Annotated in this window: 57 protein-coding genes and 3 tRNA genes (1 of these 60 only partly in view); 31 read left to right on the forward strand and 29 right to left on the reverse strand. The window is 69.2% G+C overall.

What is annotated here, in order from left to right; genetic code table 11:
- A protein-coding gene (locus tag JWR33_RS04945; protein WP_297409949.1) for a putative quinol monooxygenase crosses the window boundary here: on the forward strand, nucleotides 1–196 show its 3' portion. 98 nt of this gene lie to the left of the window's left edge; only the last 196 of its 294 coding nucleotides appear in the window; the start codon falls outside the window, past its left edge; its stop codon occupies nucleotides 194–196.
- 47 nt (nucleotides 197–243) lie between these two features.
- Here JWR33_RS04945 and JWR33_RS04950 read toward each other — a convergent pair whose 3' ends face one another.
- Together JWR33_RS04950 and JWR33_RS04955 are read right to left on the reverse strand one after the other, a co-directional pair.
- Nucleotides 244–693: a hypothetical protein gene (locus JWR33_RS04950; protein ID WP_297409951.1), complete on the reverse strand. Its 450-nt coding sequence runs from the start codon at nucleotides 691–693 to the stop codon at nucleotides 244–246.
- Nucleotides 694–781: 88 nt separating this feature from the next.
- On the reverse strand, nucleotides 782–1,414 hold the full coding sequence (locus tag JWR33_RS04955) for a helix-turn-helix domain-containing protein (protein WP_297409953.1): 633 nt from the start codon (nucleotides 1,412–1,414) through the stop codon (nucleotides 782–784).
- A 74-nt stretch (nucleotides 1,415–1,488) separates the two neighbouring features.
- Here JWR33_RS04955 and folE point away from each other — a divergent pair, with 74 nt between their 5' ends.
- From folE to tal, 5 genes are read left to right on the forward strand one after another with little or no spacing between them, the layout of a single operon-like run.
- Nucleotides 1,489–2,121 carry a GTP cyclohydrolase I gene (gene folE, locus JWR33_RS04960; protein WP_297409954.1) on the forward strand — a complete coding sequence of 211 codons (633 nt, stop codon included), beginning with the start codon at nucleotides 1,489–1,491 and terminating at the stop codon, nucleotides 2,119–2,121.
- Nucleotides 2,122–2,177: 56 nt separating this feature from the next.
- A complete protein-coding gene (locus tag JWR33_RS04965) occupies nucleotides 2,178–3,428 on the forward strand; it encodes an FAD-dependent oxidoreductase (RefSeq protein WP_297409956.1) in 1,251 nt (416 codons plus the stop codon).
- Nucleotides 3,425–4,411 (forward strand): dihydropteroate synthase, encoded by a 987-nt coding sequence (folP, locus tag JWR33_RS04970; protein WP_297409958.1) that lies wholly within the window; start codon nucleotides 3,425–3,427, stop codon nucleotides 4,409–4,411. Before JWR33_RS04965 ends, folP begins: the two co-directional genes overlap by 4 nt.
- Entirely contained in the window at nucleotides 4,408–5,196 is a 789-nt protein-coding gene (locus JWR33_RS04975; RefSeq protein ID WP_297409960.1) for a pyrimidine reductase family protein, read from the forward strand. The genes folP and JWR33_RS04975 overlap by 4 nt, the downstream gene beginning before the upstream one ends.
- Nucleotides 5,193–6,314, forward strand: coding sequence for a transaldolase (gene tal / locus JWR33_RS04980; protein WP_297409961.1), 1,122 nt, complete (start codon nucleotides 5,193–5,195; stop codon nucleotides 6,312–6,314). The genes JWR33_RS04975 and tal overlap by 4 nt, the downstream gene beginning before the upstream one ends.
- Before the next feature lie 6 nt (nucleotides 6,315–6,320).
- Here tal and JWR33_RS04985 read toward each other — a convergent pair whose 3' ends face one another.
- The 3 genes from JWR33_RS04985 to JWR33_RS04995 form a co-directional block, all read right to left on the reverse strand.
- Nucleotides 6,321–7,061, reverse strand: a complete 741-nt coding sequence (locus tag JWR33_RS04985; protein ID WP_297409963.1) for an ABC transporter permease — start codon at nucleotides 7,059–7,061, stop codon at nucleotides 6,321–6,323.
- A 160-nt stretch (nucleotides 7,062–7,221) separates the two neighbouring features.
- Complete coding sequence (locus JWR33_RS04990) at nucleotides 7,222–8,232, reverse strand: ice-binding family protein (protein ID WP_297409964.1); 1,011 nt, start codon at nucleotides 8,230–8,232, stop codon at nucleotides 7,222–7,224.
- Nucleotides 8,233–8,470: 238 nt separating this feature from the next.
- Nucleotides 8,471–8,557, reverse strand: a tRNA-Leu gene (locus JWR33_RS04995).
- Nucleotides 8,558–8,816: 259 nt separating this feature from the next.
- On the opposite strand from JWR33_RS04995, the gene JWR33_RS05000 reads away from it, so the two are divergent.
- The 7 genes from JWR33_RS05000 (at nucleotide 8,817) to pknB (ending at nucleotide 17,729) form a co-directional block, all read left to right on the forward strand.
- Nucleotides 8,817–9,551 carry a DUF3662 and FHA domain-containing protein gene (locus JWR33_RS05000; RefSeq protein ID WP_297409965.1) on the forward strand — a complete coding sequence of 245 codons (735 nt, stop codon included), beginning with the start codon at nucleotides 8,817–8,819 and terminating at the stop codon, nucleotides 9,549–9,551.
- Nucleotides 9,548–10,090, forward strand: coding sequence for an FHA domain-containing protein (locus JWR33_RS05005; RefSeq protein WP_297409966.1), 543 nt, complete (start codon nucleotides 9,548–9,550; stop codon nucleotides 10,088–10,090). The genes JWR33_RS05000 and JWR33_RS05005 overlap by 4 nt, the downstream gene beginning before the upstream one ends.
- 3 nt (nucleotides 10,091–10,093) lie before the next feature.
- Complete coding sequence (locus JWR33_RS05010; protein ID WP_297409967.1) at nucleotides 10,094–11,359, forward strand: Stp1/IreP family PP2C-type Ser/Thr phosphatase; 1,266 nt, start codon at nucleotides 10,094–10,096, stop codon at nucleotides 11,357–11,359.
- Nucleotides 11,360–11,421: 62 nt separating this feature from the next.
- Nucleotides 11,422–12,744 carry an FtsW/RodA/SpoVE family cell cycle protein gene (locus tag JWR33_RS05015; protein WP_297410112.1) on the forward strand — a complete coding sequence of 441 codons (1,323 nt, stop codon included), beginning with the start codon at nucleotides 11,422–11,424 and terminating at the stop codon, nucleotides 12,742–12,744.
- Nucleotides 12,741–14,201: a penicillin-binding protein 2 gene (locus JWR33_RS05020; protein WP_297409968.1), complete on the forward strand. Its 1,461-nt coding sequence runs from the start codon at nucleotides 12,741–12,743 to the stop codon at nucleotides 14,199–14,201. Before JWR33_RS05015 ends, JWR33_RS05020 begins: the two co-directional genes overlap by 4 nt.
- On the forward strand, nucleotides 14,198–15,988 hold the full coding sequence (locus JWR33_RS05025; protein WP_297409969.1) for a protein kinase: 1,791 nt from the start codon (nucleotides 14,198–14,200) through the stop codon (nucleotides 15,986–15,988). The genes JWR33_RS05020 and JWR33_RS05025 overlap by 4 nt, the downstream gene beginning before the upstream one ends.
- A 4-nt stretch (nucleotides 15,989–15,992) precedes the next feature.
- Entirely contained in the window at nucleotides 15,993–17,729 is a 1,737-nt protein-coding gene (gene pknB, locus JWR33_RS05030; RefSeq protein WP_297409970.1) for a Stk1 family PASTA domain-containing Ser/Thr kinase, read from the forward strand.
- 24 nt (nucleotides 17,730–17,753) lie between these two features.
- On the opposite strand, the gene JWR33_RS05035 is transcribed toward pknB, so the two are convergent.
- The 3 genes from JWR33_RS05035 to JWR33_RS05045 are packed head-to-tail and all read right to left on the reverse strand — an operon-like array spanning nucleotide 17,754 to nucleotide 19,346.
- On the reverse strand, nucleotides 17,754–18,398 hold the full coding sequence (locus tag JWR33_RS05035; RefSeq protein WP_297409971.1) for a gamma-glutamyl-gamma-aminobutyrate hydrolase family protein: 645 nt from the start codon (nucleotides 18,396–18,398) through the stop codon (nucleotides 17,754–17,756).
- A gap of 7 nt (nucleotides 18,399–18,405) precedes the next feature.
- Complete coding sequence (locus tag JWR33_RS05040) at nucleotides 18,406–18,564, reverse strand: hypothetical protein (protein WP_297409973.1); 159 nt, start codon at nucleotides 18,562–18,564, stop codon at nucleotides 18,406–18,408.
- Nucleotides 18,564–19,346, reverse strand: a complete 783-nt coding sequence (locus JWR33_RS05045; RefSeq protein WP_297409974.1) for a class E sortase — start codon at nucleotides 19,344–19,346, stop codon at nucleotides 18,564–18,566. Before JWR33_RS05045 ends, JWR33_RS05040 begins: the two co-directional genes overlap by 1 nt.
- 60 nt (nucleotides 19,347–19,406) lie before the next feature.
- Here JWR33_RS05045 and JWR33_RS05050 point away from each other — a divergent pair, with 60 nt between their 5' ends.
- On the forward strand, nucleotides 19,407–19,640 hold the full coding sequence (locus JWR33_RS05050; protein WP_297409976.1) for a cell division protein CrgA: 234 nt from the start codon (nucleotides 19,407–19,409) through the stop codon (nucleotides 19,638–19,640).
- Between the two features lie 44 nt (nucleotides 19,641–19,684).
- Here JWR33_RS05050 and JWR33_RS05055 read toward each other — a convergent pair whose 3' ends face one another.
- The 3 genes from JWR33_RS05055 to JWR33_RS05065 form a co-directional block, all read right to left on the reverse strand.
- A complete protein-coding gene (locus tag JWR33_RS05055; protein ID WP_297409977.1) occupies nucleotides 19,685–20,560 on the reverse strand; it encodes a hypothetical protein in 876 nt (291 codons plus the stop codon).
- A 114-nt stretch (nucleotides 20,561–20,674) separates the two neighbouring features.
- Complete coding sequence (locus JWR33_RS05060) at nucleotides 20,675–21,376, reverse strand: rhomboid family intramembrane serine protease (protein ID WP_297409979.1); 702 nt, start codon at nucleotides 21,374–21,376, stop codon at nucleotides 20,675–20,677.
- Entirely contained in the window at nucleotides 21,373–21,912 is a 540-nt protein-coding gene (locus JWR33_RS05065) for a peptidylprolyl isomerase (RefSeq protein WP_297409981.1), read from the reverse strand. The genes JWR33_RS05060 and JWR33_RS05065 overlap by 4 nt, the downstream gene beginning before the upstream one ends.
- A gap of 101 nt (nucleotides 21,913–22,013) precedes the next feature.
- Between JWR33_RS05065 and JWR33_RS05070 the strand changes: the two genes are divergently transcribed.
- Nucleotides 22,014–22,610, forward strand: a complete 597-nt coding sequence (locus JWR33_RS05070; protein WP_297409983.1) for a hypothetical protein — start codon at nucleotides 22,014–22,016, stop codon at nucleotides 22,608–22,610.
- 169 nt (nucleotides 22,611–22,779) lie between these two features.
- On the opposite strand, the gene JWR33_RS05075 is transcribed toward JWR33_RS05070, so the two are convergent.
- From JWR33_RS05075 to dnaA, 11 genes are all read right to left on the reverse strand, one after another.
- Nucleotides 22,780–24,207, reverse strand: a complete 1,428-nt coding sequence (locus tag JWR33_RS05075; protein WP_297409985.1) for an amidase — start codon at nucleotides 24,205–24,207, stop codon at nucleotides 22,780–22,782.
- A gap of 99 nt (nucleotides 24,208–24,306) precedes the next feature.
- Nucleotides 24,307–24,379 (reverse strand) — tRNA-Ala (locus JWR33_RS05080).
- Nucleotides 24,380–24,521: 142 nt separating this feature from the next.
- Nucleotides 24,522–24,595 (reverse strand) — tRNA-Ile (locus JWR33_RS05085).
- Nucleotides 24,596–24,657: 62 nt separating this feature from the next.
- Nucleotides 24,658–25,065: a DUF3566 domain-containing protein gene (locus JWR33_RS05090; RefSeq protein WP_297409987.1), complete on the reverse strand. Its 408-nt coding sequence runs from the start codon at nucleotides 25,063–25,065 to the stop codon at nucleotides 24,658–24,660.
- On the reverse strand, nucleotides 25,058–27,619 hold the full coding sequence (gene gyrA, locus JWR33_RS05095) for a DNA gyrase subunit A (protein ID WP_297409989.1): 2,562 nt from the start codon (nucleotides 27,617–27,619) through the stop codon (nucleotides 25,058–25,060). The genes JWR33_RS05090 and gyrA overlap by 8 nt, the downstream gene beginning before the upstream one ends.
- Nucleotides 27,620–27,707: 88 nt before the next feature.
- Entirely contained in the window at nucleotides 27,708–29,702 is a 1,995-nt protein-coding gene (gene gyrB / locus JWR33_RS05100) for a DNA topoisomerase (ATP-hydrolyzing) subunit B (protein WP_297409991.1), read from the reverse strand.
- Nucleotides 29,703–29,826: 124 nt separating this feature from the next.
- The gene (locus tag JWR33_RS05105) at nucleotides 29,827–30,327 is read right to left on the reverse strand and encodes a DciA family protein (RefSeq protein ID WP_297409992.1); all 501 of its coding nucleotides are present in this window, start codon (nucleotides 30,325–30,327) and stop codon (nucleotides 29,827–29,829) included.
- Nucleotides 30,324–31,493 carry a DNA replication/repair protein RecF gene (recF, locus tag JWR33_RS05110; RefSeq protein WP_297409993.1) on the reverse strand — a complete coding sequence of 390 codons (1,170 nt, stop codon included), beginning with the start codon at nucleotides 31,491–31,493 and terminating at the stop codon, nucleotides 30,324–30,326. Before recF ends, JWR33_RS05105 begins: the two co-directional genes overlap by 4 nt.
- A 25-nt stretch (nucleotides 31,494–31,518) precedes the next feature.
- The gene (gnd, locus tag JWR33_RS05115; protein WP_366073765.1) at nucleotides 31,519–32,430 is read right to left on the reverse strand and encodes a phosphogluconate dehydrogenase (NAD(+)-dependent, decarboxylating); all 912 of its coding nucleotides are present in this window, start codon (nucleotides 32,428–32,430) and stop codon (nucleotides 31,519–31,521) included.
- Nucleotides 32,427–33,575 (reverse strand): DNA polymerase III subunit beta, encoded by a 1,149-nt coding sequence (dnaN, locus tag JWR33_RS05120; RefSeq protein WP_297409995.1) that lies wholly within the window; start codon nucleotides 33,573–33,575, stop codon nucleotides 32,427–32,429. Before dnaN ends, gnd begins: the two co-directional genes overlap by 4 nt.
- A gap of 560 nt (nucleotides 33,576–34,135) precedes the next feature.
- Nucleotides 34,136–35,566, reverse strand: a complete 1,431-nt coding sequence (gene dnaA / locus JWR33_RS05125) for a chromosomal replication initiator protein DnaA (RefSeq protein ID WP_297409997.1) — start codon at nucleotides 35,564–35,566, stop codon at nucleotides 34,136–34,138.
- A gap of 351 nt (nucleotides 35,567–35,917) precedes the next feature.
- Here dnaA and rpmH point away from each other — a divergent pair, with 351 nt between their 5' ends.
- From rpmH to JWR33_RS05165, 8 genes are read left to right on the forward strand one after another with little or no spacing between them, the layout of a single operon-like run.
- Entirely contained in the window at nucleotides 35,918–36,055 is a 138-nt protein-coding gene (rpmH, locus tag JWR33_RS05130) for a 50S ribosomal protein L34 (RefSeq protein WP_121659099.1), read from the forward strand.
- Nucleotides 36,056–36,385 carry a ribonuclease P protein component gene (rnpA, locus tag JWR33_RS05135; RefSeq protein ID WP_297409998.1) on the forward strand — a complete coding sequence of 110 codons (330 nt, stop codon included), beginning with the start codon at nucleotides 36,056–36,058 and terminating at the stop codon, nucleotides 36,383–36,385.
- Entirely contained in the window at nucleotides 36,382–36,720 is a 339-nt protein-coding gene (gene yidD, locus JWR33_RS05140; RefSeq protein WP_297409999.1) for a membrane protein insertion efficiency factor YidD, read from the forward strand. Before rnpA ends, yidD begins: the two co-directional genes overlap by 4 nt.
- Nucleotides 36,721–36,724: 4 nt before the next feature.
- A complete protein-coding gene (gene yidC / locus JWR33_RS05145; RefSeq protein ID WP_297410001.1) occupies nucleotides 36,725–37,702 on the forward strand; it encodes a membrane protein insertase YidC in 978 nt (325 codons plus the stop codon).
- Nucleotides 37,699–38,178: a R3H domain-containing nucleic acid-binding protein gene (locus JWR33_RS05150; protein WP_297410003.1), complete on the forward strand. Its 480-nt coding sequence runs from the start codon at nucleotides 37,699–37,701 to the stop codon at nucleotides 38,176–38,178. The genes yidC and JWR33_RS05150 overlap by 4 nt, the downstream gene beginning before the upstream one ends.
- Nucleotides 38,175–38,807 (forward strand): 16S rRNA (guanine(527)-N(7))-methyltransferase RsmG, encoded by a 633-nt coding sequence (gene rsmG, locus JWR33_RS05155; protein WP_297410005.1) that lies wholly within the window; start codon nucleotides 38,175–38,177, stop codon nucleotides 38,805–38,807. Before JWR33_RS05150 ends, rsmG begins: the two co-directional genes overlap by 4 nt.
- 60 nt (nucleotides 38,808–38,867) lie before the next feature.
- Nucleotides 38,868–39,776 carry an AAA family ATPase gene (locus tag JWR33_RS05160; RefSeq protein WP_297410006.1) on the forward strand — a complete coding sequence of 303 codons (909 nt, stop codon included), beginning with the start codon at nucleotides 38,868–38,870 and terminating at the stop codon, nucleotides 39,774–39,776.
- The gene (locus JWR33_RS05165; RefSeq protein ID WP_297410008.1) at nucleotides 39,776–40,729 is read left to right on the forward strand and encodes a ParB/RepB/Spo0J family partition protein; all 954 of its coding nucleotides are present in this window, start codon (nucleotides 39,776–39,778) and stop codon (nucleotides 40,727–40,729) included. Before JWR33_RS05160 ends, JWR33_RS05165 begins: the two co-directional genes overlap by 1 nt.
- Here the strand turns inward: JWR33_RS05165 and JWR33_RS05170 are convergent, their stop codons facing one another.
- The 6 genes from JWR33_RS05170 to JWR33_RS05195 form a co-directional block, all read right to left on the reverse strand.
- Entirely contained in the window at nucleotides 40,730–41,686 is a 957-nt protein-coding gene (locus tag JWR33_RS05170; protein WP_297410011.1) for a D-alanine--D-alanine ligase, read from the reverse strand.
- A 14-nt stretch (nucleotides 41,687–41,700) separates the two neighbouring features.
- Nucleotides 41,701–43,017 carry a PLP-dependent aminotransferase family protein gene (locus JWR33_RS05175; protein ID WP_297410013.1) on the reverse strand — a complete coding sequence of 439 codons (1,317 nt, stop codon included), beginning with the start codon at nucleotides 43,015–43,017 and terminating at the stop codon, nucleotides 41,701–41,703.
- A 100-nt stretch (nucleotides 43,018–43,117) separates the two neighbouring features.
- The gene (gene trxA, locus JWR33_RS05180) at nucleotides 43,118–43,444 is read right to left on the reverse strand and encodes a thioredoxin (RefSeq protein ID WP_297410015.1); all 327 of its coding nucleotides are present in this window, start codon (nucleotides 43,442–43,444) and stop codon (nucleotides 43,118–43,120) included.
- Nucleotides 43,445–43,480: 36 nt separating this feature from the next.
- Nucleotides 43,481–44,503 (reverse strand): thioredoxin-disulfide reductase, encoded by a 1,023-nt coding sequence (gene trxB, locus JWR33_RS05185; RefSeq protein WP_297410016.1) that lies wholly within the window; start codon nucleotides 44,501–44,503, stop codon nucleotides 43,481–43,483.
- Nucleotides 44,504–44,603: 100 nt separating this feature from the next.
- The gene (locus tag JWR33_RS05190) at nucleotides 44,604–46,220 is read right to left on the reverse strand and encodes a lipid II flippase MurJ (protein ID WP_297410017.1); all 1,617 of its coding nucleotides are present in this window, start codon (nucleotides 46,218–46,220) and stop codon (nucleotides 44,604–44,606) included.
- A complete protein-coding gene (locus tag JWR33_RS05195; protein ID WP_297410018.1) occupies nucleotides 46,217–48,280 on the reverse strand; it encodes a DUF6049 family protein in 2,064 nt (687 codons plus the stop codon). Before JWR33_RS05195 ends, JWR33_RS05190 begins: the two co-directional genes overlap by 4 nt.
- Before the next feature lie 117 nt (nucleotides 48,281–48,397).
- On the opposite strand from JWR33_RS05195, the gene JWR33_RS05200 reads away from it, so the two are divergent.
- The 8 genes from JWR33_RS05200 (at nucleotide 48,398) to JWR33_RS05235 (ending at nucleotide 54,272) form a co-directional block, all read left to right on the forward strand.
- Nucleotides 48,398–49,849 carry a CCA tRNA nucleotidyltransferase gene (locus JWR33_RS05200; protein WP_297410019.1) on the forward strand — a complete coding sequence of 484 codons (1,452 nt, stop codon included), beginning with the start codon at nucleotides 48,398–48,400 and terminating at the stop codon, nucleotides 49,847–49,849.
- A gap of 111 nt (nucleotides 49,850–49,960) precedes the next feature.
- Nucleotides 49,961–50,308, forward strand: a complete 348-nt coding sequence (gene rpsF, locus JWR33_RS05205) for a 30S ribosomal protein S6 (protein WP_297410114.1) — start codon at nucleotides 49,961–49,963, stop codon at nucleotides 50,306–50,308.
- 3 nt (nucleotides 50,309–50,311) lie between these two features.
- Nucleotides 50,312–50,836 (forward strand): single-stranded DNA-binding protein, encoded by a 525-nt coding sequence (locus JWR33_RS05210; protein WP_297410020.1) that lies wholly within the window; start codon nucleotides 50,312–50,314, stop codon nucleotides 50,834–50,836.
- Nucleotides 50,837–50,886: 50 nt separating this feature from the next.
- Entirely contained in the window at nucleotides 50,887–51,144 is a 258-nt protein-coding gene (gene rpsR / locus JWR33_RS05215; RefSeq protein WP_297410021.1) for a 30S ribosomal protein S18, read from the forward strand.
- A gap of 8 nt (nucleotides 51,145–51,152) precedes the next feature.
- Nucleotides 51,153–51,605, forward strand: a complete 453-nt coding sequence (gene rplI, locus JWR33_RS05220) for a 50S ribosomal protein L9 (protein ID WP_297410022.1) — start codon at nucleotides 51,153–51,155, stop codon at nucleotides 51,603–51,605.
- Between the two features lie 381 nt (nucleotides 51,606–51,986).
- Entirely contained in the window at nucleotides 51,987–53,357 is a 1,371-nt protein-coding gene (gene dnaB / locus JWR33_RS05225) for a replicative DNA helicase (RefSeq protein ID WP_297410023.1), read from the forward strand.
- Nucleotides 53,358–53,427: 70 nt separating this feature from the next.
- Nucleotides 53,428–54,015: a hypothetical protein gene (locus tag JWR33_RS05230; RefSeq protein WP_297410025.1), complete on the forward strand. Its 588-nt coding sequence runs from the start codon at nucleotides 53,428–53,430 to the stop codon at nucleotides 54,013–54,015.
- The gene (locus JWR33_RS05235) at nucleotides 54,012–54,272 is read left to right on the forward strand and encodes a hypothetical protein (RefSeq protein ID WP_297410026.1); all 261 of its coding nucleotides are present in this window, start codon (nucleotides 54,012–54,014) and stop codon (nucleotides 54,270–54,272) included. Before JWR33_RS05230 ends, JWR33_RS05235 begins: the two co-directional genes overlap by 4 nt.
- Before the next feature lie 21 nt (nucleotides 54,273–54,293).
- On the opposite strand, the gene purB is transcribed toward JWR33_RS05235, so the two are convergent.
- Nucleotides 54,294–55,676 (reverse strand): adenylosuccinate lyase, encoded by a 1,383-nt coding sequence (gene purB / locus JWR33_RS05240; RefSeq protein WP_297410027.1) that lies wholly within the window; start codon nucleotides 55,674–55,676, stop codon nucleotides 54,294–54,296.
- Nucleotides 55,677–55,798 lie beyond the last annotated feature (122 nt).

The raw sequence follows: 55,798 nt of genomic DNA on the forward strand, positions 1-55,798 counted from the left end.
GCCCGGGAACGTCGCGTTCGTCCCCTACCGGCTCGAGGAGGACCCGCGCCGCTGGTTCGTCTACGAGGTGTACCAGGACGAGGACGCGTTCCGCGCACACATCACCGCTCCCCACAGTGACGCGTTCAACGCCGTGCTGCCGACCCTCATCGAGGGCGACGGCTCCGTGCTCACCTGGCTCACGCCGACGACCTGACCCGGCGTGCTGTCCCAGGGCCGTCTCGCGCGGACCAGCGCAGCGGACTAGGCGTGCCTGATCTCGCCGAACGCGGCGATCTGCTCGCCCTTCTCGGCGCAGTAGCCCGTGACCGAGCCGACATAGCCGTCGGGCCCGCCGGCCGCAGCCACTGCAGCGGCCACGTCGAGGATGCGCCCCATGCCGGTCACCGGGTCGCCATCGGTGAAGGTGTCGCCGAGCTGAACGAAGACCTGATCGGCATCCTGCTGGAACTCCCGAGGCCAGACGATGAAGTAGGTGCCGTCCTCGTTCTTCAGGTGGAAGCAGCCGTTGCCGGCGATCCAGATGGTCCCCTGCAGCGCAGTCACCGTCCCGGTGGACAGCTCGAGATCGCTGACGGTCGGCACTCCCAGTCCTGCCTCCGTCGAGTCGTCCGCGCATCCGGACACCCCCACCAGCGCGGCCAGCAGCACCGCGAGGATGATGCCGGCACGAGCCCGGCGCTGGGCGATCATGGCCGAAAGCTACACCCGGACACGCTCCGCCTGCGGCATCGCTGCCCTGGCCGTCCCGGAGGGCTCCTCGGCGGTGCCGTGGCGCCCGCTAAGTGCGGCTGATCCAGGCGCAACAGGGGGACTCCGCGGGAGCAGTGCGCACCCGAGCCGTCGAATCGTTCGCGCCGTCGAGCACCCCTTCCAGCAGCGCACCGTTGAGTGCGCACACCACCTCGGTGTGGGCACGAGCCAGGCGATGGAAGGGACAGTTGCCGAGCGCGATCCCGTCCTCGCGTTCGACGGGCTCGAACCCGTTGTCGCGGAGTGCCGCCTCCGTGCTCCCCGCCGCCTCCCCGAGCTCCTCGCCGCGGGCGCGCGCCGCGCTCCGCAGCAGCTCGGAAAGCCCGGGCAGCTGCTCCGCGCCGCTCTCGATCGCCCCGGCCAGGATGTCGCCCATCAGCTCGTAGCGGCGGGGCGGGATCGACGTGCTGATCTCCGAGACCGCCGCGGAGTAGAACACCGCAGGCCGACCGGATCCTGGGCCGGTGCGGTCTGTCGTCTTGCGGGTGGTCGTCACCAGGGCGCCCGCCCGCGTCATCCGCTCCAGGTGCGCCGCGATCGTGCTCTTGGGGAGGCCGAGCAGATCGGACGCCTCGTTCCTGCTCACCGGTCGATCCGAGGCGAGGATCAGGCGGAAGAGCGCCCTGCCGATCGAGTCGGCCTCGCGGGGGCTTTCATCCATGGCCGTCTCCATCCTTGACATCCCTCCGGTTCCGTTCTAACTTCAGCTTACCGAATTTTAGAAGGAAGGCCAGCATGCAGGCCCTGCCCACTCCCGCGTCGAGCCCGGCGGTGCACGACCATGCTCCTCTGAGTGTGCATCAGGGCGGAGGCGTTCTGCGTCCTTCCCCTCAGGACCGGACCGACCCCGCCGAGCACGCCGTGGCTGCCCTCCTCGACGCACTCGGACGTGATCACTCCGACCCGCACCTCGTCGACACCCCGCGCAGGGTGGCCGAGGCGCTGCGCGAGATGCTCACGCCCCGCCCGACCCGGTGGACCACCTTTCCCAACGAGGACTCCTACGCGGACCTCGTCCTGGTGACGGGGATCCCCTTCCACTCCCTCTGTGCCCACCACCTGCTCCCGTTCCGCGGCGTCGCGTGCATCGGCTACGTCCCCGGATCCCGCCTGATCGGGCTCTCCAAGCTCGCCAGGGGACTCGAGCAGTTCGCCCGCGACCTGCAGCTCCAGGAGCGGCTCACGCTCCAGACGGCCGACTGGCTGGAGGAGACCCTCGAGCCGCTCGGGGTCGGAGTCGTCCTCGAAGCCGAGCACCTGTGCATGTCGCTGCGGGGCGTGCAGGCCACCGGCTCACTCACCAGGACTGCCGCCTTCCGCGGGGTCCTCACCGACGCCGGGCCGCTGCGCCTGCGCTTCCCCGGCTGACCGCGCTGGCGAGACCCGTCACCAGCGCAGGCACCCGACTCGAAGAGGAGACCATCGTGGAGACACCCGGAGTGATCATCGTCGGCGCCGGACTGACCGGCGCGACCGCCGCACTCACTCTCCGCGAGGAGGGATTCACCGGCTCGGTCACGCTCGTCGGAGCTGAGCCTCATCTTCCCTACCTCCGGCCGCCCCTCTCGAAGGGGTTCCTGGCCGGCAGCGAGGACGAAGCATCTCTCGCCGTCGCTCCCCCGGGCGGCTACGCCGATGCGGGGATCGATGTCGTGCTCGACCAGCGGGTCCTGACCGTCGACACGGTGCTGCGTCGCGCGACGCTGTCGGACGGTCGATCGCTCGCGTACGCGGATCTGCTCCTGGCCACTGGCGCGTCGCCCCGCACCCTCACCCTTCCCGGCGCCACGCTCGACGGCGTCCTCACCCTGAGGTCGCTGGACGACGCGAAGAGGATGCGGGGCGCGATCACCGGCTCCGGCGACCCGTCCACCGTGCGGCTCGTCATCGTGGGCGCAGGCTGGATCGGCATGGAGGTCGCCGCGACGGCCCGGGCCCTCGGCGCTGCGGTCACCGTGGTCGCGCCGGATGCGATCCCGCTCGCTGCGGCGCTCGGTCCGCAGATCGGGACCCTCTTCGCCGAGCGGCACGCACGGGCCGGGGTCGGGTTCCGCCTCGATTCCCGGCCCCGAGAGCTGATCGGCCAGGGGGGCCGCGTCAGCGGGGTGCGGCTGGCGACCGGCGAGGCGCTGCCGGCCGACCTCGTGCTGATCGCCGTCGGGGCGACGCCGAACGTCGAGCTCGCGGCGAGCTCCGGGATCGCCACGGACAACGGCATCCTGGTCGACCAGTTCCTGCGCACCAGCACCGCCCATGTCTACGCGGCCGGGGACGCCGCCTCCGTCTACGACCCGGCCCTCGGCGGGCACCAGCGGAACGAGCACTGGGCGAACGCCATCGCCTCCGGGGAAGCGGCCGCGCGCTCCATCCTGGGCACGGGCTCGGGTCTCACGGCGATCCCGTACTTCTACACCGACCAGTTCGACATCGGCATGGAGTACTCCGGCTACCCCTCGCTGGCGCGCGACGCGCAGCTGATCTTCCGGGGCGAGCCGGGCGCCGGGGCGTATGTCGCCTTCTGGGCGGTCCCGGAACACGACGGCCGCCTGATCGTGGTCGCCGGAATGAGCGTCAACACCTGGGACGTGCAGGACGAGATCCGCGAGCTGATCTCCTCCCGTCGACCGGTGGCGCCGGTCGAACTGACCCGGGCTCCTCTGCCGGCAGCGTCATGACCCCGACCACGGCCCTCTCCGGCCTCGAGGCGAGGTCCGCCCCGGAGATCCAGCCGTACCCCGCCGCGGAGCCGCCACTCACCGATCCCATCCGCCGCTTCGGAACTCGGACGATCGACTTCCGCCGGCATGTCGCCATCATGGCCGTGGTGAATCGGACCCCGGACTCCTTCTACGACCGAGGGAGGACCTTCCCGCTGGCCACGGCGGTCGCTGCCGCTCGAGCCGCCGTCGCCGCAGGAGCGGAGTGGGTCGACATCGGCGGCCAGCCGTTCGCGCCGGGGCGGCGGCTGAGCGTGGCCGAGGAGTGCGACCGGGTCCTCCCGCTGGTCGAGGAGGTGCGCCGCACCACCGACGCCGTCATCTCCGTCGACACCTTCGAGCCCGAGGTCGCGGCGCGCAGCATTCGCGCGGGAGCCGACGTGATCAACGACACGTCGGGCCTGCGGGACCCCGCGGTCGCCGCAGTCGTCGCGGCATCCGGCGCCTCCCTGATCCTCGTGCACAGTCTCGCGGCTCCACGCACGCCCTTTCCGCACCCGACCTACGGGGACGTGGTGTCCGAGGTCGTCGGCTTCCTCTCCGCTCGCGTGGATGACGCGATGAAGGAGGGGGTGCCCGCGGATCGCCTCCTCGTGGACCCCGGCCACGACCTCAACAAGAACACCCTCCATTCCCTTCAGCTGTGCCTCCGGCTGGCGGAGGTGACGCGCCTCGGCTTTCCCACGGTCGCTGCTGTGTCGAACAAGGACTTCATCGGCGAGACCCTCGGCCAGGAGCGGCAGGAGCGGCAGGCCGGCTCGCTGGCCGCCGCTGTGCTCTGCATCCTGCAAGGCGCCCGGATCCTGCGGATGCACGACCCCGCTGCCGCCTGGTCGGCGGCGCGCCTGACCGAATCGGTGCTCGGCTGGCGGCCGCCCGTCCTGCTCCGTCACAACATGGGCGAGGCCAACGTGGACGCCCCACTGGAGCGCACGTCGTGATCGAGCGTCTCTGGCCCCCTCCGGCGGTCGCCCTCAGCGAGGATGACATCGCGGCGGCATACGCGACGCCTCACGGCGCCCCACCGGCCGTGCGGTTCAACTTCGTCGAGAGCTCAGACGGGGCGGCGACCTTCCAGGGCCGGTCCGCGGGCCTCGGATCCGCCGACGACCAGCTTCTCCTCCACCTGCTGCGGCGCACGGCCGATGTGCTGCTCCTCGGTGCGGGCACGGTGAGAGCTGAGGGGTACGGAGGTGAGCTGCTGCGGGCGGCCGATCTCGCCTGGCGCACCGAGCACGGGGCGTCGGAACGGCCGGCCGTCGCAATCGTGTCGGCCACGCTGGACCTCGACCCATGGTCATCGTTCTTCACCTCCTCGCTCGTCCGCCCGATCGTCTTCACGACAGAAGCGGCCGATCCAGAGGCGCGCGCCGCCTTCGCCCGAGTGGCCGAGGTCGTGATCTGCGGGGGAAGCACCGCGGAGCCGCACCGGATCGTGCAGGAGCTCACAGACCGCGGTCATCGACGGCTCCTCTCGGAGGGCGGCCCCCGCCTCTTCGGGGCCTTCCAGCAAGCCGGGCTCGTGCACGAGCTGTGTCTCACTCTCGCCGCCGCCCTGGTCGGCGGTCCCAACACGCGGATCGCCCTCGCGGCTCGGGAGAACGCCGAGCCCGTTCGTCTCACTCTCGCGCAGGTGCTGAGAAGTGGCGACACGCTCTTCCTGCGCTATCGAGTGCCGGAACCAGGGACGTCGGCGACCGCCGGCGGAGGGAGGACGGTCTCATGAACCAGCGTCTCGCAGCGCTGACCGAAGCAGGAGTGTCGGTCTGGCTCGACGATCTCAGCCGGAACCGCATCGTGTCCGGCAGCCTGGCCCGCCTCGTCGAGGAGGACGGCGTCACCGGGGTCACGACGAATCCCAGCATCTTCGCGAAGGCCATCGCGGACGGCGGCGCGTACGACGCGCAGCTCGAGGACCTCGTGCGCCGGGGTCTCGGCCTCGACGATGTGGTGCGAGAGCTGACCGCGACCGACGTGCGGGACGCCTGCGACATCCTGCTGCCGATCAGCCAGGCGACGGAGGGCATCGACGGCCGCGTCTCCATCGAGGTGGACCCGAGGAACGGCCATGACCCTGCGGCCATGCTGGAGGAGGCATCTGCGCTCTGGCGGCTCGTCGACCGGCGGAACCTCTTCATCAAGGTGCCAGCCACGCGCGCAGGACTGCCGGTCATCGCGGCCCTGCTCGGCGACGGGATCAGCGTGAATGTGACTCTGATCTTCTCGCTCGAGCGCTATGGCGCGGTCCAGTCCGCGTTCCTGGCAGGCATGGAGAAGGCGGCCGCCACGGGCAGGGCACTGGGGGCGATCGCCTCCGTCGCCTCCTTCTTCGTCTCGCGCGTGGACACGGAGGTCGACGCGCGGCTGGAGCGCATCGGCACCGCCGGGGCGGCGGCGCTTCGCGGCCGTGCTGCGATCGCGAACGCCCGGCTCGCGCATCGGATGCACGAGCAGCTGCTCGGCTCCTCGCGCTGGGCCACCCTGCAGTCGGCGGGCGCCTCCCCGCAGCGGCCGCTCTGGGCCTCCACCTCGGTCAAGGACCCCGCCTATCCGGACACCCGCTATGTGGACGAGCTGATCGCGGACGGCGTGGTCAACACGATGCCGGAGGCGACGCTGCGGGCCGTCGCCGATCACGGCACCGTGACTGCGGACTCGATACGCCCGTTCTACGACGACGCGGCCGGAGTCCTCGCCGACCTGCAGTCGATCGGGATCTCGTACGCCGACGTGGTGGAGACGCTGGAACGCGAGGGCCTGGCGGCCTTCGAGAAGAGCTGGGCCGGCCTCTTCGAGCAGCTGAAGAGCAGGCTGGAGGAGCTGCGGCAGGGCGGCCGAGCCTGAGCCGGATCAGTCCACCGGAAGGAGGGGCAGCGTTCGCGGCGCCCCGAAGAAGATGCTGGTGGCGCCGACGACGATGGCCCCGGCAGCGAGGACCGCCGCGAGGACCAGAACCTGGAACTGCGCGGCGTCGAGGGGCGATGCGCCGCCGAAGATCGCTCCCACGAACGCACCAGGGAGGGTGACGATCCCGGTCGTCCTCGCCTGGTCGGTCGAGGGGATGAGGGCGGTGGATGAGGCGGAGCGCACCGCTCGGCGGGTCGCTCGCCGCGGTGTGGCGCCGAGCGCGAGCCACCCTTCGATCTCGTCCCGCTGGCCTGCGATCGCCGACTGGAGCGACCGGCCGGCCAGCGTCGTGACGGTCATCGCGTTGCCGATGATGATGCCTCCGGTCGCCAGCACGTAGCGGGGAGTGAAGTCGATCGCCTGAGTGGCGAAGACGAGGAGCAGCGGCACCGCGGCGGCCGTCACGAGGATCAGCGCGATCAGCGGGACGCGTCCGGGGCCGATCCGCAGCCGGCTCGCGACCACCGCCGTGGCCGCGACCACCATGACACCGAGGAAGACCGCGACCCAGACCGGGTCCGACACGATTCCGGAGAGCAGGACGCTCAGCACTCCCAGCTGCACGACGGCCCGGAGGATCGCCCACGGCTGCAGCCACGCGTGCTGCACTCCGACCGCGCGCACGAGTGCATAGGTGACCGCCACGAGGAGCGCGACGGTGAGGACGGTGCGAGCAATGTCCATCGGTGCGTCACACCGGGGCGGGAATCGGTGTCGAGCTGGCCGCCGGGTTCACGGCACGGGAGTCTATCCCCGCACGCCGGAGCCCCGAGCGGCGCATGAGCTTCCCGATCAGGAATCGAGGGAAGGGTGGCGGGCACCACGGGAGGTGCCCGCATCCGCCTCAGCTGTTGGCGATGCGGCGCCGCGCGACCAGCAGGACACCGCCGGTGAGCACGAGCAGACCAGCCGATCCGATCATCAGTCCGCCATCGATGCCGGTCTCGGCGAGGAGCGTGCCCCCTGCAGTGGAATCCTCCACAGTCGTCGTGGTCCCGCCCCCGGAGGCGTCCGTGCCGGTGCCAGTGCCGTCTCCCTCAGTGCCGCCGTCCGCGGACCCGCCGTCGGTCGGCGTGCCGTCGTCGGTCCCGCTCCCGTCGTCCGCCGGTGCGCCGCCGTCATCGACGGTGCCGCAGTCCGGGGCGGAGATCACGTTGTTGAGCAGGGTCACGGCGCCGCTCTGCGCGAGCAGGCGTCCGGTCACGGGCGCGTTCGTGCCCACCGAGATGGACGTGAGTGCGAACACGTTGCCCACGAAGGAGGCTCCGTTGAGAGTCGCTGAACTGGTCACCTGCCAGTAGACGTTGCAGGCGCTCGCTTCGCCGGCGAGCTCGACCTCGCTGCCGACCATCGCGGTCAACGCGCTCGGGGACTGAAAGATCCAGACGTCGTCCGCGCCACCGGTGAGGGTGAGCTTGCCGTCGATCTGTGCGATGTTGTCGTAGACGCCAGGGCCCAGATCGGAGCCGCCGAGGTCGCCGTCCGCTTCCGTTCCGGTTGCGCCCTTGTTCTGGAGGAAGGTGTAGCCGGCCTGCGAGGCGAGCTGCGCATCAGCGGCATCAGCGTCCGTCGTATGGATGGTCCCGTGGACCTGCTCGGCGAGCAGCCCGGTGATGGCGGTACCCGGGCTCAGGCCGACATCGCCGGTGATGTCGGTGCCGGCGCCATCGTTGGTGACGGTCGAGCCGCCGAGGACGGCGTAGCCCGACGCAAGACCGAGGATGTCGCCGTCGGTGGGGGCCGCGGCATACGCGGCCGTCGACCCGGCCAGGCCGATCGCCAAGGCGGCGGGCAGGCCCAGCGCAACCAGGATCGGCCGACGGAATCCGGAGCGGGATTGGTGGGAGGTATTCATACGACGTGCGCCCTTTCGAGGTTTCGCCCTGTTCTCGGGTGGACGCATCCCCCACTATCCAGCAGAAGACCTGATAATCGGGGACATTGACGCCCCCAGTTTGGGGTGTGTGCCCTGCGGTCAGTATCTCCAGGGTCGGTGCGTAAACGTGGCCGACACACGGGGAAACAGAAAAGGGCCCTCGCGGACCCTTTTCTCCTCGTGCGTTTCGCTCATCCAGAGAGACGGATCTCCTGGTTGGTGCGCGAGGGGGGAGTTGAACCCCCACGCCCTCACGGGCACACGGACCTGAACCGTGCGCGTCTGCCTATTCCGCCACTCGCGCTCACCACCAGCGCTCTCGCGCCGACGAACGAGATTACCACGGCGGCGGTGCCCCTACGCCCCCGTGCGACCGAGCCCTCGCCGCCCCCGCTGCCGTCCTCGACCGCGAGGCTGAGCGGCCCCTGCCGGAGCGAGGATGAGCGGCCCCTGCCGGAGGCGGACTCCGGCAGGGCGCACAGGGAGCCCGAAGCGACCCGGCTACCATTCAGTAAGCCATGCGCGGCATTTCCGCGCGCGCACGACCGGAAGGCCGCGATCCCGTGGGCATACTCGACAACTTCGAAAGAGGTCTCGAGCGCGCGGTCAACGGCGCCTTCGCCAGGACGTTCAAATCGGGCCTTCAGCCGATCGAGATCACCGCGGCGCTGCGCAAAGAACTGGACACCCATGCGGCGATCGTGGCGCGCGACCGCATCCTGGTACCCAACCGCTTCACGGTGCGGCTCGCGCCGGGCGACCACGAGCGGATGACCGCGATCGGCTCCAGCCTCACCGACGAGCTCACCTCGCTCGTGCAGCAGCACGCCCGTTCGCAGGGCTACCAGTTCGCGGGCCCGATCAGCATCACGCTCGACCGCGATGTCCATCTCACCGAGGGCCTGCTGCAGGTCGAGTCGGGCAGCGTGAGCGGAAAGGTCTCGTGGACCGCCGTCGTGGAGGTGGCGGGCACCCGGTACCCGCTGAAGCGCGGCCGGACGGTCATCGGCCGCGGCTCGGAGGCCGACATCACCGTCGAGGACAGCGGGACCAGCCGCAAGCACGTCGAGCTGCTCTGGGACGGCGAGCGGGCGCAGGTCAACGACCTCGGCAGCACGAACGGCACCACCCTGAACGGCGCGCGCGTCGAGCGCGCACTGCTCCCGCCCGACTCAGTTGTGCAGATCGGGCGGACCCGGATCGTGTTCCGGGTGCTGCCCCAGTCGGACGACCCCGACGTGGCTCAAGGCGGAGCGCAGCCCGGCGACCTCGGAAACTTCTGGGGCGAGGGCCGATGAGCGAGCTGACCCTCCTGATCCTGCGCATCGCGTTCCTCGCGGTGCTGTGGGCATTCGTGTTCGCCATCGTCTACGCCCTGCGCTCCGACCTCTTCGGCAGCCGTGTGCGCAAGCTCCAGCAGCAGCAGTCCCCGGCGTTCGCCGCGACGGCTCCGGCCCCTCCGGCAGCTCCCCCCGCCGTCCAGTCGCTTCCCACCGGGCCACCCATTCCGGTGCAGGGCGCCGCCAAGCCGATGGCGACCACTCGCACCGCCGCCCGGCTCGTCATCACGTCGGGCCCCAAGGCCGGCGTGGAGATCCCGCTCGGAACGGAACCCCTCACCATCGGCCGCTCGGGTGAGTCGGGCCTGCAGATCCGCGACGACTACACGTCCACGCACCACGCACGCCTGCTGCTGTGGAACGACGAGTGGGTCATCCAGGACCTCGACTCCACCAACGGAACGTTCCTCGACGGCAAGCGCATCACCGTTCCCACGCAGGTCCCCGTCAACACCCCCGTGAAGGTCGGTGCCACCACGTTCGAGCTGCGGCGGTAGCCGGTGCCCCAGAAGACCCTGGCCGCCGCCGTCTCCCACGTCGGCAAGGTCCGCTCCAACAACCAGGACTCCGCCTTCGCCGGATCCCAGCTGTTCGTCGTCGCCGACGGCATGGGCGGGCACGCCGGCGGTGACGTGGCGAGCGCGATCGCCGTGAACCGGATCGCCGAGACCGACACGGCGCAGTACGCGTCCGTGCAGGACGCCGAGTTCGCCCTGCAGTCGGCGCTGGTGGCGGCGAATCAGCTGCTCGCGGAGACGGTGTTCGAGCATCCCGAGCTGACGGGGATGGGCACGACGGTGTCCGCGATGATCCGGGTGGGCGACAGCATCGCCATCGCCCACATCGGCGACTCGCGCATCTACCTCCTTCGAGAGGGCGAGCTCTCCCAGATCACGATCGATCACACCTTCGTGCAGCGGCTGGTCGACAGCGGCCGCATCACGCCGGAGGAGGCGTTGGTGCACCCGCGCCGGTCCGTGCTGATGCGCGTGCTCGGCGACATCGACCAGGCCCCGGAGATCGACACGAGCATCATCGGCACCGCCGCGGGCGACCGCTGGCTCATCTGCTCCGACGGCCTGAGCAGCTATGTCGGCGAGGACCGCATCCGCTCGATCCTCGGGGACAACTCCACGCCTTCCGACGTGGCGGACCGGCTCATCAAGGAGGCGCTCGAGCAGGGCGCGCCCGACAACGTGACGGTCGTCGTCGCCGACATCGATCCGACATCGCCGGAGGCGGACTCCCCCACGGCCGCGGTCACGGTCGGCTCGGCCGCCGCGCCGCTGGAATTCGACAGCGAGTCCGGCCGGCGCCTGCGGCTCCCGAGCCTGCTGCTGCACCCCATCAAAGCCACCGCCGTGGCGCGGGAGACCCATCTCGACGCGGACGACGACGACTACCTCGACAACCTCATCGAGGCGGATCGACGCCGGTCGCGGCGACGCACCATCACCTGGCTGATCGGCATCGCGATCCTCGTCATCGGGATCATCCTGGCGATCGTCCTCGGCTACCGCTGGACGCAGACCCAGTTCTATGTCGGGGTGAGCGAGGGCCACGTCGCCATCTACCGGGGCATCCAGGCCTCCGTCGGGCCACTCCCGCTCTCCGCGGTCTACGAGGAGAGCGGCATCCCCGTCGAGGACCTGCCCGCCTACTACCAGCGCCAGCTCGAGGCGACCATCTCGGCCGGCGACGAGCAGCGCGCGCTCTCGATCGTGACCAACCTGGCAACCATCACCTCTCCGGGGACGGCCTCGTGAGCGCGCCGACGGGACCGCTGGTCACCGCTCCGCCCGCAGGCACCACGGGCAAGGTGCGCACGATGCGCATGCCCCGGAAGCTGCGCAACCTCGAGCTCGCGCTGCTGGTGCTCGTCTGGGCCATCAACGCGGGCGCAGTCGTGCTCGTGCAGCTCGGCGCACTCGGCAAGATCCAGCCGACGGTGGTGATCCTGGTCGCCGGGCTGTCGTTCCTCACGCTCGTGATGCACGTGGTGCTGCGCTTCCTCGCCACCGAAGCGGATCCGTTCATCCTCCCCGTCGCGACCCTGCTCAACGGGCTCGGCATCGCCGGCATCTACCGCATCGACCTCGCCGAGGGCGTGGACGGCTGGGAGTCCGTCGCGGTCCGCCAGATGATGTGGACGGCGATCGCCGTGGTCGCCGGCATCGCGGTCCTCGTGGTGATCCGCAACCACCGCGTCCTGCAGCGCTACACCTACCTGGCCATGCTCGCCTGCATCCTGCTGCTGCTCCTGCCGATGCTTCCCGGCATCGGACAGGAGATCAACGGCGCCCGGGTCTGGATCGGCATCGGCCCGTTCTCCTTCCAGCCGGGCGAGATCGCCAAGATCGCCCTGGCCGTCTTCTTCGCCGGGTACCTGGTCACCCGCCGCGACTCGCTCTCGATGGTGGGCCGCAAGGTCCTCGGGCTTCAGCTGCCCCGGGTGCGCGACCTCGGCCCCGTCCTCGTCGTCTGGGCCGTCACCATGTCGGTGATCGTGTTCCAGAAGGACCTCGGCACCGCGCTGCTCTACTTCGGCCTGTTCCTCGTGATGATCTACGTGGCCACCGGGCGCTTCAGCTGGGTGCTGCTCGGCCTGATCATGTTCGCGATCGGCGCGATCGCCGCCTCCCAGACCCTGTCCTACGTCAACGACCGCCTCAACAACTGGCTGGACCCCTTCGACCCCGAGCGCAGCGCCGGTCCCTCCTATCAGCTCGTGCAGGGGCTCTTCGGGCTCGCCAACGGCGGCCTCATCGGCACGGGCCTCGGTCAGGGCATGCCGGACGTGACACCGGTCGCCCAGAGCGACTACATCTTCGCCACGCTCGGCGAGGAGCTCGGGCTCACCGGACTGTTCGTGATCCTCGCGCTCTACCTGCTTCTCATCTCGCGGGGCTTCCGCATCGGCTTCGCGGGCCAGGACGACTTCGGCAAGCTGCTCGCCGTCGGTCTCTCCTTCGTGCTCGCCCTGCAGTGCTTCATCGTCATCGGCGGAGTCACGCGGGTCATCCCGCTGACCGGCCTGACGACGCCGTTCATGGCGGCGGGCGGCTCCTCGCTCGTGGCGAACTGGATCATCGCGGCGCTGCTGCTGCGCATCTCCGACTCCGTGCGCAACCAGCCGAGGCTTGTCGTATGAACCGCGAATTGAAGAGGATCAGCGTCTTCGTGGTGCTGCTGTTCGCCGTGCTCTTCGGCTCCACCTCGATCATCCAGGTCTTCCAGGCCGACAACCTGCGAGCCGACGACCGCAACGTGCGCACCCTCTACGAGAGCTACTCCGCCCAGCGCGGCTCGATCCTCGTGCAGGGTGACCCCATCGCCGAGTCGGTGCCGTCCAAGGACGTCTACAAGTTCCAGCGCACCTACCCGGGCGACCACCCCGAGCTGTACTCGGCGGTCACCGGCTATCTCACGCTCGGCGGCCAGCCCACCGGGATCGAGGGTGCACTCAACGACGAGATGAGCGGCACCGCCAACGCCCAGTTCTTCGACCAGCTCGGCACCATCATCAGCGGCCAGCCGCCGCAGGGCGACTCGATCGAGCTGACGCTGAACGCGAAGGTGCAGCAGGCGGCGTGGGACGCGCTCGGCGACCAGCAGGGCGCGGTCGTCGCGATCGAGCCCAAGACCGGAAAGATCCTCGCGCTCGTGTCGAAGCCGGGCTTCGACCCCAACGAGCTCGCGGTGCACGACGGCGACAAGGCCGCCGCGGCCTACCAGAAGCTGATCGACGCCGACGGTCAGCCGCTGGAGAATCGGGCCATCGCCGGCAACCTCAACCCTCCCGGATCCGTCTTCAAGCTGGTGGTCAGCGCCGCCGCGATCGAGAGCGGGAAGTTCACCCCGGACAGCGCCTTCCCCAACCCCGCAGAGTTCCCGCTGCCCGGAAGCACTTCGCTGGTGCTCAACGCGGATGGAGCGCCCTGCGGCCCCGGCGACAAGGCCACGATCGCCACCGGCCTCCGGCTCTCCTGCAACACCGTCTTCGCCCAGCTCGGCATCGCACTCGGCGAGCAGCCCATCTCCGACATGGCCAAGGCCTTCGGCTTCGGCCAGAAGCTGAAGATCCCCATGTCCGTGACGCCGAGCACCTACCCGACCGGGCTCGACAAGGCGCAGCTCGGCCTCTCGGCCTTCGGCCAGTACGAGGACCGCGTCACACCGCTGCAGATCGCCATGGTGTCGGCCGGCATCGCAAACGGAGGCGTGGTCATGAAGCCGAACCTGGTGGACCAGGTCCTCGCCCCTGACCTGACGGTCAAGCAGGAGTACCAGTCCGAGGTCTTCTCGACCCCGATCAGTGATAACACATCGGCAACACTCACCCAGATGATGGTCAACGGTGTCGAGAACGGCGCGGCGAGCAATGCAAGAATAGACGGGGTCAGCGTGGCCGGTAAAACGGGTACGGCGGAAAACGGTGGGGACGATCCGTACACGCTCTGGTTCACCGGCTTCGCGCCGGCGGACGACCCTCAGGTCGCCGTTGCGGTCGTGGTGGAAAACGGCGGTGGGCTCGGCCAGGAGGGTTTCGGCAACCTGGTTGCCGCGCCCATCGCGAAGCAGGTTATTGAGGCGGTGCTGAACAGATGAGACCGGCAACGGGCATCACCTTCGGCGGTCGCTACCAGCTCGCCAACCGTGTCGCCATCGGCGGCATGGGCGAGGTGTGGGAGGCGACCGACCTCGTCATCGGACGCACCGTCGCGATCAAGATCCTCAAGGACGAGTACCTCGGTGACCCGGGATTCCTCGAGCGCTTCCGCGCCGAGGCCCGGCACGCCGCTCTCGTCAACCACGAGGGCATCGCCAACGTCTACGACTACGGCGAGGAGGAGGGCAGCGCCTACCTCGTGATGGAGCTGGTGCCGGGCGAGGCTCTCTCCACTGTCCTCGAACGCGAGCACATCCTGCCCACCGACCGGGTCCTCGACATCGTCGCGCAGACCGCCTCCGCGCTGCAGGCTGCTCACGCCGCCGGCCTGGTGCACCGCGACATCAAGCCCGGCAACCTGCTGATCACCCCCGACGGCCGGGTGAAGATCACCGACTTCGGCATCGCCCGCATCGCCGACCAGGTGCCGCTCACTGCGACCGGCCAGGTCATGGGCACGGTGCAGTACCTGTCGCCCGAGCAGGCGAGCGGTCATCCTGCGTCCCCCGCCACCGACATCTACTCGCTCGGCATCGTCGCCTACGAGGCTCTCGCCGGTCGCCGACCCTTCACCGGCGAGTCGCAGGTCGCGATCGCGATGGCGCAGATCAACGAGACACCACCCGACCTGCCTGCGAGCATCCCCCAGCCCGTCCGGCACCTCGTGCTCGCCTGCATCGCGAAGAGTCCGTCCGACCGACCGGCGTCCACGGCCAATCTCGCGCGGGCGGCCCAGGCCCTCCGCCGCGGCGACGTCGGCGCTGCGGCCTCCGCCGTCCCCGGCATCCTGCCGCACGGGGCGTCGCTGATGCCGAACTCCGACGCGACCACGCAGCTCTTCCCCGCCGCCGGCTCCCCCAATGCGGCCGCCACCACGATTCTCCCCGCCGCGGGCGCCATGGGGTTCGCGGGCGCGACCGGAGCCGTACCGATCGACGGCGACGAGGATGAGCCGCACCGGCGCAGCCCCTGGACCTGGCCGCTCATCGCCCTCGTCGGGATCCTCGCGATCGTGCTCGCGGTCGTCCTGTTCAGCCTGCTCGGCAACCAGCCGAAGAACGGCACGTCGCCGAGCCCCAGCCCCTCGCGCCCGTCGGCGTCCCCGTCCGTCTCCCCCACTCCCTCGGCCACTCCCACCAGCAGCACCGTGCCGGTCGATGCCGGTGACTACACCGGCCGCCCCTACCAGGACGTGCAGGGCGACCTCGAGGGTCTCGGCTTCACCGTGAACGCGCAGTCGGGCAACGCGGCGTCGGACGAGTCGCAGGTGGGCGTGGTCTACGACGTGAACCCCACCGGCAACCTCCCCAAGGGCGCCACCATCACCGTCACCTACTACGGCGACCTCGCGGAGATCCCGGCGCCCGCAGCCCCCAAGCTGCAGTCCGCGAACCCCGCTCCTGCCGGCTCGACGGTGAACGTGAGCTGGCCGGCGTACAACTCCTGCCCGGCCGGGACCGATCGCAGCGGCTACGGGATCACCGTCGCCGGCGCTTCGGATGAGAGCAACGGCACCTTCTCGCTCGGGGCCGGCCAGACCAACTACAACGACATCACCGCGAAGAACCAGGACACTGCGAGCGAGATCACGGTCAGCTACGTGGTCTTCTGCGACGACCGCAACTCGCCCGACTCGCCCGCGCTCAGCATCCCTGTCGCCGCCGCGGCTCCGGAACCGGCTCCCGAGCCCACCCCCACCGACCCGCCCCTCCTTCCGGCGGGCTGATCCCGTGACCACCTCCACCGGGCCCACGTCCCGCCCCGCGCCCGACACCACCCGGGTCCTCGCCGGGCGCTATCAGATCGGCTCCCTCATCGGCCGCGGCGGGATGGCGGACGTGCATCTCGGCACCGACATCCGCTTGGGTCGCACGGTGGCGATCAAGCTGCTCAAGCCGTCGCTGGCCACCGACCCCGCGTTCCGCACCCGGTTCCGCCAAGAGGCGCAGGCCGCGTCCCGCATGGCGCATCCCACCATCGTCCGGGTCTTCGACGCGGGCGAGGAGATCGTGCGCGATGCGCATGGCAACGAGACGCCGCAGCCGTTCATCGTGATGGAGTACGTCGACGGCAAGCTGCTGAAGGACATCATCGCGATGGGCCCCCTGGAGCCTGCCGAGGCGGTGCACATCGTCGACGGCATCCTGACCGCGCTCGAGTACTCGCACCGCGCCGGGGTGGTGCACCGCGACATCAAGCCGGGAAACATCATGATCACCCGCACCGGCCAGGTGAAGGTGATGGACTTCGGCATCGCCCGGGCGATCTCCGACTCCTCGGCGACGGTCGCACAGACCACCGCCATCCTCGGCACCGCCCTGTACTTCTCCCCCGAGCAGGCTCGCGGCGAGACGGTCGACGCCCGCACCGACCTCTACTCCAGCGGCGTGGTGCTCTTCGAGATGCTCACCGGCAGGGCCCCCTTCCGCGGCGACACCCCGGTGGCGATCGCCTACCAGCACGTGAGCGAGCCGGCCCCCGTCCCGAGCTCGTTCAACCCCAAGGTGTCCCCGGCTCTCGACGAGGTCACCTTGCACGCCCTCGCGAAGGACCGATTCGACCGCTTCCAGAGCGCCGCCGAGTTCCGGGACGACGTGCACACGGCCGCGTCGGGCCGGATGCCTGCCCGACGCCTGCCGGACTCCGAAGTCGGGCCCACCCTCTTCGGCATCGCCGCGACGGACACGCTGGACGCGAACCCGGCCATGAAGCAGCTGGCCGCCGACGACGACACCTTCGTCCGAACTCAGACCCGCCCCCCCGCGGCCTGGATCTGGGCGGGCATCCTCAGCATCGGCGTCATCGTCGTGGCCGTGGTGATCTGGGTGTTCACCCTGACCCCCAGTCAGGACCTCCCGCCGGTGTCGCGGTCGGTTCCCTCCCTGGGGGGCATGACGTACGACCAGGCGGCCGGCGCGCTCGAGAAGCTCGAGCTGGTCGCGACCCGGCGACTCGAGGAGAGCAACGCGGTGCCGAAGGACCAGGTGGTCCGCACCGATCCCGAAGCCGGCACGATCGTCGCCTCCGGCACCGCGATCGACGTGTACATCTCGACCGGGAAGACCCAGTCGGTGGTCCCCGACGTTATCGGCCTCGACCAGGCTTCCGCGCAGCAGCTGCTCAACGACTCCTCGTTCACGCTCGGCGCGATCACCCGGGAGCACTCCTCGACCGCCGTCGCCGGCGCCGTGCTGCGGGCCGACCCCGAGGTGGGGCAGCAGCTCGACGCTGGTGCCGTCGTCAACCTCGTGGTGTCCGACGGACTCGTCGAGCTGCCTCGCGTGATCGACCTCCCCATCGCAGATGCACGGGAGCTGCTCGAAGGACCGGAGCTCCGCCTGCGGGTGAGCATCGTGGCGGCGACCGGGTGCGGCGCCGCGTCCGACGTCGTGTTCGGTCAGTCGCTGGCACCCGGAACGGTCGCGCAGCGCTCCGAGATCACGATCTCCTACTGCAGCGGCGAGTAGGTCCGTGCGGCAGCGTCGGTGGGATCAGCCTCGGCGCGCGCTCAGCAGCGGGTTGAGGTCGCGCGCCCGCTCCTGAGCGCCCTCCAGGCCGACGACCGCGAGCCAGTTGCCGAGCATGCGGTAGCCGCCCTCGGTCAGCACCGATTCCGGGTGGAACTGCACGCCGAATACCGGGGCGCTCTCGTGCCGCAGCCCCATGATGACGCCCCCGGTGGTGCGGCTCGTCACCACGAGCTCGTCCGGGACCGTCTCGTCGACCACCGCCAGGGAGTGATACCGCGTCGCCGTGAAGGGCTGCGGGACGCCTGCATAGAAGTCGCTGCCGTCGTGCTCCACCGCGGAGGTCTTGCCGTGCATCAGCTCGTCCGCATTCGTCACGACCGCTCCGCGCGCCTCGGCGATCGCCTGGTGCCCCAGGCACACCCCGAGCAGAGGCTGACCGGTGGCGATGGCGATGTCGACCACGGCGACGGAGGCACCGGCGTCGGCCGGCTTGCCCGGTCCCGGCGACAGGAGCACCCCGTCGTACTCCCTCAGCCGACCGGCCAGCCGGTCGGCGGGAATGCTGTCGTTGCGCACCACATCGGTCTCCGCGCCGAGCTGGTGCAGGTAGCCGTTGAGCGTGTAGACGAAGCTGTCGTAGTTGTCGAGCACGAGGATGCGGGTCATGGCCCCTCTATTCTCCCACCGTCACCGACTGCGGGTTGAGGATGCCGTCCAGCCAGGGGAACACCGCGGTGAACAGCGCGGCCACCAGGATCGCGGCGAGCACGACGAGCACCGCGATGCGGAGCCAGATCGGACCGGGCAGCACCCGCCAGAGCGCCGCGTACATCAGCCCTTCCCCAGGATCGAGGCGAGCTCGGCGGGCGGGCCGGCCGAGCGGGGCCGCCAGGAGTCGAGCACGCCGTACGCGATGATGCGCTCGGCCGTGGAGTAGAGCGGATTGCAGGTGGTGAGGGTGATGGTCCGATCCTTCGCGTCGACGCCCGGCTCCTGCGGCACCGGTGCCAGCACATCCACGGCGGAAGCCATCACGTAGTCGAGGTTGGTGAAGCGGTAGGTGTACCACCCGTCCACCGTCTCGACCACGAGAGGATCGCCCAGCCGCAGCTGGTCGACCAGGTGCAGCGCGCCGCCGTACGCGCTGCGGTGAGCAGCGACGACGAAGTTGCCGACCTCGCCCGGCATCTGGGTGCCGTCGTAGTGGCCCAGACCGAGTCGGGTGCTGTTGAGGATGTCGGTCGAGGTGCCCTCGGCGATGGTGCGCACGTAGTCCGTGCCGAAGCGGGGAACGTAGAGGTTGCCGATCACCTCGGCATGGGCCGGCTCTGCCGCCACCAGCGGATCTCCGAAGTCCTCCTTCGCCGGCGCTGCAGAGGGGGCGAGGCGCGTGCCGGGTGCGTAGAGGTCGCCCCACTCCTCGCTCTGCGCGCGCGCCGCGGAAGTCTGCGAGTCGGCGAGGATCGCATCGTTCCACCACAGCTGCCAGCCGAGGAAGAGCAGCACGATCACTCCGGCGGTGAGCAGGACCTCGCCGAGCACCCCCACCAGGGATGCCGACCGCGAAGGCCCGCGCGGCGGGGACGGCGACCCGGAATCGTCGGGCGTCACCATGGCGGGAAGTCTAGTTGCGCCTTCCGGTTGGAGCCCGAGACGCTTGCTAGACTCGCCGACATGGCACGCACACGAGTTCGCCCCGAGGTGCGCACCGAGGACCGCGGCGACGCCCCCAATCCGGTCTGGTTCAAGCCCGTCATGTTCGGCTTCATGCTGGTCGGCCTCGCCTGGATCATCGTCTTCTACGTGAGTCAGGGCACCCTGCCGATTCCGGACCTGCAGAGCTGGAACATCCTCATCGGCTTCGGAATCGCCTTCATCGGCTTCCTGATGACCACCCGCTGGCGCTGATCGTCGACCCTCGCGTTTCCTCGCCGGCGAGCTGAGCCCGCGGTTCAGAGCCCGAGTTCCGCCACCCAGTTGGCCAGGAACTCCGCGCCGGCCTCGTCGTGGATCTTCCCCTCGATGACGATCACGGGGTACGGCTTCTCGAGGACCCCGTCGCTCGGGCGCACGTCCACATGCGCCACGTCGAAGCCTGCCTCGTGCAGGTGGTCTGCCATCCGGTAGTCGCTGCGCGAGTCGCCGATGGAGCGCCAGCGTCGGGGCAGCTCGCCGCTCTCCGCGAAGTACGCCAGCGTGCGCTCGGCCGCGCGGTCCTTGTCGAGCAGCACCGACTCGATGTCGGTGGAGATGATCGTGGGGTCGATCCGGAAGGGCACCGCCCCGTCCGCATCCGCATGCACACGTGAGCCGTGCCGAACGCCGAGGCCGTGGCCGACGAGCACCTCGAACGCCAGGTCATCGAACCGGGCCTGCGCCTCCTGATACACCTCGGACTCGACGTCGGTGCGCTGCTCTACCGAGATCATGGCCCGCTTGGTCTCGTCGAAGAACATGGTGTCGCTGAACCGGCCGTGGACGAGGTTCCGGATCTCCTCCCCCACCTCGGCCGGCAGCGCCACCGAGGAGTCCACCGTGATCTCGCTGAGACCGGACGGCTCCACGGTCGCCCACACGGCGCCCTTCTCGAAGACCGCGAACATCCGGCCCGGGGAGCGGGTCAGCGCGTCCGCGAGGCCGGCCCCCTGGAGCGGCGGAATGACCTGCTGGCGGACGAACTCGTCCGAGCGACCGGTGATGAACGCGACCGGGACTCCCGCGCCGGCGAGCCGGACCAGATCCTGCGCGATGCTCGGAATCGCGATGCTCCGGGTGACGGGGCTTGCGATGGGTCCGTCTATATCACACAGCAATCCCAGGTTGAGCACGGTTTCTCCTGTCAGTTCGCCCCGTCTTCGGGGTACAAACGGCACAAAATCTGCTGGTCACGTGGCAACTACACCGGTGTAACTATGCACAGTGTGGAGACGCCTGTGGATAACTCAGGGAGTGCTTCCCGAGATCGCGGGCCAGAAGGAGATCAGCAGGAGCAGTGCGGTGAGTGCCACGAGCAGAGTGATCTGCAGGTTCCGCTGCGCGCGCCGCGGAGTGCGCACGAAGATGAGGGCAACCAGGGCGCCCGCGATGAGCCCCCCGATGTGCGCCTGCCACGAGATGGTGCGGAAGAACAGGCCGATGCCGAGGTTGAGCGCGATCATCACGAGGAGGCCCGTCGTGTTGGTCCCCGAGTTGCGCGCGATCACGAAGAAGGCGCCGAGCAGGCCGAAGATGGCTCCGGAAGCGCCCACGACGCCTTGGAAGGGGCTGACCAGGTACAGCACCGCGATGGACCCGCCGAGAGTGGAGAGGAAGTAGACGGCGAGGAAGCGCCACTTGCCGATCATCGCCTCGAGGGGCTGCCCGAACATCCACAGCGCGAGCATGTTGAACAGGATGTGCAGGATCACCCCGGTGGAGTGCACGAAGCCCACCGTGATCATCCGCCACGGCTCGAACGGCGCTCCTGTGGCGGGGACGGAGTACGCGGGGCTGTAGAGCAGCGCCTCGGTCACGCCCGAGCCGGGCAGCAGCTGCGCCAGGAAGACGAGGAGGGTGATCGTGATCAGGAGGTAGGTCGCCGACGGGGCGACGGTGCGGCGGAACCTCCTCCATGCGAGGGCGGCGGCGCCCCCCGACCCGCTCACTTCTCGCTGATGGTGATGCCCGTGAGGAGCTGGTCCTCCAGCGGGCGGTCACGTCCATCGGTCGGCACGGCACCGAGGCGGTCGACCACCTGGCGCGACTCGTCGTCGGCGACGACGCCGAAGATGGTGTGAGCGCCTTGCAGCCAGGTGGTGGCGCCCGTGGTGAGAAAGAACTGCGACCCGTTGGTTCCCTTGCCGCCGCGCTTGCCCGCGTTGGCCATCGCCAGCATGTACGGCTGCGAGAAGTTGAGCTCCGGGGAGATCTCATCGTCGAACTCGTAGCCCGGTCCCCCGGTGCCGGTACCCGTCGGGTCGCCGCCCTGGATCATGAAGCCCGGGATGATGCGGTGGAAGATGATGTCGCTGTAGAGCGGCCCCGACCCCTTGGCGCCCGTGCGCGGGTCGGTCCATTCCTTCTCCCCGGTGGCGAGACCGAGAAAGTTCTTGACGGTCTTGGGCGCGTGATTGCCGAACAGGTTCACGCGGATGTCGCCCTGAGTCGTGTGCAACGTGGCAACCGCGGTGTGCAGAGTCATGCATCGATCCTAATCGGCCTGCAAAAACTCCCCAGGGCGCTCTCAGCGCTCTGGGTGGCAAGATGGAGGAATTCCGCCAAGCTACCCCACGGAGGTAAGACATGAAGCTCTCCCGCACACGCAAGAAGGACCTCAAGCGGCTGCGGAGCAGCGCGGAGAACCTGTGGCAGGAGCAGCAGCAGGTGCTCGAGCACGCATCCTTTGTTGCTCGTGAGGCGCGGAAGCAGGCCAATCTCCTCACCAGCGAGCATGTGGTGCCGCGCGTGCTGAGCACCTACGAGTCGCGCTTCAAGCCGTCCGTCGACCGTGGCTATTCGACGGGAAGACTGTTCGCGACCGCCGCCCGGGCGAAGGCCGTCAACGAGGTGTTCCCCGCAGTCGCCGGTGTGGCTGCCTCCGCCCTCTCGGTGCTGGAGCTGACCAAGGGCCTGCGGGACAGGCTGGACGTGGCAGCCCTCAAGGCGAAGGGCATGTCGTTCGGCAAGGCGCCCGAGCCCGTCAAGAAGGGTGGCCCGGGGGTCGGCGGCTGGGTGCTGCTGAGTTTCGGGGTCGTGGCGCTGGCCGGAGTGGCCTACGCAGCCTGGCAGACCTTCCGAGCAGACGACGACCTGTGGATCGCGGACGACGAGCCGGAGGCCACCGGAACGGTGAACCCGACCGACATCCCCAAGGACGTTCCCCCCACGCCCACCGCGTGACATTCCCCGAAGGGCCCCGGCAGTCGCCGGGGCCCTTCGTGTTTCCCGTGGAACACCCCGCGCGGCCCCTCCTTCCCTCAACAGGCAGATTTTCCGCCGTGCCCCGTATAGGCCGGTTTCTGCCTGCTGAGGGTCTTTATGCCTGCTGAGCGAGAGTGGATCGGGGCGGTCACGGCTGGAAGGGGGAGAAGCCGGCCGGGGAGGGCCACGGATAGTGGCGCTCCCACAGTTCGGCGGTGTCGAGCAGGGCCCGGTCGGCATACCGCGGCGCGGTGATCTGCAGCCCGAACGGCAGCCCGTTGTCCAGGATCCCGGCCGGCACGGAGATGGCCGGCAGTCCTGTGACGTTCTGCACCGCCGTCGAGTACACCTCGGGACCGAGCAGGCCCGGCTCGGCGCTTCCACTCATCCCCCCGTCGGGGAAGAAGCCCGCCACCGCAAGGGTCGGCGTCACGAGAACACCGTCGTCGCGGAGGAGCAGGTCCATCTCGCGCGCATAGTCGAAGGTGCGCCGGCGCGCGTGAACGTATGCGCTGAGACCGACCCCGCGGCCGTCAGCGAGGAATTGTGCCGTACTCCGATGCAGAGCAGGAGCGGAGCCGTCGCCGAGCGCCCGGTCGAGGGCTGCCGCGTGTTCCGCCGATGCGATCGTGAACCAGTCCCGATCGGGACTTCCGCTCCCGAAGAAGGAGCCTGGCGAACGCCATTCGGGTCGCAGGCCGAGAAGAGCCGCCAGCTTCTCCACCGCGTCGGCGAACGCCCGCGCGACTGCGGCCGGGAGTGCGCCGAGCTCGTCCGTGCGCTCGGCCACGATCATCCGGGCCGGAAGCCTGCCGGGCGGCAGGACTCCGGGGAAGGCGGTCCGGTCTCCCGGTGCGGGCCCCGCAGCGATCTGGAGCTGCCCGCGCAGATCCTCCGTTCGCGTGGCCATGAACCCGTCCGTCTGGAAGTCGATCCACTCCGGCGCCCGACTCCGGCCCACGACTCCATTGGTGGGCTTGTAGCCGACGAGCCCACAGAGCGCGGCGGGGATCCGGGATGAGCCGCCCCCGTCGGTCGCGGTGGCGAGCGGAACCATGCCGGCCGCCAATGCGGCAGCCGAGCCACCGCTGGATCCCCCCGAGGAGAGGGCCGGGTTCCACGGATTGCGGGTGGCCCCGAAGAGCAGATTGTCGGTGAACCCCTCGATCGCGAACTCGGGGGTGTTCGTCTTCCCGATCACTATGGCCCCTGCCGCGCGCAGTCGCCCGACGACTACGTCATCGCTCGCCGCAGCCGGCGCATCGGCGAAGAGGAGCGACCCATGGGTCGTTCGCATGCCGGCGACATCCTGGGTGTCTTTCACGAGGAATGGCACGCCGGCGAGGAGTCCGGCCATCCCGCCGCCGCGCACGTACGTGTCGAGTGCCTCGGCCTCCGCACGCGCCTCGGTGTCGCGCAGGGCGACCACCGCGTTCAACCCGCCGTCGCGCTCCGCGATCCGCGACAGCGCGGACTGCACCAGGTCCGCCGCACTCAGCTCGCCGCGGCCCACCGCTCTGCCCAGCTCCGCGAGACTCATGGGCGGCGGCGTGGAAGCTCCGCTGCTGGATGGCACGGCCGAACGCTATCGCCTTCTGGCCGGAGCGACGGGGGGAATCGCACCGTCTCCGCGCAGCCGAGAGGCACCGCCCTCACGGACGGCGCCTCATCCCTGTGGAGACGAGGGGAATCGAACCCCTAACCCCCGCCTTGCAAAGGCGGTGCTCTGCCAATTGAGCTACGTCCCCGTGCTGACGCGGACCCGCCCAAGCTACAGGAGGACGAGATGAGGCGACCCGAAGCTGGGTCCGAAGATCGGACCGCCGCGCCGGGCCGATCGGGGTGCCCCCGACGCGCCGCCGCAGAAGCGACGGCGGCGCCATGGGCACGTGGGGCTACGAGGACTTGAACCTCGGACCTCTTCGTTATCAGCGAAGCGCTCTAACCACCTGAGCTATAGCCCCGTTTTCGACCGTGTCGACTTTACCCCACACGGCCGCTCCGGACGAATCCGGGTGGCCGGCGCCTACTGGTTGGTGAAGCCGACGAGGAGCCCACCGGTGATCTTGACACTCAGGTTGTACAGCACGGTGGAGAGAGCACCGAGTGCGGTGCCCACGACCACGTTGAGCAGCGCGACCACGAGGGCGAATCCGAGCACCTGCGCCAGCCCGAAGGTCTCGGTGATGCTGAAGTCCGCCTCACCGGACACTTCCCCGTAGAGCCCGCTGAGGGTGTCGAAGATGCCGGTCTGGGAGAGCACCATCCAGATGAGGAAGGTTCCGACGACCAGCACGATGCCGAGCGCGAGGGCGACCAGGAAGGACAGCTTGACCGCCGACCAGAAGTCGACGTACACGAGCTTCAGGCGAACCTGCTTGCTGTTCACCGTCCGGGACGACTTCCGCGCCAGCTTCTCCGCGACACTACTCATCCCCTGAAACGTCCTCTCCAGCCTCGGGCTCGACCGGAACGACCTCAGCGCGGTCGACCGGGACTTCGTCGACCTCATCGGCCGGCGTCGCACCCGCGACTAGGTTACGTTCACTGTTCTTCGCAACGGCGATGATTTTGTCCTTGTCGCCGAATCGGGCGAAAACTACTCCCATGGTGTCGCGGCCCTTGGCGGGAACCTCGGACACCGCCGAGCGCACCACCTTGCCGCCGGCGAGCACGACGAGCACTTCGTCGGACTCCTCCACGATCAGCGCGCCCGCGAGGTCGCCCCTCGACTCTTCGAGCTTGGCGATCTTGATGCCGAGGCCGCCGCGGTTCTGCACCCGGTACTGGTCGACCGAGGTCCGCTTCGCGTAGCCGCCCTCGGTCACCACGAACACGTACGAGCCGTCCACGCTGCCGGGCCCGGAGAGCACTGAGGCATCGAGGAGCTGGTCGTCGCCGCGGAAGTGCATGCCGATGACGCCGGACGTGCTCCGCCCCATCGGCCGGAGTGCATCGTCGGTGGCGGTGAACCGGATCGACATCCCCTTGCGGGAGACGAGCAGCAGGTCGGAGTCCTCGTTCACGAGGAGCGCGGAGACCAGCTCGTCCCCGTCCCGCAGGTTGATGGCGATGATGCCACCCGTGCGGTTCGTGTCGTACTCGGGGAGGGCGGTCTTCTTGATCAGGCCCTGCCGGGTGGCGAGCACGAGGTACTGGGCGACCCCGTAGTCGCGGATGTCGAGAACCTGCGCGATCTTCTCGTCGGGCTGCAGCGCGAGCAGGTTCGCCAGGTGCTGGCCCTTGGTGTCGCGGCCGCCCTCCTGCACCTCGTAGGCCTTGGCGCGGTAGACGCGGCCCTTGTCGGTGAAGAACAGCAGCCAGTGGTGCGTCGTCGTCACGAAGAAGTGGTCGACGATGTCGTCGGCGCGCAGCTGGGCGCCCCGGACGCCGCGGCCGCCGCGGTGCTGCTGGCGGTAGTTGTCGCTGCGGGTGCGCTTGACGTATCCACCGCGGGTGACGGTGACGACCATCTCCTCCTCGGGGATGAGGTCCTCGACCGTCATGTCGCCGCCGTAGCCGAGCAGGATCTCGGTGCGCCGCTCATCGCCGAACTTCTCGACGATCTCGGCGAGCTCCTCGCTGATGATCTGACGCTGGCGCTCCGGACGAGCCAGGATGTCCTTGTACTCGGCGATCATGCGCTCGAGCTCGGCGGCCTGCTCGATGATCTTCTGACGCTCGAGGGCGGCGAGCCGGCGAAGCTGGAGGCCGAGGATGGCGTTCGCCTGGACCTCATCGACCTCGAGCAGCTCGATCAGGCCTTCGCGGGCGTCGTCGACGGTGGCCGACCGGCGGATGAGGGCGATGACGTCGTCCAGGGCATCGAGCGCCTTGAGGTAGCCGCGCAGGATGTGGGCGTCCGCCTCGGCCTTGCGCAGACGGTATGCGGTGCGCCGGACGATGACCTCGACCTGGTGCTCGACCCACAGTGAGATGAAGCCGTCGACGGGCAGGGTGCGCGGCACCCCGTCCACGATCGCCAGCATGTTGGCGCCGAAGTTCTCCTGCAGCTGGGTGTGCTTGTACAGGTTGTTGAGCACGACCTTGGCCACCGCGTCGCGCTTGAGCACCACGACGAGGCGCTGTCCGGTGCGCCCGGAGCTCTCGTCGCGGATGTCGGCGATGCCGGCGACCTTGTTGTCCTTGACCAGCTCGGCGATCTTCACCGCCAGGTTGTCGGGGTTCACCTGGTACGGCAGCTCGGTGACCACGAGGCACGTTCGACCCTGGATCTCCTCGACGCTGACGACCGCCCGCATCGTGATGGAACCGCGGCCGGTGCGGTAGGCGTCCTCGATGCCCTTGGTGCCGAGGATCTGCGCACCGGTCGGGAAGTCCGGCCCCTTGATGCGCTGGAGCAGGGCCCCGAGGAGCTCCTCTCGCGTGGACTCGGGGTGCTCGAGCAGCCACTGCGCTCCCGATGCCACCTCGCGGAGGTTGTGCGGGGGGATGTTGGTGGCCATGCCGACCGCGATCCCGACTGACCCGTTCACGAGCAGGTTCGGGAACCGAGCCGGCAGGACAACCGGCTCCTGGGTCTTGCCGTCGTAGTTGTCCTGGAAATCGACGGTGTCCTCGTCGATGTCGCGGACCATCTCGAGTGCGAGAGGCGCCATCTTCGTCTCGGTGTACCGCGCCGCAGCGGCGCCGTCGTTGCCGGGCGAGCCGAAGTTGCCCTGGCCGAGCGCGAGGGGGTAGCGGAGACTCCACGGCTGCACGAGGCGGACCAGGGCGTCGTAGATCGCGCTGTCACCGTGCGGGTGGTACTGGCCCATAACCTCGCCGACCACGCGCGCGCACTTGCTGAACGAGCGATCCGGCCGGTAGCCGCCGTCGAACATGGCATAGACCACCCGGCGGTGCACGGGCTTCAGCCCGTCCCGAACGTCGGGCAGCGCCCGCCCCACGATCACGCTCATCGCGTAGTCCAGGTACGACCTCTGCATCTCCAGCTGGAGGTCTACCTGTTCGATTCTGTCGGTCATGTTCTTTCCTCAGTTGTGGAGAACCGTGTGGAGACTGTGGACAATCCGGGCAGGCGCGATCGGCATCAGCCGGTCGGCCTGTGCACGATCAGATGTCGAGGAACCGAACGTCCTTCGCGTTGCGCTGGATGAAGCTCCGCCGCGACTCGACGTCCTCACCCATCAGCGTGGAGAAGATCTCGTCGGCCGCAGCAGCGTCCTCGACCGTGACCTGACGGAGCGTTCGGGTCTCCGGGTCCATGGTCGTCTCCCACAGCTCCTTGTAGTCCATCTCGCCGAGGCCCTTGTAGCGCTGGATCCCGTTGTCCTTCGGGATGCGCTTGCCCTGTGCGGCGCCGTCCTCGAGCAGGGCGTCGCGCTCGCGGTCGCTGTAGACGTAGTCGTGCGGCGCGTTCGTCCACTTGAGCCGGTAGAGCGGCGGCTGCGCCAAGTAGACGTAGCCCATCTCGATGAGCCCCCGCATGTAGCGGAACAGCAGCGTGAGCAGCAGGGTGGTGATGTGCTGGCCGTCGACGTCGGCGTCGGCCATCAGGATGATCTTGTGATACCGCGCCTTCTCGGCGTTGAAGTCCTCGCCGATGCCGGTGCCGAAGGCTGTGATCATCGACTGGACCTCGTTGTTGGCGAGTGCCCGGTCGAGGCGTGCCTTCTCGACGTTCAGGATCTTGCCGCGGAGCGGGAGGATGGCCTGGTGGATCGGGTCGCGGCCGGTGCCGGCCGAGCCGCCCGCCGAGTCGCCCTCGACGAGGAAGATCTCGGAGACCACCGGATCCTTGCTCTGGCAGTCCTTGAGCTTGCCCGGCATCCCTCCGCCCTCGAGCAGGCCCTTGCGGCGGGCCGTCTCGCGGGCCTTGCGCGCGGCCATCCGAGCAGTCGCAGCCTGCAGCGCCTTCCGGATGATCTCCTTGGCCTGCGCCGGGTTCCGCTCGAACCAGTCGCCGAGCTGGTCCCCGGCGACCCGCTGCACGAACGTCTTCGCCTCGGTGTTGCCGAGCTTGGTCTTGGTCTGGCCCTCGAACTGCGGCTCCCCGAGCTTCACCGAGATGACGGCGGTGAGGCCCTCGCGCACGTCGTCGCCGGAGAGGTTGTCGTCCTTGTCCTTGAGGATGCCCTTCTCCCGCGCGTAGCGATTGACCAGGGTGGTCAGAGCCGCGCGGAAGCCCTCCTCATGAGTGCCGCCTTCATGCGTGTTGATCGTGTTCGCGTAGGTGAACACGCTCTCGGTGTAGGCGGTGGTCCACTGCATGGCCACCTCGAGGGAGATCCGCCGCTCGGTGTCCTCGGATTCGAAGGAGATGATCTCGGGGTTCACGATGTCCGCGCGCTTGGCGTTGTTGAGATACTCCACGTAGTCGACGAGCCCGCGCTCGTACACGTAGACGTGGGTGAGCGCGCCCTTGGCGTCATCGACACCGGCATCCGGGTCGGAGTCGTCGGCCGCCGCCTTGCGCTCGTCGGTGAGGGTGATCTTGAGACCCTTGTTGAGGAAGGCCATCTGCTGGAAGCGTGTGCGCAGCGTCTCGTAGTCGAACTCGACGGTCTCGAAGATCTCGTCGTTCGGCCAGAAGGTGATCGTGGTGCCGGTCTCGCTGGACTCCTCGCCCTGCTCGAGCGGAGCGACGGGCACGCCGGAGTGGAAGCTCTGCCGCCAGACGGCACCTTGACGGCGGACCTCGACGTCGAGGCGCTTCGACAGCGCGTTCACCACCGAGCTCCCCACACCGTGCAGTCCACCGGACACCGCGTAGCCGCCGCCCCCGAACTTGCCACCCGCGTGCAGCACCGTGAGCACCACCTCGACCGTCGACCGCTTTTCGACCGGGTGGATGTCCACCGGGATGCCGCGGCCGTTGTCGATCACCCGAACCGAGCCGTCCTGCCGGATGGAGATCTTGATGTCATCGCAGTATCCGGCCAGCGCCTCGTCGACGGAGTTGTCGACGATCTCGTACACGAGGTGGTGCAGACCGCGGGGGCCGGTGGAGCCGATATACATGCCCGGTCGCTTGCGAACCGCCTCGAGCCCCTCGAGGACCTGAATGTCGCTGGCGCCGTAGGTGTGCTCCGGCTCGGGATGATTCATGTCTGTCGTCATACGTTCCTGGCTCCCGCCGGTAGGCCTCGATTCTATCAAATCGGGGGCGCCGGAACGGGATAAAACGGCCGTCTGAGGGCCTATTTTCGAGCCGTTGGGCTCTTTTGCCGCCTCAGCCGTAGGTATCGCGCGGACCGCGGCCTGGAACCGATCTGGGGCCACGTTTCCAGGTAGGGGCACCGGGGCCGGAAAAGGCGATGTTGGAGATGCCGGCCGCGGGGTACCCCTGGGCGATGCGCGTGAGGATCTCCGTGCGCATCAGCCGGAGCTGTGTCGCCCATGCGGTCGAGTCGCAGCTGACGCGCAGCAGCCCGTCCTCCACACCGGTCGGCGTCGAGTGCGCGGCGGTCTCGGGGCCGGCGATCTGCTCCCAGGCCGAGAGGAGCTCGCCCTGGGCGAGCGTCGCGTCCCAGCCGAGTGTCGATGTCATGCCGGTGAGCGTCTCGCCGAGAGTTGCCGGATCCCGCCCGCTGCCGAAGGGCTGCGATTCGCCCTCGATCGACCGGCGCTTGCGTCGCGGCCGGAGCGTCGCGGAACCGATCCCGCCGAACACGGAACGCAGGCGCAGGTACACGGATCGCGCCTCGTCGACCACCGATTCGTCGTCGTTCACGCCGCGCTCCCGTCATCGACGATGCGCCCCGCGGAGATGTGCACCATTCCGCCGTGCAGTCCATCGGGCACGTCCTCGGCCACGGCCGAGGTGATGATCACCTGCTCGTAGCCGACGATCGCCTCCGCCAGCCTGCGGCGCCGAGGGGCGTCGAGCTCGGCGAAGACGTCGTCGAGGATCAGCACGGGGTCGCCCGCACTGGACTCGGCCCTGAGAAGCTCGGCCGACGCCAGCTTGAGCGAGAGCGCGAACGACCATGACTCCCCATGGCTCGCGTAGCCCCGGGCGGGCAGGCCGTTGAGCTCGAACAGCACGTCGTCGCGATGCGGCCCCACCAGGGTGAGGCCCCGTTCCAGCTCGCGCGGACGGACCGTGGCGAGCGCGGTGCCGAAGAGCTCCCGGATCTCCTCGACGGGCAGATCACGCCGCGCCTCCTCGGTCCCGGCCTCGTCGGCGTCCGGCCTCGTCGACAGGATGCTCAGCCGGCTGCCGAGCCGCGGGCCGTGATCGGCGCCCACGATGGTGCGATAGGCCTCGACGACGCCGGGTCGCAGATCGGTGACGAGTCCCTGGCGTGCTGCGACGATCTGGCTGCCGAAGTCCACGAGGCGCTCGTCCCACAGATCGAGCGTCGACAGTGCGCCCGATCGCGCGCCCGTCGCCCGAGCCGATTTCAGGAGAGTGTTCCGCTGCCGCAGTGATCTCTCGTAGTCCGCCACGACGCCGGCGAGGCGTGGGGTGCGCAGAACGAGGAGCTCGTCCAGGAACCGGCGCCGGCCGCCGGGATCGCCGCGGACGAGCGCCAGGTCCTCGGGGGCGAACAGGACGCTGGAGAAATAGCGCGGCAGATCGCGCACCTTCGCCGGGGAACGCCCCACCTGAGCCTTGTTCGCCGAGGACGCGTTGATCTGCAGCTCGACGAGGATCTCGCGGTCGCCGTGTCCGAGGAGTGCCCGCACGATCGCCGCCTGGGCACCCTGACGCACGAGGGCCAGGTCGCTGGAGACGCGGTGCGAACCCAGCGTGCTCAGATAGCCGAGGGCTTCGACCAGGTTCGTCTTGCCCTGGCCGTTGCTGCCCACGAGAACGTTGACCCCGTTCCTCAGCTCGAGATCGGCTTCCCGATAGTTGCGGAAGTCGACGAGGCTCAGCCGGCGGACGTGCATCGACTGTCCTCCCCCGCAGACGGCGTCAGCCGTCGGCGCTCGGCTTGACGGCGTGACCGCCGAACTGCTGGCGGAGCGCCGCGACCGCTCGCATGGCAGGCGACTCGTCCTGGCGGGACACGAAGCGGGCGAAGATCGAGGCGGAGATCGCCGGCATCGGCACCGCATGCTCGATGGCCTCTTCGAGCGTCCAGCGTCCCTCACCGGAATCGGCGACGTACCCCTCGATCTTCTCGAAGCCGGGATCCTGCTCGAGGGCGCGGACGAGGAGTTCGAGCAGCCACGACCGCACAACGGTCCCCCGCTGCCAGGCCTTGAACGTGCCGGGCAGATCCGTGATGAGGTCCGAGCGGGCCGCGAGGAGCTCGTAGCCCTCGGCGTAGCCCTGCATCAGCGCGTACTCGATGCCGTTGTGCACCATCTTGGCGTAGTGCCCGGCGCCCACCGGCCCCGCGTGCACGAAGCCTTCCTCGCGGGGTCCTTCGGGGCGCAGCGCCTCGAAGACGGGCATCGCCCGGGCGATCGTCTCGTCCGAACCGCCGACCATGAGTCCGTACCCGTTGTCGGCACCCCAGATGCCGCCGGAGACGCCGGCATCGGCGTAGTCGATGCCCTTCTCCGCGAGCTGCTTCTCGTGCACGAAGTCGTCGGTGAACTTGGAGTTGCCGCCGTCGATCACCAGGTCGCCCTCGGACAGCACCCCGGCGAGCTCGCCGATCACGGAATCGGTGATCGTGCCGGCCGGAACCATGACCCACACGATGCGCGGAGCGGTCAGCGCGGCGGCCAGGTCCGCCAGGGTGGCGACGTCCGACACCTCGGGATTGGTGTCGTAGCCGACGACCTCGATGTCCGCGGCGCGCAGCCGGGTGCGCATGTTGTTGCCCATCCGGCCCAGGCCGATCAGACCGATCTGCATTTCGAACCCCCGAGTCAGCGAAGCAGCAGGTTGGGCTGCAACAGGTAGCGGTAGTCGTCCGACGCGGCCTTGTCCTTGCTGGACTGGCTCGTGATGAGCACGGGGCCCGGCTTGTTCGGATTCTCCGTCTTGGTGAACGCGATGCGCACGAACTCCGAGTGCACGGCGCCCAGCCCGTCGAGGAGGAACTGCGGCTTGAGCGAGACGACCGTGTCTGTGCCGTTGAGGAGGGCATCGATGTTCTCGGACGCCTGAGCCTGCTCGGAGCCGATTGCCTCGAGGGTCAGTCCGTCGAGGTCGAAGCTGTAGCGGAGGGCCGCCTCGCGCTCGAGGACGAGCTGCACACGGCGGGTGGCCTCCACGAGCTCGGCGGTGTTGATCACCGCGTAGTTGTCGACGGCCTCGGGGAACAGGCGCTTCACCGGGGGGAAGTTGCCCTTGATGAGCAGCGACGTCACCGTGCGCTTGGCGGAGCTGAAGGCGATGAGCTCACGGTCGTCACCGCCCGTGATCGAGACGGCGATGGTGCCGGTCGAGCCGAAGGTGCGGCCGATCTCCTGCAGGGTGCGGGCGGGCACGAGTGCGGTGATCGTGTCGGTGGAGCCGGTGGCCGACTCCCACGGGATGCCTCGGACGGCGACGCGGTACCGGTCGGTGGCCACGAGGCTCAGGCTGTCGCCGGAGATCTCGAGCTGCACACCGGTGATGACCGGGGTCACATCGTCCCGCGATGCGGCGACGGCGACCTGCGCGACCGCCGTCGAGAACGCGTCGGCCGGAACGACACCGGTCGGCGCCGCCACGGCGGGCAGATTCGGGTACTCCTCCACGGGCATGCTCAGCAGCGTGAATCGGGCGGAGCCGGCGCGGACGACGATCCGGGAGTCCTCGGAATACACATCGACAGGGGCGGCGGCCGGCAGGCGGCTGGCGATGTCGGCGAGGAGCCGGCCGGAGACGAGGGCCCTTCCCGGCTCCGCGACCTCGGCGGTGATCACGGTGCGTGCGGAGACCTCGTAGTCGAAGGAGGAGAGGGTGAGACCGTCCGGTCCCGCTTCCAGCAGGACTCCGCTGAGGATCGGGAGCGTGGTGCGCTGGGGCAGGAGCTTGACGGCGAACGACACGGCCTCGCTGAACACGTCCCTGTTCGCTTGAAACCTCACGAAATGTCCCCTGTCTGTTTCCGGTCCGTCAAATCGTAGCGGGTGCCTGAGAAGCGGGGGCCAGCGAGCGTCGTCCCGTCCCCTCCCCAAGAGGTTGTCGAGGAGAGAGATAGAGAAGGAAGTTCTTTAATCTCATTAACGGGTGTGGAAGGTGTGAGTAACCTCCCGGCCGCCAGTGCAGCACTGGGAACTACAACGGTGCAAGATGTGTGACCCGTGTGGGGGACACCGCCGAAAAGGTGCAACCCGTCCAGGGGTGGCCGACCCTCTTCTCACACCTCCTCCGGAGCTCTCCCCAGCCTGAGGGTGTGTTCCCCGACTTGTCCACAACTTCTGCACAGTCTGTGCAGAACGCGCAGCGGCGGGGATATCCGTCCACAGCGCTGTCCAGAGTGGGGAGAACCGGCAGGCTGCGCCGCTTCTGCGCTCACCGCCACCCGCTCCTGCCGAGCAGGCAGGACGCCGGCCGCCGTGGGAACAGGGCCAGGACCGGCTGCTCAGGGCCGGAGGGCCTGCTGAGCGTTCGGATGGGGGCTTCCAGCACGGACGAGCCCGACGGCTCAGCTGCGCGAGTAGCGGTGGTTCTGCTTGATGCGGCTGGTCAGCTCGGTGACCTGGTTGTAGATCGAGCGGCGCTCCTTCATGAGCTCGCTGATCTTCTTGTTCGCATACATCACGGTGGTGTGGTCGCGGTTGCCGAACAGCTGGCCGATCTTCGGCAGAGACAGGTTCGTGAGCTCCCGGCAGAGGTACATGGCGATCTGCCGGGCGGACGCGATCGCCTGGGACCGAGATGCGCCGTAGAGGTCGTCGACGCTGAGCTTGAAGTAGTCCGCGGTGTGATTGATGATGTCGACCGGCGCGATCACGTTGTCCTGGTCGAGCGTGATCAGGTCCTTCAGCACGGTCTGCACAAGCCCCATGTCGACCGGGGTGCGGTTGAGGCTCGCGAAGGCGGTCACCCGGATCAGGGTGCCCTCGAGCTCCCGGATGTTGCTCGACACCTTCGAGGCCATGAACTCCAGGATGTCGTCGGGCACCTGGAGCTTGTCGTTCTGAGCGCGCTTGCGCAGGATCGCGATGCGGGTCTCGAGGTCGGGCGCCTGCACATCGGTGATGAGGCCCCACTCGAAGCGGGATCGCATCCGGTCCTCGAAGCCCGTCAGCTGCTTGGGCTGGAGGTCGCTCGTGATGACCACCTGCTTGTTGTGGTCGTGCAGGGTGTTGAAGGTGTGGAAGAAGGCCTCCTGCGTGGAGTCCTTGCCCTGCAGGAACTGGATGTCATCGATCAGCAGCACATCGATGTCGCGGTACCGTGCCTGGAAGACCGAGGACCGGTTCGACGCGATCGAATTGATGAAGTCGTTGGTGAACTCCTCCGAGCTCACGTAGCGCACCCGGATGCCGGGGTACAGGCTCATCGCGTAGTGGCCGATCGCGTGCAGCAGGTGGGTCTTGCCGAGCCCGGACTGACCGTAGATGAAGAGCGGGTTGTAGGCCTTGGCCGGCGTCTCCGCCACGGCGACGGCTGCCGCGTGGGCGAACCGGTTGGAGGCGCCGATCACGAAGTTGTCGAAGCTGTACTTGGGGTTGAGGCGAGTGTCCGCCCGGGACCCCGCCTCGACGGGCTGCGGTGCGGGGGTGTCGATGTAGGCCGGCGCGGCCGGGGTCGTGGTCTCCAGCTGGACCGGCTCCGGTGCCACCGCGACGGGCGCATCTTCGATGTCGGGATTCACCACGATCGCGAAGTTGGCGATCTCGAGTTCCGGATCGAGTGAGCCGATGGCGCTCAGAAGCGGGATCCGCATGCGCTGCTCGAGCATGCCGCGGGTGAAGTCGTTGGGGACCTCGAGATACATCGTTCCGGCCATGACGCCCTTGGGCTCGACCAGACTGACGAATCCCCGCATCTGCGGTGTGATGCGCTCGTCGTCGTTGAGCGCCGACACCACGGACTGCCAGATCTCTCTGGTCTGTGCCGCCTCTGCCATTGCGCCTCTGTCAGCTCTACCGGGTCCCCCGGTCTCGGGCGAGAAGATCGCCGTGCCCCGAACAGAACGTTACGCCGCTGTGCGCGTGCAGGCGGCGGCTGGTTGCTCACCGTAATGACAGGGCGAAACGTAAATCAAATCCCCACGGGAGAATATCCGCAGGAGGACCCTTCTGCAGGTCCTCTGCACAGGCCGTCGGCGAATCTTCGTCGGCGGGAGCGCGCCGAGAGACATCCGCGTTTGACCGGGGGCCGTCTCCCGCGTATTTTTAGACAGTTGTCCCGCGGCCACTCTGCCGCGAAGCGCCGGCCTTCGTCGCAGGCACGCCATCTTCTCCCTCGGAGCACACTCATGAGCAAGCGAACCTTCCAGCCGAACAACCGCCGTCGCGCCAAGGTGCACGGCTTCCGCCTGCGCATGCGCACCCGCGCCGGTCGCGCCATCCTGTCCGCTCGCCGCGGAAAGGGCCGCACCGAGCTCTCCGCGTAGGTGCTTCCCCGGGCGCACCGCGTGGTGAGCGGATCGGACTACCGCCGGATCTCCCGCAAGGGCCGCCGGGTGTCTGGACGCGTGGCCATCGTGTACCTGGATCGCGAGCAGGCCGGCGAGCCCGCCCGCTTCGGCTTCATCGTGAGCCGGGCGGTCGGCGGAGCCGTGCAGCGCAACCGCGTGCGACGGCGGCTGAAGGCGGTCTGCTTCGCGCTCCTCGGCGATGCGCCGGCGCGCAGCGTGGTCATCCGCGCACTGCCGGCCGCCGCGACGGCGCCCTGGTCGGAACTCCGCGATGAAGTGACAAAGGCGGTCCTGACCAGGCGATGAATCTTCTCCGCTTCGTGCTTCTCCTGCCCCGCAACGTCGCGGTCGTCCTCCTGCGCGCCTATCGCACAGTAGTTTCCCCGCTCTACGGCGACGTGTGCCGGTACTATCCCTCCTGTTCGCGCTACGGTCTCGAGGCCGTCCAAGAACACGGAGTGGTGGTCGGAGGGGCGCTCACCGCTGCGCGCATCTGCCGCTGCCACCCGTGGGCGGCCGGTGGGGTCGACGATGTTCCGCATCGTTCCCGTCGCCCCCATCGCATCACGAGTTTCGGATTCGTCGTGGCCGGCCCTTCCCAGGGCCGCTCCCCGGTTCTCGCCAACAACGGAAAGGTCTGACTCGGTGGACATCATCGGCACCATCCTCTGGCCGATCAAGTGGGTCATCGAGCTCATCCTCGTGTCCTTCCACACCCTGTGGTCGACGCTGGGAATGGACCCCGACGCGGGAATCACCTGGGTCCTCTCGATCGTCGGCCTCGTGCTGCTCGTTCGCGCCGCCCTCATCCCGATCTTCGTCCGGCAGATCCGCAGCCAGCGGAAGATGCTCGAGGTCGCTCCGCAGCTGAAGAAGATCCAGGACAAGTACAAGGGCAAGCGCGATCAGTTCTCCCGTGAGGCGATGTCCCGCGAGACGATGGAGCTGTACCGGCGCACGGGGACGAACCCGCTGAGCTCCTGCCTTCCCCTGCTGATCCAGATGCCGATCTTCTTCGGCCTGTTCTCCGTGCTGAACGGCGCACAGAACGACAGCCGGGGCGTCGGTCAGCTCACTGCCTCGCTGGCGGACTCCTTCGCCAACTCCGAGCTCTTCGGCGCTCCCCTGCGCTCCACCTTCATCGGCGAGTTCAACCTGCTCACCTCGGGCTCCGACGGCAACGTGCTCGTGATGATCATCGCGGCGACGATGGTCGTCCTGATGACCGCGTCCCAGTTCGTGACGCAGCTGCAGATCATGGCGAAGAACATGTCGCCAGAGGCCAAGAACAGCCCGATGTTCAAGCAGCAGCGGATACTGCTGTACATCCTTCCCCTGGTGTTCGCCTTCTCGGGCGTCGCCTTCCCCCTCGGCGTCATGTTCTACTGGCTCACGTCCAACGCCTGGACGATGGTCCAGCAGTTCCTCGTCATCCGGAACATGCCCACGCCGGGCAGCGAGGCCGCGAAGGCCCGTGAGGCCCGCCTGGCGAAGAAGGGCAGGCTTCCCGATCAGCAGCCGCCGCTCGAGGGGGCACCCACCGCTGAGGAGGCGAAGCGCGTCACGCAGCGCCAGCAGCCCGTGAACAAGAACCGAGCCAAGAAGTCCGGGAGCAAGCGATGACGGAGACCCCCGCCGAAGAGGTGGCAACCCTGGATGAGGGCGATGTCGCCGCGGACTATATCGAGGAGTTCCTCGATATCTGCGACCTGGACGGTGACATCGACATCGAGAGCGCCGGCGGGCGCACGCAGATCTCGGTGACGGCGTCCTCGGACAGCAACCTGCGCGTGCTCTCGAACCCCGAGGCGGTTGCGGCGTTGCAGGAGCTCACCCGACTCGCGGTGCAGGTGCGCACCGGCGAGTTCTCCCGGCTGATCCTCGATGTGGGCGGAAGCCGTGAAGTGCGCCAGCAGGAGCTCAGTGAGCTGGTGGACGCCGCCGTCGCGGCACTGGATGCCGGCGCGGTGCGCTTCCCGCTCGAGCCGATGTCGTCCTACGAGCGGAAGATCGTGCATGACCTCGCCGGAGAGCGCGGCCTCACCTCCGAGTCCGAGGGCGAAGGGCGCGACCGGCACACGGTGCTCTCCCGCGCGTGACCGTTCCACGTGAAACCGAGCACGAGCCGGCGATCGCGGCGCAGCTCTTCGGGAACCGGATCGACCTCGCGCGCGCCTACACGGGCGATCTGGCCGAGCGCGGCGAGGAGCTCGGACTCATCGGTCCGCTCGAACTCCCGCGGCTCTGGACGCGGCACGTGCTCAACTCGGTGCTCCTTGCTCCTCTCATGGCTGGCAGAGTCGGTGACGTCGGCAGCGGCGCCGGCCTTCCCGGACTCGTCCTCGCGATCGCCCGGCCCGATGTCGAGTTCGTGCTCATCGAGCCCATGGAGCGCCGGGTGCGCTGGCTGCAGGAGCAGGTGAACCGCCTGAGTCTGGCCAATGTGACCGTGGTGAACACCCGGGCAGAAGAGGCGCCATATCCGCGGCAGCTCGATCAGGTGACGGCGAGGGCCGTCGGCGCGCTCTCGAAGCTCATCCCCCTCACCGCGCGGCTGGTTCGCCCGGACGGGGAGCTGCTGCTGCTCAAGGGAGCGAATGTGGCCGTGGAGGCGGAAAAGGCGACTCGGGCCATCGCCCGGGGGAAGCTGACGGATGTGCGAGTGGAAGAGCTCGGCGTCGGTATGGCGACCGAGGTGACCCGGGTCTTCCGGGCTAGAGTGCAGTGACTCCTGGCGAGCACTCTCCCGCCCCATGGCCCTCCCGGTCTCCTTCTCGGAAGGTTCCACGTGAAACAGAATGATGCGCCGTCGGTGACGGCCCAGTTCGACTCCTCCACTCCCCTCGCTCGTGAGCTCGCGGACATCACTCGGCGCCGGCATGCACTCGACACCAGTCGCCTCCCGCGCCCCGCGGAGACGCGCATCTTCACCGTCGCCAACCAGAAGGGCGGCGTGGGCAAGACGACCACCACCGTCAATCTCTCGGCCGCGCTCGCGCGCGCCGGAGCCAAGGTGCTGGTGATCGATCTCGATCCGCAGGGCAATGCGTCCACCGCACTGGGGGTGGAGCACCGCGCTGACACTGTGAGCGTCTACGACGTGATCGTCGGGAACGCCGCGATGGAGGAGGTGGTGCAGTCCAGCCCCGAGTTCCCGACCCTGTACTGCGTCCCCGCGACGATCCACCTCGCCGGCGCGGAGATCGAGCTGGTGTCGCTCGTGGCACGCGAGCAGCGCCTGCGCACCGCGCTCAACGAGTTCCTCGCCCTCGGTGACGGCTTCGACTACGTCTTCATCGACTGCCCGCCGTCGCTGGGACTGCTGACCATCAACGCATTCGTCGCGGCGCGGGAGGTCCTCATCCCCATCCAGTGCGAGTACTACGCACTGGAGGGTCTCAGCCAGCTCCTCCGCAACATCGAGCTCATCGAGAAGCACCTCAATCCGCAGCTGCGGGTCTCCACAATCCTGCTCACCATGTACGACGGCCGGACCAACCTGGCCAACCAGGTGGCGCAGGATGTGCGCACGCACTTCCCGGTCGAGACGCTCAAGACCCTGATTCCACGCTCTGTGCGCATCTCTGAGGCGCCCGGCTACGGCCAGAGCGTGATCAGCTACGACACCAATTCACCCGGCTCGCTCTCCTACCTCGAGGCCGCTGCCGAGATCGCACAGCGAGGGGCACAGAACTGATGGCGACGCCGAAGCGAACCGGCCTGGGACGAGGCATCGGAGCCCTCATCCCCATCGTGGACGAAGGGGCTGCGCGGCCGGTCGACGTGTTCTTCCCCAACGGCGGCTCTGAGGCGCCCGTGGATGGCCTGGTCGCTGTTCCCGGTGCTCGGCTCGCGAGCATCTCGCTCGACGACATCGTTCCGAACCCCCAGCAGCCCCGCAAGGAGTTCGTGCCCGAGGCGCTGGACGAGCTGGTGGTGTCGATCCGCGAGAACGGTGTGCTGCAGCCCATCGTGGTGCGCCCCGCGCCTCCCGGTTCCGGTGCGAAGTACGAGCTGGTCATGGGCGAGCGCCGCCTGCGTGCCAGCAAGCGCGCGGGCATGTCGACCATCCCCGCCGTCATCAAGGAGACCGCGGATGACGCGATGCTCCAGGACGCGCTCCTCGAGAACCTCCATCGCTCCCAGCTGAACCCCCTGGAGGAGGCGTCCGCATACCAGCAGCTGCTCTCCGACTTCGGCATCACCCACGAGCAGCTCGCCACCCGGATCGGCCGCTCACGACCCCAGATCAGCAACACCATCCGGCTGCTGAAGCTCCCGACTCCCGTGCAGAACCGCGTTGCGTCGGGCGTGCTCTCCGCCGGGCATGCTCGAGCCATCCTCGCCCTCACCGACGAGGAGGAGATGCAGCGGCTGGCCGACAAGATTGTCAACGAGGACCTCTCCGTGCGAGCTGCGGAGGCGATCGCGAGCCAGGGGGCGACCGCCCGCAAGCCCAAGCCGGCCTCAGGACGCCGTCATGAGCAGCTGGACGAGATCGCCGAGCGACTGGGGAACCGGCTCGACACCCGGGTCAAGGTCACGCTGGGCGCGAGCAAGGGCCAGGTCCTCATCGACTTCGCGACGATCGCGGACCTCAACCGCATCCTGGGCGAGCTGGGTGACGAAGGGTTCGCCGGCCCGCACTGATCAGACCCCGTCGGCGATGGCGCGGCGGGCGAGGGCCGCATAGACCTCGCCCAGGTTCCTCCCGTCGGCGAGGATGCCCTGGGGAAGCAGCGAGGTCTCGGTGAGGCCGGGCAGCACGTTCACCTCGAGGAACCATGGCGTCCCGTCCTCGTCGACGATGATGTCCACCCGGGACAGGTGGCGCAGCCCGAGCGCGCGGTGCGCGAGCACGGCAAGCTCTGCGGCGCGGTCGGCGACCTCGTGATCGAGCCGGGCTGGCGCGTAGAACCGCGTCTCGCCCGCGTTGTAGCGCGCACCGAAGTCGTAGTCGCCGTCCTCGGGCACGATTTCGACCGCCGGAAGCGCCGTCGGACCTTCTCCGAGATCCAGAACGCCCACCGCGATCTCGGTTCCGCGCACGAAGTGCTCGACGAGGGCGTCGTCGCCGTAGGTGTAGGCGTCCACCATGGCCCGCGGCAGCTGCTCCGCCTCGCGCACGATGCTCACCCCCTGAGCCGAGCCGCCTCGCGCAGGCTTCACCACGAGGGGCAGGGGCATGGCGTTCCGCACCGTCTCGAGCACGGCCGGCGCACCGAGCTCCCGGAAGGTCTCGCGCGAGAGGGCGATCCCCCGCGGGGTGACGCCGCCCGCGTTCGCGATCAGTGTCTTGGCGACCGGCTTGTCCCAGGCCAGTCGTGCGGCGCGGTAGTCGGAGCCGACGAAGGGCACTCCCGTGCTGCCGAGCAGCGCACGGAGCGCGCCGTCCTCCCCCGACGCGCCATGCAGCGCCGGCCACACGACGTCCGGCGGCGCCTCTGCGAGGCCGGAGAGCAGAGTGGCGTCCGGCTCGCTGATGGTGACCTGCCAGCCCTGATCCGCCAGGGCGTCGGCCACCCGTCGACCGGAGCGGAGGGAGATGTCACGTTCGTGCGAGATACCGCCGGCAAGCACGAGCACAGAAGAGGAGTGGCTGGTCATCGTGTCCTTTTGCGTCAGTCGAGGTCGGGCGGCGGGCTGTCGACCCGTCGGCGCGGGCGTCGGGAGGCGAGTGGTCCCGTGCCGGAGAACGTGTCGAGCAGGTCGAGCTCGCCGCCGACGACGGTGGCCAGCCGCCGGATGCCGACACGGATGCTCTCGGGGGTGGGATGGCAGAAGGACAGCCGCATGAAGTTGCGGCCCGTGCCGTCCGCAAAGAAGGCGGTGCCCGGCGTGTAGGCGACGAGCTCGGTCACCGCGCGCGGAAGCATCTGCTTGGAGTCCAGTCCGGGAGGCAGGCCCACCCACACGTAGAAGCCGCCGTCCGGCACGGTCCAGCTCAGTTCCGGCAGGTGCTCCGCCAGCGCACCGATCATGGCGTCCCTGCGCTCTCGGTACGAGTTCCGGAAGGTGCCGATCTGGGACCGCCAGTCCGCGGTGTCCAGGTACTCGCTGACGATCAGCTGTGCGAAGGAGCTCGGCGAGAGGATCGCCGACTCGGCGGCCAGCACGAGCTTCTCCCGGATCGCATGGGGAGCGACGGCCCACCCCACGCGGAAGCCCGGGGCAAGCGTCTTCGAGAACGAGCCCAGATACACGACTCCCGCTGCGTCGAGGGTGCGCAGCGGCGGCGGCGGAGGGGCACCGAAGTAGAGGAGGCCGTAGGGGTTGTCCTCGACGATGAGGATGCCGGCCGACTGGCAGATGTCCAGGATCTCCGGCCGCCGAGCAGCACTGAGGGTGACCCCGGCGGGGTTGTGGAAGGTCGGCACGGTGTAGAGGAACTTGATCGCGCTCCCCGCTGCCCGCTCCGCGGCGATCGCCGCACGCAAGGCCTCCGGCACGAGCCCCTCGTCGTCGGTCCCGACGTGGACGGTGCGCGCCTGATACGAGCGGAACACGCCGATGGCCCCCACATAGCTGGGCGCCTCCGCGAGGACCACATCGCCCGGGTCGAGGAACAGCTTGGCGACCAGGTCGATGGCCTGCTGCGATCCCGTGGTCGTGACCACGTCGTCCACGCTCGCCGAGATGCCCTCCTCCCCCATCACCCGCAGGATGTTCTCCCGCAGTGCGGGAACTCCCTGCCCGGAGCCGTACTGCAGCGCGGTCGGCCCGTTGGTGGTCATCACCCGGTCGAAGGCGCTTCTGATCAGGTTCTCCGGCAGAGCGGAGACGTTCGGCATGCCCCCGGCGAGGGAGACCACTTCCGGGCGGGATGCCACGGCGAAGAGTGCCCGCACCTCGGATGCGCTCAGCCCTGAGGTGCGCTCGGCGTAGGAGGGAAACCAGGGATCGAGGTTGTTGCCCCTGGTCTGCTGCTGTCCTGACACGAATCCTTCTCCCGGCGAGCGTTCCGCTCCACCCTAGTAAGACAGAAAGAAAGGACCCGCCCGGCTGATGCCGAGCGGGTCCGGAAATATCCTTCCTCGCTCAGGCGAGGAATGCTGCCAATTCGTGCTCGAGAGCCTGCTTGGGCTTGGCGCCGATGACGGACTTGACGACCTCGCCACCGCGGTAGACCTTCATCGCGGGAATCGACGTGATGTGGTACTTCGCCGCCGTCTCGGGGTTCTCGTCCACGTTCAGCTTGACGATCTCGATCTTGTCGCCGTTCTCACTGGCGATCTGCTCGAGCACAGGACCCACTGCCCGGCAGGGCGCGCACCACTCGGCCCAGAAGTCGACCAGCACCGGCTTGTCGGACGCGAGCACATCCTGCGCGAACGTCGCATCGGTGACCTGCTTGAGGTTGGACATGTGTCTCCTTGTGTCTGTGCCAGTGTACTGGCGCGGTCAGTTCTGCCCGACGAGCTCGCCGTCGGTGTCCACCGTGCTGCCCGACACGGGCGCGGACCCGGGCTCGACATGTCCGATGGCCGGCCGAAGCACCTCTCCGGGAAGCGAGGCGAGGAAGTGCTCGGCGTCGAGCGCGGCGACGGTGCCTGAGGCCGCCGCGGTGACGGCCTGGCGATAGGTCGGGTCGATCACGTCGCCCGCCGCGAAGACCCCCGGCAGGTTGGTCCGGGAGCTGCGACCCTCGACCGCGAGAGTGCCCTCCTCGGTGAGGTCGAGCTGACCGTGGAAGAGGTGCACGCGGGGGTCGTTGCCGACGGCGATGAAGAGGCCGGTGAGCTCCACCTCACGCTCCGCGCCGGTCACGGTGTCGCGCACGGTGATGCCCGTCACGAGCTCCTCGCCGTGGATCGCGGCGACCTCGCTGTTCCAGAGGAACTCGATCTTGGGGTTGTCGAAGGCCCGCTGCTGCATGATCTTCGATGCGCGGAGCGTGTCGCGACGGTGCAGGACGTAGACCTTGTCGGCGAACCGCGTGAGGAAGGTCGCCTCCTCCATCGCGGAGTCCCCTCCGCCGACGACGGCGACGATGCGCTTGCGGAAGAAGGCGCCGTCGCAGGTGGCGCACCAGGAGACGCCGTAGCCGCTCAGCCGGTCCTCGTCGGCGATCCCGAGCTTGCGGTAGGCGGATCCGGTGGTGACCACCACGGAGAGCGCCTCGTGCACGGTTCCGGAGCCCAGGGTCACGCGCTTGACGTTTCCGGTGAGATCCACCTCGGTGACGTCGTCGTAGACGACCTCGGTGCCGAACCGCTCAGCCTGCAGGCGCATCTTGTCCATCAGGTCGGGGCCCATGATCCCCTCCGGGAAGCCGGGGAAGTTCTCGACCTCGGTGGTGTTCATCAGCTCGCCGCCCGCTTCGACCGAGCTGGCGATCAGCAGCGGCTCGAGCTCGGCCCTGGCCGCATAGATCGCGGCCGTGTATCCGGCAGGACCGGACCCGATGATGATCATCTGACGCACAGGAGAGCTCCTCAGCTGTCTCGGGCAACGCGGCGAGATCGTCGCACCCGTACGGGATCAACACATCCTAGCTCCGGCCTATTCCGGAGCCCGGGGAGGGTCAGTGCCGTTTCGAGCGGTCGAGCAGAGGCGCGAGGAGGGCCCTCAGATCGGGTGAGCGCAGCGCCAGCAGGCCCCCGAGGTAGACCACGGACATGGCTCCCCCGATGACCGCGATCGAGAGCACCGCGGGTGCGATCCCGGACAGGGCGAAGCCGCCCGGGGCGGTGCCGCCCAGCAGGATCAGCAGCACGGCGCCCACGACGCACGCGGGCAGGACCGCGATCAGGTCGCGGAGAAGCGCCCGCCCCACGCCGGCGCCGGCGCCGGGGCCGATGCGCCGGGCGAGAAGGGCCGCTGCGACGAGCAGCTGCACGGTTCCGGCGGCTGATACCACCGCGGCGATGCCCACGGCGATGCGGTCGGCGGGAAGGAGCGAGCAGGCCAGGACACCGCCGATCACGAGCAGCGACTGCAGCAGGGTGAAGACGAACGGGGTCCTGGTGTCGCCGAGGGCATAGAAGGCACGCTGCACGACGAAGAGGAGACAGAACGGCACGAGGCCGAGCAGATAGGCGATGATCACCGCTGCCAGCTGCTGGACGTCGTCGTACCCGGTTGCGATGAACACCCGGGCGAACGCGGGTGCGACCACGATGAGAGCCGCCGCGGCGAGCAGGATGGCGAGCAGCACCCCCCGCAGCACCGAACTGATGTCCGTCTTGAGAGCCCGCAGGTCGTCGCGGGCGGCGTGCTCGCTCATGCTCGTGTAGAAGACCGTGACGATCGACACGGTGATCACGGAGTGCGGAAGCATGAAGATGAGCCAGGCGTTCGTCAGCGCGAAGACGCTCGCGCTCTCGCTGCCCGCCCTGGTCGCCACGTTGGTCTCGATGAGCCCGGCGACCTGTCCGATGAGGAGCATGGCGAAGGTCCAGCCGGCGGCCTTGCCCGCAATGCCGAGGCCGACCCCCCGCCACCGGAAGTCGGGCCGGAAGCGCAGGCCGACTCTGCGCCAGAACAGGAAGAGCAGCAGCGCCTGCGCCGCCAGACCGAGGGTGTTGCCGCCGGCGAACAGTGCCACCATGCCCGGCGACCAGTCCTCGAACCGGCGGTCCGCGCTGCCGCCGAACAGCGCCAGGAAGGTGCCCACCGACGCGATGCCGACGATGTTGTTGGCGACCGGCGCCCAGGTGAACGGCCCGAAGGCTCGTCGTGCGTTCAACACCTCGCCGAGCAGCGCATACATGCCGAGGAAGAAGACCTGCGGAAGGCACCAGTAGGCGAAGGCGATGGCGAGGTCGCGGTCGAAGCTCGCGGCGCTGCGCAGCGAGAAGAGCTGGACGAGTGCCGGGGCCGCGAGCGTCGCGGCGACCGCGACCGCCGCGAACCCGGTGAGGCCCAGCGTGACGAGCTTGTTGATGTACGCGTTGCCGCCGTCGGCCGCGGAGCTGGCGCGCACGATCTGGGGGACGAGGATCGCGCTGAGCAGCCCGCCGCCGATGATGGCGTAGATGCTGTTCGGCACGATGGTGGCCACGGCGAAGGCGTTTCCGCTCGTGGAGATGACGCCGCCGAGGGCCTGCGCGATCACGATGGCCTTCACGAAGCCGAGGACGCGGGAGACGACCGTGCCGGATGCGAGGAGCGCGCTCGCCCTGCCGATGCCGCCGCTCATGATTCGTCGACCGCCGGGCGGGCGGCCTTCCTGCGGCGCCGGATGTTGCGGAACAGGCCGAAGCCGAACAGGACCACGACCAGTCCCACCACGACGGTGGTTCCCGCGGCCTCCCACTCCGCCTGCACATCGAGGGGGATGACGACGGAGGAGCCGATCCGCTTTCCGGTCTCGGGACTGGAGGCGGTGACCTGCAGATCGACTCGGCCGTTGGCGATGAACCGGGCAGGCAGGGAGAAGCGCGTGCTGGCGCCCGCGTCCACCGTCGCGGTGGCCGGGCTCACGAGGATGCGTCCGTTGCTCGGGCGCGCGGACAGCTTCACCGTGACGGGCAGGTCGAGCGAGTTCTGGACGAAGATGGGCACCGCGTCGGGGACTCCGACGAAGTTCACGTTGGTGCTGCTGATCGTGACCGCGCCCAGCACGTCCGTCGCGTAGTGCCGGTGCAGGTCCCTCGCCGCCGTGTCCCAGGCGTCCGGGAAGTCCAGCCACTGGGCGGAGAGCAGGGCCAGGAGGCGCAGGCGCTCCCGCCCGGTGAGCATCTGCGGCGTCTCAACGATGGTCGAGAAGTCGGCGATCCGCTCGTCGTCCTGGACGAGCGTGCCGGCCGCCTCGGCGCGGGCGTCCTTTCCCTTCGCCTTGCGGAGGGTGAGCTTCGCATCCTGGTCCGGCACGTCGTCGAGAGGGATGGCCGCGGCCCACGGCACCGACTGCAGCGCCCGCAGGGTGGGATCGAGACCGGAGGTGGAGTCCGGCCAGCCGCGGTCGAGGGCGACGACGACCGTCGTGCCGGCGGTTCCTGCGGAGGCCGCGAGCAGTGCGCCCAGGTCGGCTCGCGCCTGCGCCGCCTCCGCCTCGCCGGCCGAGAACGCGGCCGCGGAGGCCGCCGCGGAGAGCGCACTGTCGGAGACGAGCACCCGCTCCCCCTCGAGCTTCCCGGTCGGCCCCGAACCGCTCTGCGTCACCGAGTCGCTCGGCACGATGGCCCGGTCGTAGCCCGATGCGCCGACGAACTTCACGTCGCCCGGTCTCGCCCGGACGGGCCATGCGAGACCAGGGAGGTCGTAGTCCCAGGCCAGCAGCTCCTCGGTGCTCGGAAGGGTGCCGGGCGCCGGCGGCCCAGGCGTCGGGGCGGGGGTGCCGGTGGTCGCCGGGGACGGAGCCGCCTCTGCCGCCGGAGCCTGCGTGCCGGAGAAGTTGGCCTCGTCGAGTGCGCCTGCGAAGGAGATCGGGTCGAGCACCGCGGCGGCGCCCGCCTCCCGCTCCAATGAGATGTCCGAATCGGCATACGTCAGCGGGAAGACCGGGTTGGGTGCGGCCGCGAGGTCGGCGAGCCACAGCACGGCGCTCGGCGGGGCGGCGGTGCCGAGAGCCCGGATCGAAGCGAGAATCCGCGGGTCGATCGCCAGCGTGACCTGGCGGCCGGCGGCCGCGTCGAGCTTGCGCCGCAGCACTCCCTCCGGCGACGTGTATGCGGCCAGGGAGTCCGCGTCGAGCAGTCCGTCGGTGACGGACGGCGTGGTGAGCGGAAGGACCGCGGCCACGTCGACCACCGAAGGCGGGGCGCCGTCCGCCCAGACGAAGCCCGACTCCCCCGTGCCGAGCAGCGCGCCGCCTGCGGTCACCTCTGCCGCGAGCAGGTGAGCGCCCCACCCGGCGAACTCGAGCGCGCTGCCGAGGTCCTTCGACTTGAGCACGATGGTGACCTTCGCCGTTCCCCCGGCGGGCAGCTCCTGGGTCCGCGCTGCAGCGACCTCGGTGAGGGGGACCGCCGCAGGATCGTCGAGCGCGCTCTCGAGGGTCGGGCGGTCGAGACCTGCGGGACTGACGGACAGAGCGATGCGGCCCGCCGCCACGGGCTCGTTCCCGGGGTTCGTCAGGGTTGCGGAGATGGTGAGGTCCTCCCCCGGCCGGGCGATCCCGTTGCCCGCGGAGACGGAGACCGTGATCGGCTCGTCCGCCGCACGCGCCAGAGCCGGAAGCGCGAGGCCGTCCACGAGGGGTGCGGCCACGAACGCCGCCGCCAGCAGCACCCCGGCGGCTCGTCGCCTGCCCCTCATGCCGGATTCGCGGAGGTGCCTCTCGACCTCCGGGTTCCCATGGCGCGAGTCTACGGCGTGGCGCCGCGTCGCCCCTGGAGCCCGCTCGGTCGGGCGGCGCAACTAGCATGGACGACCATGGACAGCGCGGCGGCGGCCCTCGATCGCCTCGGCGCGATCGCCGCCTCGGCACCCGTCGCCCGGCTCGCCGCCGCCTTCGAGGCGGCCGGGGCAGAGCTGGCGCTCGTCGGCGGCCCCGTGCGCGACGCTTTCCTGTCCCGTACCGCCCTGGACCTCGACTTCACCACGGACGCGGACCCCGATCGGATCCTCCAGATCGTGCGGCCGATCGCCTCCGCGCACTGGGACGTGGGACGGGCCTTCGGTACGATCGGCGCGCGGATCGCCGGCGAGAAGGTGGAGATCACCACCTACCGCTCTGACGCGTACAGCACCGACTCCCGCAAGCCGGAGGTGCGCTTCGGCTCCACGCTCGAGGAGGACCTGGTCCGCCGCGACTTCACCGTGAACGCCATGGCGCTGCGGCTTCCTGCCCGTGTGCTCGTCGATCCGACGGGAGGGATCGCGGACCTCGTCGCCCGCCGTCTGCGCACCCCGCAGGCTCCGGAGATCTCCTTCTCCGATGACCCGCTGCGCATGCTCCGGGCCGCGCGCTTCACGGCGCAGCTCGGGTTCGAGCTGGACGGCGACGCCCGCCGGGCCATGACCGAGCTCGCCGGCCGGCTCGACATCGTGTCGGCGGAGCGGATGCGGGAGGAGCTCGCCCGCCTGATCCTCGCGCCGAATCCGCGCCCTGCGCTTGAGCTGCTCGTCGAGACGGGCATCGCGGACCTGATCCTCCCCGAGCTGCCCGCGCTCCGGCTCACGGTGGACACGGAGCACCGGCACAAGGACGTCTACCAGCACTCGCTCACGGTGCTCGACCAGACGATCGGGCTCGAGGAGGAGCGGAAGCGGCAGCCCGACCTGATCCTCCGGGTGGCCGCGCTGCTGCACGACATCGGCAAGCCGGCTACGCGCAGGTTCGAGCCGGGCGGGACGGTCACGTTCCACCATCACGACGCGGTGGGCGCGAAGCTCGCCCGGAAGCGGCTGAGGGCCCTCCGGTTCGACAACGACACCATCGCCGGAGTCGCGCATCTGATCGAGCTGCACCAGCGCTTCTTCGGCTACACCGAGGGCGTGTGGACCGACTCCGCGGTGCGGCGGTACGTGCGCGACGCCGACGGCTTCCTGGAGGAGCTGCACATCCTCACCCGCGCCGACGTGACGACCCGGAACCGCCGAAAGGCGGAGCGACTGGCGAAGGCCTACGACGACCTCGAGGCGAGGATCGCGGTGCTGGCGGAGCAGGAGGAGCTCGCCGCGGTGCGACCCGACCTCGACGGCGAGCAGATCATGGCGATCCTCGGCGTCCCCCCCGGCCCGGCCGTGGGGATCGCCTACCGGCATCTCCTCGAGCTCCGGCTCGACGAGGGGCCGCTCGGGCAGGACGAGGCCACTGCCCGCCTGCTCAGCTGGTGGGAGAGCGCGAAGGACGCCTTGCCGCAGCGTCGTCGCGACGGCTAAGCTGTTGCGGTTGTCCGGCGTGACCGGACGTGCACACACCCTCCTGCTGCAGAAGTCCTGCAGCCGTTCTAGTCCGAAGGAGGTGGGTCAGTGACGCACAAGTACGAACTCATGGTCATCCTCGACCCCGAGATCGACGAGCGCACGGTAGCCCCGAGCCTCGACAAGTTTCTCGGCGTCATCCGCAATGCGGGTGGGACGATCGACAACGTCGACATCTGGGGCCGTCGTCGCCTCGCCTACGAGATCAACAAGAAGACCGAGGGCATCTACGCCGTCGTGAATCTCACGTCGACCTCCGAGGCCGCGAAGGAGCTCGACCGGCAGCTCGGTCTCTCCGAGGCGGTCCTGCGCACCAAGGTGCTCCGCGCCGAGGAGGCCGTGGCTCGCGCCGAGGCCGAGCAGGCCGCAGCAGCCACGGCAGCCGCAGCGCCGGCACCCGCAGCGACAGGTCGCTGAGCCGTGGCCGGCGAGACCATCATCACGGTGGTCGGCAACCTCACGGCGGACCCGGAGCTGCGCTACACCCAGGGCGGTCTGGCGGTCGCCAACTTCACCATCGCGTCGACGCCCCGGTCCTTCGACCGGGCGAGCAACGACTGGAAGGACGGCGAAGCGCTGTTCCTCCGGGCGTCCGTCTGGCGCGAGTTCGCCGAGCACGTGGCGGGATCCCTCACCAAGGGGTCTCGCGTCGTGGCGACGGGCCGGCTGAAGCAGCGGTCGTACGAGACGAAGGAGGGCGAGAAGCGCACCTCAATCGAGCTCGAGGTCGATGAGATCGGTCCCTCGCTCCGCTATGCGACCGCGCAGGTCACTCGCTCGTCGAGTGGAGAGCGCGCCGGCGGTGCCGGTGGCGGCGGCGGACGCGGTGTCTCCCAGGGCGGCGGGGGTGGCGGCGACCAGCCGTGGGCACCCAGCGCTCCTGCGGCAGGCGGCGGGGACGTGTGGAACACGCCCGGCTCCTACGACGACGAGACCCCGTTCTGATCCGGGTTCTCCCCCTCCTCCTCTTCCCTCTTCACAGTTAGGACCAACGCATGGCTGGAAAGTCCAGCGGCGATCGCCGCAAGCCTCGCGTCAAGGGCGGCAAGCCTGTCGCCCCCGCAAAGGCCATCCGCGTCGGCGTCATCGACTACAAGGATGTCGCGACGCTCCGCAAGTTCATCTCGGAGCGCGGCAAGATCCGCGCCCGCCGCATCACCGGTGTCTCGGTGCAGGAGCAGCGCCTGATCGCGCGGGCAGTCAAGAACGCCCGCGAGATGGCCCTGCTCCCGTACGCGGGCTCCGGCCGCTAGGAGGCACGATGTCGAAGCTCATCCTCACGTCCGAGGTCTCCGGCCTCGGCGCTCCCGGCGACGTCATCGACGTCAAGCCGGGCTACGCCCGCAACTACCTGATCCCGTCCGGCTTCGCCGTGGCGTGGACCCGTGGTGGCGAGAAGCAGGTGCAGTCCATCAAGGCTGCCCGCTCCGCCCGCGAGCTGGCCACGCTCGAGGAGGCGCAGCACCTCAAGCAGCGTCTCGAGCAGACGCCCGTCACCCTGCAGGTCAAGGCCGGCCAGGGCGGACGCCTGTTCGGCTCGGTCAGCACGTCGGACATCGCGGACGCCGTCGCCGCCGCGGGCCTCGGTGCCATCGACAAGCGGAAGGTCGAGATCTCCTCTGCCATCCGCTCCGTCGGGTCGCACGAGGCGACCGTGCGTCTGCGCGACGACGTCGCGGCGACGATCACCCTGACGGTGGTCGCGGCCAAGTAGCAGCAACGATCAGGCGAAGGCGGTGCGGGAGCGATCCCGTGCCGCCTTCGTCGTTTCCGGACGGTTCTGCGCCGCATGTCAACTCTCGACCAGTGGTTGAGGGCAGTTCTCCCCAGTTCGAGGTGCTCTGCGAGAAACCCCTGATCGCATCGGTATCGGCCGTGCAGGGCGCGGCGTGTCGACTCCTCGACCGCACAGGAAGTGCACACGGGATTCCGGCTTTCCCGCATCTTCTCCACAGAGTTTTGCACAACGGGTAAAACTCCGGCCGGGGTAACGTCAGGCGTCGCCGGGCAGGGGAATCCTCGGTGGTCGCCGGTGTCAGGGGTAGGCACTGGAATGGGAGAGCCGCAGGGCGGCACGGGGTTCGGGGAGGCACGCATGTCCATCGCTCATCTGGGGATCGCGGGCGAGATCACTGGTGACTCGCGCGCCGCCCGGACCCCGCCCCATGACCTGCTTGCCGAGCAGAGCGCCATCGGCGGGATGCTGCTCAGCAAGGACGCCGTCGCCGACGTGCTCGAGGCCTGCAAGGGCGTCGACTTCTACGTGCCGAAGCACGAGGTGATCTTCGACGCGATCCTCAGCCTCTACGCGCACGGTCAGCCCACCGATGTGATCACCGTCACGGACGAGCTCACCAAGGCAGGCGATCTCTCGCGGGCCGGTGGGGCGGACTACCTGCACACCCTCACCAGCATCGTCCCCACCGCGGCCAACGCCGGCTTCTATGCCGAGATCGTGGCGGAGCGCGCCATCCTCCGCAGGCTTGTCGAGGCGGGCACCCGAATCGTGCAGATGGGCTACGCGGCCGAGGGCGAGGTGACCGACCTGGTCAACAACGCGCAGGCGGAGATCTACGGCATCACCCGCGAGAGCGAGGCAGAGGACTACGTGCCGCTCACCGACGCGGTCACGGCGGCGATCGACGAGATCGAGGCCGCCCAGCACCGCGACGGGTCGATGACCGGAGTGCCCACCGGATTCGCCGAGCTCGACGACCTCACGAACGGACTGCACCCGGGACAGATGATCGTGGTCGCCGCCCGCCCCGCGATGGGGAAGTCGACCCTCGCGCTCGACTTCGCCCGCGCCGCGTCGGTGAAGCACAACATGCCGTCGGTGTTCTTCTCGCTGGAGATGGGGCGCAGCGAGATCGCCATGCGCCTGATGTCCGCCGAGGCGGCCATCCCGCTGCAGCACATGCGCAAGGGCACGCTGCAGTCCGACGACTGGACGAAGCTCGCGCAGACCCGGGGCCGCATCAACGATGCGCCCCTCTACATCGACGACAGCCCCAACATGACCCTCGTGGAGATCCGCGCCAAGTGCCGCAGGCTCAAGCAGAAGGTCGGGCTCAAGCTCGTCGTCATCGACTATCTGCAGCTGATGACCTCCGGCAAGCGCGTGGAGTCCCGCCAGCAGGAGGTGTCGGAGTTCTCGCGTGCCCTCAAGCTCCTCGCCAAGGAGCTGCAGGTGCCCGTCATCGCACTGTCCCAGCTGAACCGTGGAGCGGAGCAGCGCTCGGACAAGATGCCGGCCATCTCGGACCTGCGCGAGTCCGGCTCGATCGAGCAGGACGCCGACATGGTGATCCTCCTGCACCGCGAGAGCGCGTACGACAAGGACAGCCCCCGGGCCGGCGAGGCGGACCTGATCGTCGCCAAGCACCGCAACGGCCCCACCCGCACCATCACCGTCGGATTCCACGGGCACTACTCGCGCTTCGTCGACCTCCCGCCCGGGCACTGAGGCGGGCCCTCCAGCGGGGTGGCGTAGGCTGGACAGGTCGCCGGATCGGGCGGCTCCGACCGGAGGCAACATGACGCGCGAGCTCCCCCGTGAGCGGTTGCGCGACTGGACCCTTCCGGTCCTCCGTGGGCTGCTGGCCGGGATCCTGGCGCTCGTGATCACCTTCTCCGCCGATCACACGCCTGCCTTCGGACTGGGGATCTGGGGTTCCTACGCGCTGCTCCAGGGCCTCATGGTCCTCCATGCCGTGCCGCGCAGCTCCGAGGCCCGTGGTTCCGACTCGGCAGCGGCGCTGGGGCTCGCATCCGGCATCGTCGGTCTCGCATCGGGCGTCGCCGCCGGTGCCGTGGTGATCGCCGCGCCCGGAGCGGCGCTGAGCGTGCTGGTGCCCCTGATCGCCGTGTCGGCCGCCGTTCTCGGAGGCATCGAGGTCGCCGCTGGCATCCGATCGGGTCCCGCGGGCCGCGACGCGGTCACCGTCGGGGGTGCCACGGTGCTCCTGGCCGCACTCCTCGCCTTCGTTCCGGCCGGTCCCGTGGTCTGGGTCGGACTCCTCGGCGCCTACGGGGCGGTCGTCGCGGTGTTCCTCCTGATCGCGGGCCTGTCCCTCAAGTGGGACGGCAGCACAGCTCCAGCACGGAAGGTCCCATCGGCGTGAACGCCCAGCCCAGCCGCCGGGAGCGCTTCCGCCCCGCGGAGCTCGTCGGCCTCTCCTTCGGGGTGGCCCTCTTCACCGGCATCGTCGTGCTCGTCACGGCGCGCGACTTCGCGCTCGCCGTCATCTTCTTCGGAATCGCCTTCATCGTCGCGCTCGTGGTGCTGGCGATGCTCGCGCTCGTCACCGGGCCGACCTCGACCGGCGCGCCCTCGGATCCACCCGCGGCGCCGTCCGACTCCGGCCGCCGCAAGGACTGACCGCTCGGGCAGAACGGCCGGTCAGCGGGCGATGAGCCCAACCAGCTCGTCGGCGAGACCGGTGTAGCCGGCCGGCGAGAGTGCGATCAGCCGCGCCTTCGCCGCCGCGGGAAGGTCGAGGCCCTCGACGAACTCCCGGAGTGCGTCGGGGCCGAGCCGGCGGCCGCGGGTGAGCTCCTTGAGCAGCTCGTAGGGGTTCGTGATCGAACTGCGCCCGCCCGCGACCTCCGCGCGGATCACGGTCTGCACCGCCTCGGCGAGGACCTCCCAGTTGCCGTCGAGGTCGGTGGCGAGCCGCTCCTCGTCGAGCGAGATCTCGCCGAGGCCGCGACGGATGTTGTCGAGCGCGAGGAGCGAGTGGCCGAGACCGACGCCGATGTTGCGCTGACTGGTCGAGTCGGTCAGGTCGCGCTGCAGTCGCGTCGTGACCAGGCTGGCCGAGAGTGAGCCGAGCACCGCCGCGGACAGCTCCAGGTTCGCCTCGGCGTTCTCGAACCGGATGGGATTCACCTTGTGCGGCATCGTCGACGATCCCGTCGCTCCCGCCACCGGGATCTGGCGGAAGTAGCCCATCGAGATATAAGTCCACACGTCCGTGCACAGGTTGTGGAGAACTCGGCCGATGTGCACGACGAGGTCGTAGAGCTCCGCCTGCCAGTCGTGCGGCTCGATCTGGGTGGTGAGCGGGTTCCACTCGAGGCCGAGGGAGGAGACGAACTCGCGGGACACGCGCTGCCAGTCGACATCCGGGCCCGCGGCGAGGTGGGCGGCGTACGTCCCCGTCGCTCCGTTGAACTTGCCGAGGTACTCGGCGGAGTCGAGCTTCGCGACCAGCCGGTCCAGTCGCGCGACGAACACCGCCAGTTCGCGGCCCATCGTGGTGGGCGTGGCCGGCTGGCCGTGCGTGCGGGCGAGCATGGGCACCGCACGATGACGGAGGGCGAGCTCGCGGAGCGCATCCACCACCTCCAGCAGGCGCGGGCGCCACACCAGGGTGACCGCGTCGCGCACGGTGAGCGCGTAGGAGAGGTTGTTGATGTCCTCGCTGGTCGCGGCGAAGTGGGTGAGCTCGGCCAGCGCGCCGAGGCCCAGCCGATCCAGCCGGCGGCGGACGAAGTACTCCACCGCCTTCACGTCGTGCCGCGTCGTCGCCTCGAGCTCGGCCAGCTCCGCGATCTCCTCCACGCCGAAGTCGTCGACGGTGCGGCGGAGCGCCGCCGCGGAGTCCGCGGACACAGGCGCCGTGCCGAACATGCCCTCGCCGGTCAGGAGGAGCAGCCACTCGACCTCCACCCTGATGCGCGCCCGGTTGAGGCCGGCCTCGGAGAGGTGCTCCCCCAGTTCCCCCACCGCGGCGCTGTAGCGGCCGTCGAGGGGGCTGAGCGGCTGGAGGGGCAGGGACATGCAGGTTCTCCGATCGGTGCTCCGGCGCCTCGGACGGCGGGACGACTCCTATTCTGGCCGGTTCCCGCGCCGGTTCCCCGCCGGGACCCCGCCGCGGTTCCCCTCCCCACTCCGGTGCGAGC

This window comes from Naasia sp. (assembly GCF_025465545.1).
Classification (GTDB): domain Bacteria; phylum Actinomycetota; class Actinomycetes; order Actinomycetales; family Microbacteriaceae; genus Naasia.

Coding starts and splice junctions, on each gene's coding strand:
- JWR33_RS04950 (WP_297409951.1), bottom strand. CDS start 693: ATGATCGCCCAGCGCCGGGCTCGTGCCGGCATCATCCTCGCGGTGCTG.
- JWR33_RS04955 (WP_297409953.1), bottom strand. CDS start 1,414: ATGGATGAAAGCCCCCGCGAGGCCGACTCGATCGGCAGGGCGCTCTTC.
- folE (WP_297409954.1), top strand. CDS start 1,489: ATGCAGGCCCTGCCCACTCCCGCGTCGAGCCCGGCGGTGCACGACCAT.
- folP (WP_297409958.1), top strand. CDS start 3,425: ATGACCCCGACCACGGCCCTCTCCGGCCTCGAGGCGAGGTCCGCCCCG.
- tal (WP_297409961.1), top strand. CDS start 5,193: ATGAACCAGCGTCTCGCAGCGCTGACCGAAGCAGGAGTGTCGGTCTGG.
- JWR33_RS04985 (WP_297409963.1), bottom strand. CDS start 7,061: ATGGACATTGCTCGCACCGTCCTCACCGTCGCGCTCCTCGTGGCGGTC.
- JWR33_RS04990 (WP_297409964.1), bottom strand. CDS start 8,232: ATGAATACCTCCCACCAATCCCGCTCCGGATTCCGTCGGCCGATCCTG.
- JWR33_RS05005 (WP_297409966.1), top strand. CDS start 9,548: ATGAGCGAGCTGACCCTCCTGATCCTGCGCATCGCGTTCCTCGCGGTG.
- JWR33_RS05015 (WP_297410112.1), top strand. CDS start 11,422: ATGCGCATGCCCCGGAAGCTGCGCAACCTCGAGCTCGCGCTGCTGGTG.
- JWR33_RS05020 (WP_297409968.1), top strand. CDS start 12,741: ATGAACCGCGAATTGAAGAGGATCAGCGTCTTCGTGGTGCTGCTGTTC.
- JWR33_RS05025 (WP_297409969.1), top strand. CDS start 14,198: ATGAGACCGGCAACGGGCATCACCTTCGGCGGTCGCTACCAGCTCGCC.
- JWR33_RS05035 (WP_297409971.1), bottom strand. CDS start 18,398: ATGACCCGCATCCTCGTGCTCGACAACTACGACAGCTTCGTCTACACG.
- JWR33_RS05040 (WP_297409973.1), bottom strand. CDS start 18,564: ATGTACGCGGCGCTCTGGCGGGTGCTGCCCGGTCCGATCTGGCTCCGC.
- JWR33_RS05045 (WP_297409974.1), bottom strand. CDS start 19,346: ATGGTGACGCCCGACGATTCCGGGTCGCCGTCCCCGCCGCGCGGGCCT.
- JWR33_RS05050 (WP_297409976.1), top strand. CDS start 19,407: ATGGCACGCACACGAGTTCGCCCCGAGGTGCGCACCGAGGACCGCGGC.
- JWR33_RS05065 (WP_297409981.1), bottom strand. CDS start 21,912: ATGACTCTGCACACCGCGGTTGCCACGTTGCACACGACTCAGGGCGAC.
- JWR33_RS05070 (WP_297409983.1), top strand. CDS start 22,014: ATGAAGCTCTCCCGCACACGCAAGAAGGACCTCAAGCGGCTGCGGAGC.
- JWR33_RS05090 (WP_297409987.1), bottom strand. CDS start 25,065: ATGAGTAGTGTCGCGGAGAAGCTGGCGCGGAAGTCGTCCCGGACGGTG.
- gyrA (WP_297409989.1), bottom strand. CDS start 27,619: ATGACCGACAGAATCGAACAGGTAGACCTCCAGCTGGAGATGCAGAGG.
- gyrB (WP_297409991.1), bottom strand. CDS start 29,702: ATGAATCATCCCGAGCCGGAGCACACCTACGGCGCCAGCGACATTCAG.
- recF (WP_297409993.1), bottom strand. CDS start 31,493: ATGCACGTCCGCCGGCTGAGCCTCGTCGACTTCCGCAACTATCGGGAA.
- dnaA (WP_297409997.1), bottom strand. CDS start 35,566: ATGGCAGAGGCGGCACAGACCAGAGAGATCTGGCAGTCCGTGGTGTCG.
- rpmH (WP_121659099.1), top strand. CDS start 35,918: ATGAGCAAGCGAACCTTCCAGCCGAACAACCGCCGTCGCGCCAAGGTG.
- yidD (WP_297409999.1), top strand. CDS start 36,382: ATGAATCTTCTCCGCTTCGTGCTTCTCCTGCCCCGCAACGTCGCGGTC.
- JWR33_RS05150 (WP_297410003.1), top strand. CDS start 37,699: ATGACGGAGACCCCCGCCGAAGAGGTGGCAACCCTGGATGAGGGCGAT.
- JWR33_RS05165 (WP_297410008.1), top strand. CDS start 39,776: ATGGCGACGCCGAAGCGAACCGGCCTGGGACGAGGCATCGGAGCCCTC.
- JWR33_RS05170 (WP_297410011.1), bottom strand. CDS start 41,686: ATGACCAGCCACTCCTCTTCTGTGCTCGTGCTTGCCGGCGGTATCTCG.
- trxA (WP_297410015.1), bottom strand. CDS start 43,444: ATGTCCAACCTCAAGCAGGTCACCGATGCGACGTTCGCGCAGGATGTG.
- JWR33_RS05190 (WP_297410017.1), bottom strand. CDS start 46,220: ATGAGCGGCGGCATCGGCAGGGCGAGCGCGCTCCTCGCATCCGGCACG.
- JWR33_RS05195 (WP_297410018.1), bottom strand. CDS start 48,280: ATGAGGGGCAGGCGACGAGCCGCCGGGGTGCTGCTGGCGGCGGCGTTC.
- JWR33_RS05200 (WP_297410019.1), top strand. CDS start 48,398: ATGGACAGCGCGGCGGCGGCCCTCGATCGCCTCGGCGCGATCGCCGCC.
- rpsF (WP_297410114.1), top strand. CDS start 49,961: ATGGTCATCCTCGACCCCGAGATCGACGAGCGCACGGTAGCCCCGAGC.
- rpsR (WP_297410021.1), top strand. CDS start 50,887: ATGGCTGGAAAGTCCAGCGGCGATCGCCGCAAGCCTCGCGTCAAGGGC.
- rplI (WP_297410022.1), top strand. CDS start 51,153: ATGTCGAAGCTCATCCTCACGTCCGAGGTCTCCGGCCTCGGCGCTCCC.
- dnaB (WP_297410023.1), top strand. CDS start 51,987: ATGTCCATCGCTCATCTGGGGATCGCGGGCGAGATCACTGGTGACTCG.
- JWR33_RS05230 (WP_297410025.1), top strand. CDS start 53,428: ATGACGCGCGAGCTCCCCCGTGAGCGGTTGCGCGACTGGACCCTTCCG.
- purB (WP_297410027.1), bottom strand. CDS start 55,676: ATGTCCCTGCCCCTCCAGCCGCTCAGCCCCCTCGACGGCCGCTACAGC.